We start from the raw sequence: 57,671 nt of genomic DNA, 5'->3' as shown, positions 1-57,671 counted from the left end.
GCCAGCCGGCCGGCGCCGGCGGGGTGAGCTTCGACATCGCTACTACAGATGGCACCGCGACTGTCGGCTCGGACTACGTCGCCTCCAGCCTGACCGGGCAGACCATTCCCGCAGGCAGCAGCAGCGCGACCTTCACTGTGCTGGTCACCGGCGAGACGCTCAACGAACCCAATGAAACCTTCTTCGTCAACGTCAGCAATGTCACTGGCGCGAGCGTGACGGATGCACAGGGCCTGGGCACCATCGTCAACGACGATGCACTGCCGTCACTGTCGATCGACGACGTCAGCGTGAATGAAGGCAACAGCGGCACCGCCACGGCCACCTTCACGGTAAGTCTAAGCGCAGCCAGCGGCCAGACCGTCTCAGTCAACTACGCCACGGCCGACGGCACGGCCACCGCCGGCAGCGACTATGTCGCGCGCTCCGGCACGCTGACCTTTGCGCCCGGCGTCACCGCGCAGAGCGTGGCGGTAACTGTCAACGGCGACACTGCGGTTGAGCCCAACGAAACCTTCAGCGTCAGCCTATCCGGTGTCAGCAATGCCACCGTCGCCCGCGCCACCGGTACCGGCACCATTGTGAACGACGACGCTGTGGTGGTGGTTAGTCCGGCATCGCTGACGTCGGCCACAGCAGGCACGTCCTATAGTCAGACCCTGAATGCCAGCGGTGGCACCGCGCCTTACACCTTCGTTGTTACCTCTGGTTCTCTGCCGTCTGGATTGACCTTAAACAGCGTTGGCGTTCTATCCGGCACGCCGACCGCGAGTGGCAATTTCAATTTCACTGTGGGCGCCACTGACAGCAGCGGCACTCCCACAAGCGGTAACCGTGCTTATACGCTCACCGTCGCCGGCCCCACCGTAACCTTGCCGACCACCACGCTAACCAGTGGCACCGTTGGCGAATCCTATACAGCTGCGATCACGCAAGCGAGTGGTGGTATCGCGCCATATACCTATAGTCTCAGTGCCGGTACCTTGCCGGCCGGCGTCACGATCAATAGTGCAGATGGCTCGCTTTCCGGCACGCCGACTGTGGCCGGTACTTTCGCCTTCACCCTCACAGCAACGGACAGCACAGCCGGAACGGCAGCTCAGGCCAGCCAGACCTATGCCCTGTCAATCGGCCTGCCAACCCTCTCAATTTCTCCTTCGACCCTGGATGCAGGAATTATCGGCAACACTTACAGTAAGCTGCTGGTTGCAAGTGGCGGCACCTCGCCTTACACATTTGCCCTCAGCAGCGGGGCGTTACCAGGCGGCTTGACCTTGGCAAATGATGGCACCTTGACGGGTACGCCCTCTACAACAGGCACATTTGCCTTCGCGGTCACCGCCACCGATGCGAATGGAGCAACTGGATCGAAAAGCTACTCGCTTGAGATCGATGCGTTACCCTCATTGTCTATCGACGATGTTTCGGTGAACGAAGGCAGTAGCGGCACATCCGTGGCAACCTTCAATGTGACGCTCAGTGCGACATCCAGTCAAACCGTGACAGTGAGCTACGCGACAGCAGACGGTACGGCCTCGGCCGGCTCGGACTACGTCGCAGCGAGCGGTACGTTGACATTTGCGCCGGGCACCTCGACCCGCTCGATCACCGTAACCATCAACGGCGACACCAATCCCGAAGCAAACGAGACTTTCTTGGTCCAAATGTCAGCGCCAACCAACGCGACGATAGCCAAGGCCAGTGCAGCAGCAACCATTATAGATGACGATGCTCCTGTGACTGTTGGACCCGTTTCGATGGCGGCCGCCACAGTCAATGCGCGCTATAGTCAAACGTTGACTGCAGCGGGTGGGACTGCTCCCTATACATACGGTGTGACGACAGGGTCTTTACCGTCTGGCTTGACGCTCAGTTCAAGCGGTGTGCTCTCTGGGACGCCAACCGCATCGGGAAGTTTCAGCTTCACGGTCACCGTAAATGACAGCGCTGTAACTCAGAACACGGCCTCTCGCAGCTATACTCTGGCGGTATCCGGCCCAGTCATGACTTTGCCGGCGACGGTGCTGGCAGATGCGGTCACGGGCCAAAGCTATTCCGCTGTCATCAATCCCGCAACTGGTGGAACAGCACCATATTCCTACGCCGTCAGTGCTGGTGCCTTGCCATCTGGCATCACTGTCAACAGTGTAGACGGCTCGCTTTCGGGCACACCAACTGTCGCCGGCACCTTCGGCTTTACGATTACCGCAACCGACAGCACGTCTGGTACGACGTCCCAGGCCAGCCGGAACTATTCGCTGTCAGTGGGGCTGCCTAGCATTTCCATCTCACCGGCGACACTCGATGCTGCCGTTAGCGGAAAATCATATAGCAAGGTGCTGATCGGCAGCGGCGGCACGTCGCCCTACAGTTTTGCGCTCACCACAGGCACGCTGCCGGCAGGCCTCACGCTTGCAAGCGACGGCACCTTGGCAGGCACCCCTTCCGCCACGGGCACATTTGCCTTCGCCATTACTGCGACCGACGCAAATGGAGCCACGGGCTCAAAGAGTTACTCCCTCCAGGTAGAAGCACCAGCGGATTTTGCTTTCTCTCCCGCGGGGGGCTCGCTTCCCGAGGCGATGATAGGCGAAGCCTATAGTGCCGGCATTTCGGCTGCCGGGGGGACCGGAACATTGGTCTACAGTCTGGCATCAGGCACTCTGCCCGATGGCCTTGTTTTGAATGTCTCGACAGGCCAGTTGAACGGCCCTCTGTCGGAAACGGCCAAGTCCGGCGACTATACGTTCTCGATTAGCGTCAGAGATTCGAACGGTATGACCGGATCTGCCAGCTACACGATCGCGGTCAAGGAACGTGCGGTGACTGTGACTGATAAAGTCGTCGAAGTCGACGCTGGAGCTACACCTCCCAATGTCTATCTCAACCGCGGCGCCACTGGTGGTCCGTTTGTTGATGCCAACATTCTGGCAGTCACACCGGCGAATTCCGGAAGCCTGGAAATCATCAGAGGCGAAGTCGCACAGGCGGGTCCTGTTGCTCCTGTCGGTTTCTATCTCAAATTCACGCCGAATCCCGCATTTTCCGGGCAGGTAAACGTCGGCTATAGGTTAATCAGTGCGCTCGGCTCTCCAATCAGGGGGTGGTCACCTATAACGTCGGACTGAACATCACCGCCGTTTCAGAAGACATCAGCAGCCTCGTGCACGGTTTTGTACAAACCCGTCAAAACCTCATTGCCTCGACAATCAAAGTTCCCGGACTTCTCGAGCGCCGGCGCGCAGCAGAGGCCACCGATCCGGTCACGTTTCGTATGAGCCCCGGTGCTGATGGTTTGACGGCGAATTTTTCGACCAGCTTGGCTCAAATGGAAGCGGCTCGTGATCATGCCGACGGTTTAAAAGGCGGCACATATTCTCCGTTCAATATCTGGTTGAACGGCGCCTTGACCTTCCATAATCGAGAGGAGAACGGAAACAAGTGGGGCAGTTTCTCGATGCTGTCGATGGGAGCAGACTATCTGCTTTCAGAAAAGGCGCTCATTGGCCTTTCATTCCATTACGACCACATGACAGACCCGACGAAAGAAGACGCGGAACTCACCGGCAATGGTTGGCTGGCTGGTCCCTATGCATCTTTGGAAATCGCCAGAAACATATTCTTCGATACGAGTTTACTCTACGGCGGATCGTCAAATACGATCGATACCGCCTTCTTTGGTGGATCTTTCGACACCAGCCGATGGTTGTTCGACAGTTCGATCAATGGGCAATGGACCATCGACGACGCCACCGTGCTCACGCCGAAGCTGCGAGCTATCTACCTCAATGAAAAGGTAGATGACTACAACGTCTCCAATGGTGTTGGAGATACCATTGATCTTCAGGGCTTTACCGAGGAACAGCTAAGGGTGAGTTTGGGTGCTGAGGTCGAACGAGAATTCCATCTCAAAAACGGTGCGACCGTCAAGCCAAGCTTAGGCTTCACCGCTGGCTACGCGGGTCTCAACGGGAGCGGTTTGTTTGGAACAGTGACGGCTGGAATATCGATGTCTACCGAAAACGCTTTAACGTTCGAGGCCGGGATATTGCTTAATATTGAGGGCGATGGACAGAAATCCACTGGTGCGAAAGTTGGCGTTCGCGGTCAGTTCTGATTTGCTAAAATGGAGACGTCGGGCGAATTGAGGATGATCCTTAATTCCCCCGGCGTGTGCTTTGTTCTGCAAGGGAGACAGCGCTCGTCATCCTTCGGCATATTCGGCCATAGCCTTCCTTTAAGGCGAGCCTCAGGGCCATCAGGTCGATCTTCGATTGAAGTGCGAGCGCCCAGCAGAAGATCAAACGTGAGCGGTCGCGGGACGCAGCATAACTTGAAGACCTTTTCCGTCTTCCGTCGGATATTCGCGCGCGATAATCGCGCTGTCTGTCGTCGGCGCAGTATGGTGCACCACTACACCGTCCGAAGAAATCAGCATCACGTCGAAAGTCGGCTCTGATTCGATGAACTCCGTAACGTCGCCCTCGAGGTTCAAAGCGATCCGGTGGGCGACGCCCCGATTGCAGCTGTAGGGAATGCCGTTCCATGAGCCGGAAGTTGTCAAATGCAAATGTCCAAACGCCAAATGGAGCGGCTTGTTTTTGGAGATCGTGTTTAGGAAGGGTTCCGGATTTTCCAGTAGCATCTGATCGAACATCCTGACCCCTACGGAAAACGGGGGGTGATGGATGAACACAACCGAGCGGCGGCTGGCTTCCTTTGCTTCTTCCAGTATCCCGTCTAACCATTCAAGGCGTGAGTTGCATAATTGCCCTAAACCGGCATGATCTGCATGAAGGCTGTCGAGAAAAACCAGTCTGATGTTATCGAAGTCCGCGACAGATTGAATGAACCCGGTCGCATCGACAGACGCATCCGGAAAAACACGCCGAAAGTTTTCTCGGTTGTCGTGATTGCCGAGCAGGAGTGTGTAGGGAATCCTCAGTCCGCTTAAGGCATCGGCGAACGCGCGGTAAGACTCTTCGTCGCCGCGATCCGTCAAATCACCGGTGATGACACATAGAGCGGCATCCAGATGATTTTCGTTGATCGCTTGAAAAACTCTTCTGAGCCGCTCGTTTGGATCGAGTCCGACCACGAGTTGACCAACCGGTCCAATATGGGGATCGCTTACATGGACTATTTTCAACATCTGCTATGACCTTCGGTGGCATGCGTAAGAGCGGGGAGGGGGGCGAACCGCTCTTTGCTGATTTATCGCTTAATGATGGCTTCGGTAGACTGAACCATTTCCTTCAGACCGTCTGCCGGTGAAACCTCACCATTTCCAATCCGGAAGAGAGTTTCCGATTGCGCCTTCCAAACTTTGACGCTTTTGACGTTGGGGTAGCCAAACCATGCAACAGCGATCGGCCACTGCGTAAGGCTCGTTCTCCACTCCGGATGCGTTGCGTAAAACTCTCCGAGATGTTCGGTCTCCAGCGCTTGCTTGTTCGTCGGCATGTAACCAGACCCGAGAACGGTGAGCTTTTGACCCGAAGGGCTGGTCAGGAATTTGATGAATTCCCAAGCTGCCTTTTGCTTTTCCGGATCCTGTGTCAGGATCGTTGCGAGATTGCCGCCGGTCGGAACGTGGCCGTTTTCAGCGCCCATCGGGAACGTGCCTGTGACCAATTTGAACTTTCCGCCAATGGCTTCGTCCATAGTGCGAATGTCGCCAGTCGAGCCGATAAAGATCCCAAGCTTGCCTGCGGCAAACTGCGCCTGACCCGCGTCCTCGTCGATCCATGGCATACCAACTTCATCAACCAAACGGCGAACGGTGGTTGCCGCTTTTAGCCCCGCCTCGCCACCATACGTGACTTGGGTCCTGTCAGGGCTCATCATTGTGCCGCCGTAACTATCGACCATGGCCTGCCAAAACCAGTCGCCCAAAGCCAGGTCGATCTGCATTCCGTCGACGTCGCCGCTGGCTTTCTTGACCTTCTTTGCCGCTTCGATGAACTCATCCCAAGTCTTGGGAAGCTTTTCAGGATCAAGGCCAGCTTTTTGCATGAGGTCTACGTTGAAGTAGGCGATGGGGGTCGATGCGTTAAACGGCAAGCCCCACTGGTGTCCGTCAATGCGTCCGAGCTCAAGGACGTTGGTATCATAATTTTTGTCGACCCAAGCCTGCCCCTCCTTGTCGAGTAAGGGGGTCATGTCTGCGATCTGTTTGCGCGGGGCCAGGGTCGATACAAGATCATTCAACAAGTTCATCCCAGCGAAGAAGACATCAGGAGTTTTGCCTGTCATGGCCTCGCGGGTAACAGCCAGATGGCCCTCATAGTAGTCTGCTGCCGGCGCGCGGAACTTGATTTTGATGTCTGGATGCTCCTTCATAAACGCATCGGCGAGGGGCTGATAGAAGCGTTCACGGAAGGATCCATACGCATGCACGACCTCCAAGGTCGTTTCAGCGTGGGCGGGGGCGGTGCCAATTCCGGCGATGGCAGCGAAGCCAACTGCCATTAAAGACGTCAATGTCGATCTCATATTGAAATTCCTTACCACTGAGTTGGTCGAAATACTGGTCTGCGGCCCGACCGGTGGCTCAACCCGCAGAAAATTGGGACGAAAGATCCGTCTAGTCTGAATGTTGATTTTCACTTCAGGCCGGTCATCGTCACCCCCTCGACAAAATACCGCCGGGCGAGGAGAAAAAGAGCGATCAGCGGCAAGGTGATGATGGTTGCAGCAGCCATCAGGGGGCCGTAGCTGGCACCTTCTGCCGACTGGAAGTTCAACAGGCCAAGTGGCGCGGTCATCTTATCGGTCACATTGATGACGATGAGAGGCCAGTAAAGATCGTTCCAGTGGGCGGTAATCGAGAATACCGAGAACGCCACGATTGCTGGAACGGCGCTGGGCACGACGAGGCGCAGCACAATTTCGATTTCCGTGAAACCGTCGATCCTGGCGGCGTTTATGATCTCTTGCGGAAACGTTAGAAAGTGCTGACGGAAGAGGAAAATCGCGAAAGCCGAGAAGAACCAGGGAAACATAAGCGCAAAGTAGCTGTTGAGCAGGCCGAGCTTTGCGAGCGCGATGTAAAGGGGTAGAGCGGGGACATGGATCGGCACACACAGTGCGAACAGCACGAGACTGAACAGCAATCCTCGCCCACGAAACTTCATTTGGGCAAGTGCGTAAGCCGCACCAATCGAGGTTATAAGCTGTACGCTCAGTACGCCGACGACCACAACTAAGCTGTTGAACATAAACAGGCCCATCGGAGCTGCGGTCAGTGCTTTGCCAAAGTTTTCGGTAGCGTGAAGCTTGGCCGGATCGAGCGAGAACGGGTGGGAAAAGATGTCCGCCGGGTTTTTCACTGCCGCGAGAATCATCCAAACGAACGGGAGGAGGATCACAGCGGCGAAAAGCAGCAACAGTCCATGTTTTGCGGCGCCGACAAAGCGTGCGGAGGGCGGGAGCGTCTTCTGGAGAGCGATATTGATCTTGGGAGGGCTCATGAGTAATGCACTCCCCTTGCTGCAACGATCTGGACGACCGAGATTGCCATCATGATGAGCAGAAAGACGACGGTCAGCGCAGATGCATAGCCGGTTTCAAAGTATTGAAAGCTTGCCTGGTAAAGCTGATAGAGAATGACTTCGGTCGATCCTCCCGGCCCGCCATGGGTTATGACCGCGACAGTATCGAAGACCTGAAAAGCCGTGATCGATGAGGTAATTGTGACGAATACGGTCGTAGGACCCAGCATCGGCCATGTGACGCGAAACAAGCGATCCCAAAAGCCATCGGCGCCATCAATTGCGGCAGCCTGATATAGATCGCGCGGGATCCCTGTAAGTCCGGCCAGAAACAAGATCATATTGAAGCCGACCAAGTGCCATACGCCTATCGCGGCAAGCGCGAAAATAGCAATCGAAGGATTGTTAAAGAAGTCGACCCGTGGAAAGCCGAGCGCGGCAATTACTTCGTTGACTGGGCCGATGCGGCTGTGGAGGAGGAATTTCCACACGATCCCCAAGGCCACCATGGTGCTCGCGACCGGCAGGAAGAATATGACCTCGTAAACGCGTCTCAGACGACCACTGTCATGGACCAATATCGCAAGAATTAAGCCAAGCAATACGGACATCGACACGACGACCGTGACATAGAGAGCTGTATTGGAAAGAGCATTTACAAAGGCTTTGTCGTGCAAAAGCTCGCCGTAATTGCGCAGCCCAACCCCAGACCATTCTGTTGATCCAAGGGTGTAATCGGTAAAACTCAGAGCTATCACAATCGCTATGGGAGCTAAAACAACAACGGCAATAAGTGCTGCGGCCGGCAATGTGAAGAGATAGGCGAGGTTTACTCTGACAGGCTTTTGGGAACGGCCGACAGCCTTGAGGCCGGGCTGGGAAAGCAGCGATGACGTCACGACACCACCTCCAGCCGTTGAGAGTCGTGAATTTCTTCCGTTTGCACCCGAGAGCCCGTGGAATCAAACACAAGGAACCGCTGCGACGATAATCCTACCCTCACCCGATCCGAATCGCTTGAGCTCTCCCGGATCGCCGACCATTCTCTCTGCGCCAATCTGGCTGCGACTTCGGTCTGATTGTCACCACTAATATTAAGGTGAAGAATAACTTCGTTGCCGAGGTTCTCGATGAGGCGTATCCGCGCCTCATGGGGGGAACGAACGCTACGCAGTGTCGTTTGGGCGGCCACGATAACGTCCTCGGGCCGTATCCCTATCTGCGCCCTATCACCGGGCATTAAATCCGTTCTCAAGTTTTGGCTCTCGCCAAACAACTGGACCTGACCTTGTGCACCAACGGTTGCCGGCAGGATATTAATTGGTGGTGATCCGATGAAGCGGGCGACGCGGATGTCTGCTGGTGCCGCATAGATTTCCCCAGGGGTGGCCACCTGAACGATGGCGCCGTCCATCATCACGGCAATGCGGTCCGACATGGTCATCGCTTCGACCTGGTCATGCGTGACATAGACGAAGGTCGCCTTCAGGCGCCGTTGCAGCTCGACCAATTCGGCACGTACCTGCGTTCGAAGCGCTGCATCCAGGTTTGAGAGAGGCTCGTCCATCAAGAATACGCCGGGCTGCCTGACCATCGCGCGTCCGAGAGCAACACGCTGCCGCTGCCCTCCCGAAAGTTCGCTTGGCTTGCGCTCGAGAAGTGCTTCGATGCCGAGCGTCTTCGACACGGTTGCGACCGCCGTATTTATCTTTTGGCGTTTTGCGCTCATGCCTGGGATGAGGCTCCCGATCACCGGCATTCTCGCCGCAAACGGCAGGTTTGCCATGATGAGCGGCATCGCCAGGTTATCCCTGACACGCATATGCGGATAAAGCGCGTAGGACTGGAACACCATCGCGATATTGCGCTTGCTCGGGCGGAATTGGTTCGCTATCTCGCCGCCAATCTCGATCAACCCGCCATCCGGTTGATCAAGACCAGCAAGGATTTTCAGGAGCGTCGACTTGCCGCAACCTGATGGACCCACGAGCGTCATGAACTCTCCGGCATTAATTTCCAGGTCGATATCGTGAAGGACCCGACTGGTGCCGTAGCCTTTCGAAATGTTCGATAACTTAACTGCTGTTCCAGTCATGTCGTTCTCCTCGATCGTTTGCCTCCTTAATGGAGTTTCTTATCTCTTATGTGACAGTGAATGGAGTTTTTATCCATTCAGAGAAGCCTGCTCGCTCTACTTCGCGCGAAGTGAGATCTGACAAATGGAATGGAATTTGAGTTCTGATCTATTTCGATCGCTCAGGATGGCGCGCGCCGGATCTGCGGACCCTTGCTTTCACCGGTTGACGATTAGACAGTTCCCCATATGAGCTTTAAATACCCGGCAAGGCAGCGTCGATGACGATGGTTGGATTTGGAGAATGACATGGCAATGCAAGGCGACAGCTTCGGCCCTTTTCCGACAGACGGAAATTCCCGCACGCCAGTTCTTTTGAGGGTCGAATCTGCCCTGGATTATCCCAACGCTCTTGCGCGAGTCGCCCAGTACATTCTCGAAAATCCCAAGAGGGCGGTTCGTCAGACACTTGGTGAACTGAGCGCAGCGTCCCAGAGCGGACAAGCAACGATATTTCGGCTTTGCCGCGAGCTGGGCTTCAAAGGGTTCACGGATTTCAAGCTCGCTCTAGCTGCCGAGATTGGTCAGCGGGAAACAGAGCCGGATCGGGGTGTCAGCCTGACTGTCAACTCTTTCGATGAAATCGTCTCGCTGATTCATCGCTCTGTCTTAAACACAAGGCAACTCGCCAAGCCCGAGGAGATATCCTACACAGCGCGGCAACTGTTGAATGCGCGCCACGTCAATATTTATGGCTCAGGGGACTCAGGGCTTGCTGGCGAGGTGCTCTTTCACCGTTTGCGACGCGTGGGCGTTCCTGTGCGCGTCTTCGCCAATGTCGGTTATGCGCACGAAGTGGCGGAGGCGATGACTGGCGAAGATGCCGCAATTGCTGTTTCGCAATCCGGGGCATCCCCCGACACGGTCGAATTCTTGCGCAGAGCCCGGCACATCGGCGCGTTCTCTTTAGCAATCACCTGCCATCCCAAGTCTTCCCTCGCTAAAGTTTCAGACGTCGTTCTGCAGATGGCACGGATGCCGCAACCTGGCCTCAGTGAGCAAATGATCGGCATGCCTCGAATTGTGTTTATTGCCGAAGCCTTGGCGATAGCCATAGGGGATCATGCCAAATCCTCGGAAAGCATTTCCTCCGCCAAATGAGAATTCGATCCATTTTGATTGTTGCATTTGGATTTTAACTCCATTATCCACCATGGTGTCGCGTTCGGTCAGCCGATTGTCGGCCGTCAATCCGTTATGACTCAATGGCGCGGATCAGCCGCGGAAATAGGATTTGGACGGGTGATAGTGAGCCCGCTCCTTGGAGTAAGTAATTGGACATTAAATTGATTATATTCGACTGTGACGGTGTGTTGGTGGATAGCGAGATTATCGTCAGTACAGCCGAAGCTGAGGAAATCACGCGCGCTGGCCATCGCATCAGTGTTGAGGAAGCCGTCGCGGAGTTCGCCGGAGTTCCTGCAAACGAGATGTACCGCATAATTGAGGCTCGGTTGGGTGCGCCCTTGCCTGCAGATTTACCCAGTCGCATCGATACCCGTATTCGGGAGCTGTACCTTTCGGATCTCGCTGCAATAGCAGGTGTGCGTGAGGCGATCCGCACACTGAAAGTCCCATGTTGTGTCGCGTCTAGTTCCGAACCGAACCGGCTCGGACTTGCTCTTGCCAAGACAGAACTGCTCGAATTATTCTATCCTCACGTCTTTTCAACGGTGTTGGTGCGAAACGGAAAACCTGCGCCAGACATTTTTCTCTATGCGGCTGAGAAAATGGGGGTATCCCCTAGCAGTTGCATCGTCGTCGAAGATAGCGTTGCCGGAGTGACAGCAGCTATTGCTGCCGGCATGATCCCCGTTGGTTTTGTAGGAGGAAGTCATTGTGGCCCTTCGCATGCCGCACGCCTCCAGGAAGCGGGAGCCAAACGCATCTTCAACCGGTTTGAAGAACTAGGTGCCGTACTCGAAGAACTTGCTTCAGATGCCGTTCGCGCTGCAGAAGCGGCAAAGGAGCTAGAACCGCTTGCAATCGCTGCCGTTTAAACTAACGAATGTATTGTTCGGCACGAAATCCTTGATCCGGCAGACCGGTGCCGTCGGATCAGCACTTCTATGGCTTGGGTACTCGGTTATTTTCGTCAAGCTGCGTAGTTAGTTTGCGAGCGGCTGTTTTGCGCTTGAACCCGGTTTAGGCGAAACTGACCGACGAGTTCACGGAGCTTTTCCGCTTCTGCTGTCATGGTGGCTGCAGCTGCATTGGAGTGTTCAACCATTGCTGCGTTTTGCTGCGTGCCTTGATCCATCGAGTTGATCGCTTCGCTGATCTCTGCAATCCCGGTCGCCTGCTCATTGGACGACGCTGCGATGTCTGTCATACGTGCGTTGATCTGAACAACGAATTCGCCGATGGTTTTGAGGGCATCGCCAGTATCACGCACCAGCTTCACTCCGTTATCCACCTCTTGCGATGAATTGCTGATCAAGCCCTTGATTTCCTTCGCCGCAAAAGCGGAACGCTGCGCTAACTCTCGAACTTCCTGTGCGACGACCGCAAAACCCTTGCCCGCTTCACCGGCGCGTGCGGCTTCGACACCAGCATTCAGTGCCAGAAGGTTGGTCTGGAAGGCAATGGAGTCGATGAGGCCGATTATGTTGGAGATCTGCTGCGACGATTCCTGGATCTTGGCCATAGCCATTTCGGCGCTGCTGACAACCTGTTCTGAATCGATTGTTGCCTGATTTGCCTTTTTCGCCATCACTTGTGCGTCACGCGTGCTGCGCGCCGACAAAGTGATGTTAGAGGAAATCTCCTCAACGGATGCAGCAGTTTCTTCGAGGGATGCTGCCTGGCGCTCCGTGCGTTTTGAGAGATCGTCTGTTCCATCAGCAATCTCGCGAACGCCAACATCAAGAGCGATAATGGATCTGGAAATTTCTGTGAGAGTCGAACTGAGCTGATTTACAGAGTGATTGAAGTCGTGTCTTAGCGCTTCGAAGCTACCGGCGAAGGCATCGTCTAGCTGAACAGTGAGATCACCGGAGGCCAGCCGTTTGAGCCCTTCGGCAAAGCCGGACGTTGCAATTCTCAATTTTTCGGATGCATCAGCTTCGGCCCTCTGCTGCATCGTGATCCGATCTTGTTCTGCTTGCTTGCGGTTGACCTCTGACTCCAACTCAAGTTGTTTTTTGGCAATGGCGCCCTGACGGAAGACTTCGACCGCCGCAGCCATCGATCCGATTTCATCATTGCGATCTCTGTAGGAGACATGCATCTCGGTATTGCCTGATGCGAGATCCGCCATGGTGCGCGTTATGACGAGGATGGATTTTACGAGCCGGTTGGCGACCAGAACAAGGCCAGTGGCGATAAAAGCAGCCAAGATGCCGGCGGCCACTAGTACAGTACCGATCGTTCTGGACAATTCTTGTCCAGCGACATCGATGCTCGACGTAGCCTCGGAACTGGCGAGTGCCGTTACGGCTTCGATCTTGCTGGAGAAATTCGCCCGGGTCCTCGCGAGCTTTTCTTCGGTTGGCACCTCGGGATTTTTTTCCAGACCGAGGACGATAGTCGTATTGCGTCTCCAGTCCTCGTGCGCCGAAGTCAAATCGTCAGCACGCTTCTTCATGTCAGATGACACCGCAGACGATTTTAGATCCTTCAAAGACATCTGAAGTGCAGAATCCGCCTTTGTAAAGCTTGCGTTGATTTCCGCAGCGGAGACGAATGTCGTCATGGAAACCACACGATCAACCACTGCAAGGCAATCTCGGAAAGATGTCTCTACCGCACTTGCGTCGGCCTTCGTCGCAAGTGCGCGGTTGACTTCGGTGCTGATTTTCCCCTGTCCGTCGATGGCCTTATAGCCGATCAACGCAGCGGTCCCTAAGCCAAAGATCAGGCTGAAGAGGATGGGACCAATCATCTGATGTCGAATGGAAATGCGCATAATCGGCCTCAATTTGGCAAAGTCGGCAAGGGGATGTTTTGCTTCTCGGCGGTCAGCGTCTTAAGGAAGGCTAGCAGGTCGGCTCGCTCGCTGGTGTCAAGAGAGAAGGGGAACATCGCGTCTGCGAGGGAGGGACGGCCGACACCTCCGCTTTCGTAGTGCTGAATGACATCGCTCAGCGTTGCAAGGCTTCCGTCATGCATATACGGAGCACGGTAGAGTGTGTTGCGCAGGCCTGGAGTCTTGAAGGCATGTTGTGCCTTGATGTTTTCCGGTTCGTACTTGCCCCGTCCTATGTCTTCGTCGGGGAGGCCGACGTCATGGAATTTGTTATCAGTAAAATTCCAGCCAGCGTGGCAAGCGGAACACCCGGCTTTGCCAGTGAATAATCCGAAGCCTCTTTTCGCGTCAGCAGAAATTGCCTCTTCGTCGCCGTCCACCCAGCGGTCAAAAGGGGACCATGTTGTCACGACGGTTCGTTCATAGGTCGCAATCGCGATCAACATATTCTCTTTGGTCATCCCGTCTCGAGGAAATACTTCCTTGAACCAGGCGTTGTAATCGTGAATTTGACTAAGGTTTTTTACAATGTCGTCAAACTTGCCGTTCATTTCGCCAGCAGCGGTAATCGGACCTTCCGCCTGGCTCTCCAACGTTGGTGCCCTCCCATCCCAGAATAATGGACTCACCCAGGCAGCGTTGAGAACTGTTGGCGCTTGACGTGGCAAAGATTGGTTCGCTGCACCCACGGGCGTCTTAACCGGTACCTCGAAGCCGAAGGAGGGATTGTGGCAACTGGCACAGGTCATATTCTGGGCACCTGACAGACGCGGATCGAAGAATAGCATTTTGCCCAGCGTTGCGAGCTGCGGCGAATACGGTGTGACGTCTCGATAGGGAATATCAACCGGGCGCTTGAAGTCGTTACGATCTCCAGCGAACGACCAATTCAGCGGAAGGGCGACAAGGATGACACAAAGTCGGATTGAAACTTTCATCGTAGCCTCAATAAATCAGGGAATTGGAAATAGCGTCACCATACGGTGCTATAGCAAATTCTAATTTAGGCTACTGTGTATTTTAATTCCCTTAAGTTTAGCTTAATCAAATTGTTTGCCCGGACAATTATAGGCGGTACTCAATTGATACCCTATCTTTGAGGGCAAGCTGGTTCGGGCGGTACCACAATGGTCGATCAAAGATCGGCTTCACGCATCATTGCTCAAGGGAGAAACTGAAAATGGGGCTCAGACACTCTATGGCTCGCCCTAGCTGAAATCGGGTTACCAAGGGCTGCCGCTAAAGGCAGATCCGGCCAGGATTGGTGTCATGGCACGCTAAAGCACCAGGTTTATCGGCCACCACAACTATGCTTGAGCTTTGCCTCGCGGGAACAGTGCGGTCTCCGCTTATTCTAGATATGACCTCGACGCGGGCCACCAATCCTGACGATCTGGCACACATGCCAGATCATCAGCCGAATTGTACAATCAACACCATCGGTTGAGGGCCGACTTCCTCGCTACGTCACCTGCGCAATAGGTTCGATAAAGCGAGAGCAACGCTTATTCGACGTAATACTTGTTGTACTGGTTGCGGAATTTCTCAGAGCCGCCGAAGTCACTGTAGCGGCTCAGCGCCTGCATGTCTGTTTTGTTCAGCAGAACACCCAGAACCTTGTTACTGATGTGCGGCTCCGCATCCAGCAGGTCCGAAACCAGCTTCTTTGGCGTCTTGCCCCATTCAACGACGAATACGAAACCGTCTGCGAGAGGAGCGAAGGCCTTGGCGTCGACAACTGGACCGAGCGGCGCCAGATCAACGATGATGTAGTCGAAGGACTGGCGGACGTTTTCAAGCAGCGCGTTCATGCCGGGCGAGGCGATCAGCTCATTGGTATGCGCAAGCGAGCGGGCGGCTGCACCGGGAACGATCGGCAGCACGGCAAGCCGGGTTTCCTGATCGACCTTTATGCAATCCTGCCATGATACTTCGCCGAGAACGGCCTGAACCAAACCGTTTTTCGGAACCGGCTGCAACAGGCGGCTCAGGCTCGGATTGCGCAAGTCGGCATCGATCAGCAGGGTCTTCTTGCCGCTTGCGGCGAGAAGGACGGCGAAATTGGCCGCGACGGTGGATTTACCTTCGCCTGGCAGCGCCGAGAGAATGCCGATGACGCGGCTGGTCTTGCCCTGGAGAATGATATCCGTCGCCAGTTTCGTGTTGCGCAGGGTCTCGGTGAAGGCCGAGCGCGGCGATTCGATCACGGTGCGCATCATCCGGTCGAGAGAGATCGCCTCAGCAACGGGCACGACCGTTGCCCCCTTCGGTGCCTTCTTGCGCCAGCTGTTGAGCTTCGGATTGATTGGGTTCTTGAGCCGCGGTCCAAGGCGGGGCAGATATCCGAGGGATTTCTGGCCGAGCGTAGAGCGGACGTCGCTTTCCAGACGGAAATAGCGCTCCTGCATTTCCTGAAGGAAGGCAAGACCGGCACCTGCCATCAGACCGAGAACCATCGACAGTGCGATCACCATGGTTTTCTTCGGGCTGGACGGGGCGGACGGAATGCCGGCTTCGGAGATGACGCGGGCCTTGGCCGCAGGAAGCGACTGGCTCTGGCTCGCCACTTCATAGCGGTTGAGGAAGGCTTCGTAGAGACCCTTCAGCGCGGTGGCTTTCTGCTCAAGCTCACGCAGATGGACCAAAGACCTGTTTGCTTCCGAATTGGTGCCGGTCAGCTTCTGCAAGCTGTCGCGCAACGACTGTTCACGCGATCTGGCAACCTGGAACTCATTGCCATAGCTGGATGTCAGCTGCTGCAATTCCTGGAAGATCTGGCCGCCGACATTGTCCTTCTCGGCCTTCAGCGCCTTTGCCTGAGGATGGGTCGGGCCGAAATTGGTGATGATGTCCTGCTCGCGCTTCTCGATCGACAAGTAGCGAGTGCGCAGGTCTTGCAGAACCTGGTTGGCGCCGGCCTGGCCGGAGACGATCGCATTCTTCACCGCATTCTGCGGGCCCTGCGTCACAATGTTCTTATACTGGAGATAGCGGGCTTCGGCGCTGGCGGCATCGGCCTGGGCAACGATCAGCTGCTTATTGAGATCGGTCAGCTGCTGCTCAGACATGAGTTCGCCGCCGGTCTGGGTCAGACCATTATCTGCCTTGTATTTTTCCACGTCCAGCGACGCCTGCTGGGCACGCTTCGCCAGGTCGTCGAGCCGGCCTTGCAACCAAAGCGTGGCGCGCTCGCTGGCATCGAAATTGGCGTTCAGCTGGTCGGTCAGGAAGGCGTCGGCGTAGGCCTTTGTCACTTTGGCCGCCAGCAATGGATCGGGCGAACGGTAGGAAACAGCGATGACCGCGCTTCGCATGACGCGCTCGACGGTGATATTCTGCTGCAGCATGGCTGCTGCCTTGCCGCGCTTGCCGGCAGCGATTTCTTCAGGTGTCAGCTTCGGGCCAGAGCTGACCAGCCGCTTGACCGACTTCAGCATGTCCTTGATGAACGAGACCGGGGACGCCGGAGGATCGGTCACCAACTCGATATCGCTAAGTTTCGCTTCGTCCACGACGCGCAGCGCCATGCTGTTGGATTTCAGGATTTCGACAGCACTGGCCAGCTGCGTATCGACTTCGGTTCTGTCGCCCGGAGACGCCTTGTCGTCCTGCGTATAGCGCGAGAGGCTATCGTCCAGCAGGATCTGAGTCATCGAGGTGTAGTAAGGCGTGGTGAACAGAAGATAGGTGACGCCCAGCATAATGAAGAGCGCGATCGACAGACCGACGATCCGCGCCCGACGCACGGCGATGGTCAGCAGGCGATCTAGATCGATAAAGGAATCGGTTTCGGGCTGCTCCCGTTGCAGAACGGCTTTAAATGGAAAACTTCTTTCGTTCATGGGGCGGCTCTTCATAATTCGTTGCGGAACGCTGGTTGGTCCAAAGATGTCTCGGCCGCACCGGGACCAAGCCTAAGAATGGCTTTAGCTCCGGGAGAGGCATGGATGGCTATCGGGAACAGGCCTCCGCTTGTTTGCCGGGCGCTTCTCAAGGAGGATCTCCTTGCCGCATGATCTTGACGTAACCGCTCTGCGGCAGCGCGACCGGCACCCGGGACTATAGCCCGACATAACGGTTCGCCCGCATTTGATACTCCAAAACACATACGGCACTCCAAACTCTTGAACCTGGCAGACACTCATTCCCTCGTCTCGCGAGAGCTGGTTGGCTCCGTGGAAACGAATTTCAGAACACGATAATTATGGCACCTGCGTGCTCGTCTTGTGACAAGGAAGCTGGGGCACTTCACAGGCATGTCTCATGCGCCTCAAACCCAAATTGGATTTAAGGAATTTACAGTATAGGACGTCTTCATCCCGCTGAATATGGCCTTCGTGCGACAGAACCAAATCCTTTAAAAAAGAATAAATGGTGCTGGTGCGACTGTATGATCGCATCGACAGGCAATTGTTGCCGCGGACGGCCTTGTGATTGGCGATCCGTAAGCTCATCGATGCAATTGATGGCATCTGCCGGCCGTTTGGCCACACAAAATCACACATCAGGCTGCTTTGTAGCATGGATTTCGCTCAGCTCCCTGTTGTGCGATCGGAGGGGATCGCCCTCTGAGCGGTCCGGGTTTTCCACAGGCTTTCTGCCAAGCGGCGGAACCGGGCGGCAATCGGCATCTTCAGATGGCGTAGCGCCAGCGGATTGGCCATGGCCACCTTCACCACGCTTGACAACGAACGCGCCTTGAGGCCGTCGATCAGCATGATAAAGGCTTGGGCCTCCTTCAGGCTGCGGGTGCGCGCTGTCTGTGCTGCCAACGCTTTGTCGTGCAGGTTGTAGCGGGCCATGAAGCCTGCATCGGCTGTCATCATCGCGTCGACGTGATGCAGGCGCAGTACCCTGGAGATGGACCCTTCGCGGATATAATAGGCATAACCCGCCGTCGGCTCCACGGCGCAGATGGCGCCCTCAGCCAGAGCGGATGCAAGAAGCAGATAATCCTCGCCGATGCGCAGGCTTTCGTCGAAGCGCAAGTCCTTGTCATTGAGGAAGCTGCGCAGAAAGATCGGCTTCATATAGCCGTAATTATGCTGCGAGCGGAACAGTATGTTCGAGCCGATGAAGGTGGCGAGATCGATGTGGCCGATATGAACGAGAGCCTCCTCCAGAAACATCGTCCTGCTGTCGCCGTTCATGTCGATCACATCGAGATTGTCGACGACGATTTCCGCCTTTTCCTGCTCGGCTCTCTCGATCATCCGGAAAAGGCGCATCGGCTTGAACACGTCGTCGGAATCAAGCACCGCAATCCACCGGCCACGCGCCGCGTCGATTGCCGCATTTCGAGCGCCGCCAGGGCCGAGATTGCTCTCGAGCGCGATCAGTCGGACGCGCGGGTCGGTGATTGCGGCGACACGGCCGCGGGTGTCGTCCGAGGAACAGTCGTCGGCCACGATGACCTCGACCGTAACATTGACCTGCGCAAGGGCGCTATCGATGGCCCGCTGGATAGTTTCGCTACTGTTATAGGCGGCAACTACGACAGTGACATCTGGGGTCCAGGCGATCATGGCTTGGCGGCCTCCAGCGATCCGTATTGGTGAATCTCGCGAAAGCCGAGAATGCCCGAGATGGCACCAAGATGCAGAATGCCGCGCAGCAGATAGCGATGTCGCTGGATCGGCATCGCGATGAAGACGAGGGATGCGATGAGACAAACCGCGGCCTTCGCCGCTGCCAGCACTAGAGCCTTGGCCTTGCCGACCGCGCCCCTACCTTCGGCCACCAGGCGACCATGAGTCTGGCCCATGCGGTAGCGGCGCTTGGCCAACCAGTCAAACCGACTACGAGACGGCGTTACCGGTTCTGTCAGAAGCGCTTGCTCCGCATAGGCGATTTTGCCGCCCTGGCGGTAAATGTGGGTGAAATACTCGGTATCCTCGCCGCCGGTTTTCCCCAGTGCCAGGTTGAAGCGCCGTTCGGTCAGGCGCGGCGAACGCAGGTCGAGCAGCACATTGCAGGTATAGCCGGTGCGGATCTCGCCATCGACGAAGACCGGAAAAGTCGAATGAAAATCGCCTTTACGCATCCAATCCGGAGCGGTGTCAGCATAGGTGGCATGCACCGGGCCAAGCACGGCATCGGCGCCTGTCTGGCGGGCGACAGTGAGAAGTTCCGTCAGCCAACCCTTGGTCGCAGTCTCGTCATCATCGATGAAGGCGAGATAGTCGGCGTCGCTTGCATCCAGGCAGGCATTGCGGGCGATAGAGATGTTGCCGGCTGGGCAGTGGACATAAATCAGCCCGCAGGGCAGGCGCGGACGCAGGCTGTCCACCAGGGCAGACGCGCTTGGCGTTTGATCATTGTCGGCAACGATGATGCGCAGCGACACGCCGGTCGGCACGTCGATCATCGCCAGAGACAGTAGCGCCGTCTCCAGCTCCGGCCGGCGAAAGGTGCAGATGCCGATATCGATGCGGATCGGATGGGCCGCGTTCACGAGGCGACCTCCGGGCTGGCGGGCATTGGATGGGATTTGCGGCTGCGCATATCCAGGATTTCGCACCAGAAGCCGGCCGACCAGGCGAAATGCATGATCATCGCGGATACGGCCGCCAACGGCCCGAGCGGTTGGCGGGCACCGATCGAAAGCCAGGCGCCGTAGCCGAGGCAGGCCAGAGCCCAGAGAAGTGCCGGCACGATGGCCAGCCAGCTGAAGAACATGCCCACAAGGGCGAAGACCACGACGGGTGCCACGGCGAGCGGAATGAGCTGCCGCAGGCTCGGGCGTGAGCGATGCTTCAACGTGTTTTGCGCACGGCCGCGGCCATAGCCGTAATACTGTCGATAGAGCGGCATTGGACGTGAGCGCGGATAATAGGTCATGTTGGTATTGGCGGTCATCCAGACGCGGAAGCCTGCCTTGTTCAGCCGGTAGTCAAATTCGGCATCTTCGTTGTGGCGGAACGCTTCGTCATAGCCGCCGATCGCTTTGTAGGCCGCGATGCGCACCAGTGCATGGTGGCCATGATCCGTCCAATGGCTCTTGGCGCCGGTGCGATGCTTGGAGCCGCCATTCCCGAGCTTGGAGTTCTGCGCGAGCGCTGTTGCCCGCTGGAAGGTGCCAAAACCAACCGTCAGCATGCCGACTACGACGGAATCCGCTCCGGTTTCCAGAGCTTCGGTTACCAGCGTCTGGCAGTAATCCTGCGGGTAGGTGCCATGGGCATCGATCCGGATCAGGTAATCGTAGTCACTGCCGAACTGGGCAACAGCCAGATTGACGGCGGCGCTTTGAATACGCTTCGGGTTGTCGAGCAGCCGGACCTTCGGATTGTCAGCGGCAATGCGCGTGACGATCGCCTGGGTCTGGTCGCGGCTGCCGCCATCGGCCACCACGATTTCCGCGTTCAAGTCATTGAGTGCCCTGGCCAGATTGGCGATCACGCCTTCGATATGCTTCTCTTCATTGAGGCAAGGGATCACGATCAGGCAACGTACGGATTTTAGCTTGTCAGCCGTCATGAGAGTCTACCTTGTTGGCAATGGTTGGCTGGGTCGACAGGAGGGGGGCGGCAAGGCCAGCTGGCGCGTGCATGCCGTTCTGGCCGGCCTCGGTTGGGAGAGCCGCGAGACGATGCACGAATGCCTCACAATCGGCCTTGTTCAGCGTGAAGTTCCGAGGATCTTGCTCCGCAACCGCCTCGAAAGCAGCCTGGTAGCGCGACACGGTCATGGTTTCAAACAGTGATTTCAGTGCATCGGCGCTGGCGTCGGCCAATTCAAGGCCGATGCCCTTGCGGGACAGATACCGTGCCGTCTCGGTTCCCTTCAAGGCGATCGGGACCGTCGCATAACGGCAACCTTCGTAAAGGCGGTTCGGCAGTAGCCAGCTGGAATTCTGGCCTTCCTCGTAGAAATCGATCGCCCAGACGAACTGGACCTGCTGGTAGATGGCCGCCAGATCCTCGGGGTTCTTATAGGAGCCGTGGAAATCGACGAAGGGCTCTCGCGCCACTTGGGCGTCGAAATCCTCGAACTGGCGATGGGCCGGTCTGCCCCGCATCTCGACCACGACCTTGCCCTGCATAGTGCGTGTAAAGTCCGACAGCAGCTTGAGCGATTTGGCGCAGCGTAGCGCCCCGAACCAGCCGATCCGCCAGGGCTCGCCGGCGGCGGGTGGGCGTGGTGCGAGCATGGGCGCCGTTTGCTCCTCGGACAGATCGAGAACCTGATTTTCCAGAAGCATGGTCTGGAGATGCAGGTCCGAGAGCGGCTGGAAATATTGCTCGACAAAGGCCGGTGAGCTGGTGATCAGCAGGCTTGCATGGCGACCGAGACGCCCTTCGAGCCGACGTAGACTGGAGCCGATCAGGTCGTCGCGCAGCATCAGGCGGTGAATATCCAGGCATTCGTAGACGACAGGAACCGCAGCGCCAAACAGGGTTCGCGCGCGGTTGGCCACTGCTAGCATTTCAAGATTGCGGGCAATGATGACGTCTGGACGACGCAGATGTCCTACCTTTGCCGCTGCCGCAAAGCATGCCTTGACCACGCTCGCAGCGCGCTGCGCAAAACGACCGTCGGCTGTGATCCCCAATTCGATCGGATCAATGCCTTCTACGGCTGCAAGCTTGTTTTCGTCCCGCCGAAAACCGGCGAGCATGACCTCCGCGCCACCGGCGCGCAGCATCATTACCCTGCGGCGAATGGCAGGATCGGAAAGGTCATGCGCAAGATAGAGCACACGTATGGTCATTGGCCCCCTTAAAGTCTGTCAGGTTCAGATCGATCCTAACAGACTCTCTCTCTGTTTTTGCGCATTTGCGGAGGGGAAACCGGTTCCCGCCGTTCCGAAATGCTCTGAAGATAACTGCATTGCGATCGGCACCCCTGTACCGACGCTTTCATGCAGTTGCCGTGTAACGCAGTAAAAACGGGCCTTGGCTTGCCGTCGCCGTTTTCATGCCGTTATCAAACCGATCACTCGATGCCTCTTCCTTTTGACGTCAGTTCAAGGTGCAGGCTACCGATTCCGGAAATTGGCACTTGTCGCCGAGCGCCGTGAAAGCAAGCCGTTCAACGCTCATGGTCTGCGGGCCGGTATAGGTAAAGTTGCCCATCCAATCCTTCAGAGTATCCGTGCCCCAGAGGCTGAAGAAAATCTTCTGGCTGTGGCTCGGCAATTTGGCGGGGTCGGTGACATCCTGAACCAGCTTACCATTCACGTAGTAACGCAGCCGATCCTTTTCCCAAACGAAGGCGTAATCGTTGAAACCTTCATGGGCGCCGCCGTCAACCGGTGCCATCTTCTCATTACCGCCCTTGGCGGAAATATACTGATTCACCTGCACCTGCTTGAGGTTCTTACCCAGAATTTCGAAGTCGATCTCGTCATGGGGCGATTTGTCCATCGGGCCGATGAAGGTAAAAAATGCCGAATTCAGGCCCGGGGCCTCTGCTGTCTTCAAGCGTGCTTCATACGTGCCATAGCCAAAGCGCTGCCTCGTCTGAATCTCGGCGCAGGAAAACTTACGTTCGCCCAAGGGCTTGTCATCAAACGTCAGCTCCAGATGGCCGTCCTTGATCTTCACGTTGTTCTTTGTCCAGGTGCAGTTCTGGTGCGGTCCGTTATTCCAGCCGTCAGAAATATACCAGCGCTTTAAATCCAGTTTGTCAAATGTGTCGACGAAGGAATGGCCGTTAGCGGCTTCCTGCGCCTGGGCAGATGAGAAGCTCGCAAGCGCCGTGGCGCCGAGAATAAAGGCGCTCAGCAGTCTGGGAAAAGTCGTGCTCGAAAGCGGTGAAGGGATCATTTCAGTCTCCTTTGCTGAAGGCGAAGGTGCGCCCGGTAGCCGTCAGCTTGTGTGTTCTGCCCGTGCTGCGTTGACCGGTCATCAGCCCGTAAAACCTGGGCGTCCAACGGATCGCCAGACCATGAGAGAAAAGAAGAAGGAAGAAGGTGATGGGCAGGGCGACGATGTAAAAGATCGGATAGGGTCCGATATCGAATTTTTGCCAGATCATCCAGCCCGTCATCAGGATCGGATAATGCGCGCAGAAGATCCAGAAGCTGAGGCCGCCTGGAGCGGTAATCAGCGCTCGGCCCAACCGGGTATCCCTGAGCAACCGCGTTAATTCCCAGGCACCTAGGCCGCCGATAACCGTAATCATTCCATAAGCGATATCGAGCCAGAGCGGATGATCGTCAGGTCCGGTCATGAACAGGCAGACGAATACCGCAAGTGCTGCCATCAGCACCGCGGCAACGATCGGCATTGCGAAACGGTCGAGCTTGCGGATATCCGCATTGTGAATGGCCAGCGCCGCCCCCGTGGAAAAGCCCAGAACCACCGACTTCTTCAGGAAAATCAGATTGGGCATTGGCAGCACGACATAGGCGAGCAAGGTTGCGATCGTAATTACCGGATAGCGCTTCACCAGAAGGCCGATCAGTGGTGACAGCAGGATGCAGAGCAGAACATCTCTCAGGAAATAGAGCGGCAGGTTTATCGGCCAATCCTCCGTCGCCAGAGCGAGCGTCACGACCTCCCGCCAGGTCGATTCCAGCACGCTCGGGAAATAGCCGTCTCCCAGGCCTGCCGACTGTGTGACCAGCACAAAAAGAAAGACGACGCCGTTCCAGAGCAGAAACGGGACAAGGATGCTCTTTGCCTTGGAGCGCAGGACCTTTGTGTAATCAAGTCCATCCAGGCCCTTGCGAAACAGCAGCATGCCGGAAATTGCGCTGAGGCAGGGCACGCCGATGCGAAACAGCATGTCGCCTAGAAAAGCGCGCACCCAGTCGAAAGCACCAAATTGGCCGATATAGGCGTCGGACTGCGGATCAAATGGGACATGTACGAAAACAATGCCGACGATCAGCATCAGCCGCGCCATGTTGATGCGCGCGGAGAGGTCCTGGTCGATCTTCACGATTCTGGGTACTCCTAATCTCACTCGTCTGTCTCTGCCCCTTTTGCCCCATGACCATGACGGCCATCCACCTTCACATTATGGGAATGTGCCTCGAAAAATGTGGCAGTGCAGCAAAAAATTTACGTGCGTTGGCAGCAATTGACCCGGAGCACCTGTCCTTAGGAACGCAAAAGATGCCGAAATTCGGGTTTCTTGTTGCGAGGACCCTTTTAAATCAATGGGTTGTAAACATATTCTTCGGCCTATGTTTCTGGGTCGGCTACCAGAAGTTTTTTTTGGGCTTATTTGGCTGCTTGTGCCAATCCAATGCTCACCGCCGGTTGAGAACGGGCGGTGAGGGGAATTCTGCCAAAAATGAGGCCGCAGCGGGCGGGCTGTTTTAATTACTCGGCAGGAGCGACGGTGGCTGCCGCTTTGCGGTTGCGCACCATGTTTTTCAGTCTCCGCAGCAATTCGCCCTCCGTGAACAGCACGAAGACGCCGTAAATAGCTCCGCCGATCGCAGCGCCGATCAACACCTGCAGCACGGGGCTCGGAACCAGATGCCCATAAAAATGCAGCAGGCCACGCACAATGACGGCCATCATCAGCGCCGTCACCATCGGCCGCGTCGAGATATACATGCCTTTGATGAAGGGCATGCTATCGGCGCGAAACACGACCCAGGAATAGCCGAAGAGCACCACGACATTGACGATGCAGAGCGCCATCATTGCGTCGACAAGATTGCCAAAGGCTGCCGCGACAGCGACCGCTGCCGTAGTGACGACGGCGCGGATGACGGCCCACCAGAACAAGGTGTCGCCATGGCCGACGCCCTTTAGATAGGGAATGAAGGTACTGCAGGGCGTCAGGATACCCTTGGATAGAGCCAGAAGCCCCAGCACAGGCCAGGCCCAGGCCCATTGAGGCCCGAACAGAACCAGCATGGCAGGCTCAGCCAGCGCCCACATGCCGAACATCATCGGAGCGAGAAGCACTGTTGTCACCTGGGTGCTGAGCATCAGCGCCTGTGAGCGGCGCTCGCGATCATGCATCATCGTACTGAAGGCGGGGAAAAGCACGCCCATCACGGCGGAAAGCACGACCTGGTTCGGAATGCTGGAGAACCGGTTGGCAGCCGAATAGGCGCCTGCATCCGACAGGCCGAGATAGCGGGAAATCACCACCATCGGTGATTGGAAGGTAATGAAATTAGCGATCTCCGAGCCCATCATGCCGAGGCTGAAACGACCAAGTGCAACGATGCGGCGCGGCTTGAAGGCAAAGCCTGGCACATAGCCGGAAACGTAGTAGAGGCCGCAAAGGCGGATGAGAGACGAGGAAAACAATTGCGCTACAAGCGCCATGACCCCGTAACCCATGAGGGCCATACCGACAGCGATCAGCGCGCCGGCCGATTCGGAAATCATGCTCCACAGCGCGTCCTGGCTGAACTGCATGCGCCGCGCGAGCAGCGCATAGGCGACGTCGCCGGTCAGTTGTAGCGGAATGAGGGCGGCCATGATCCGAACCAGTGGTGCTGCTTCGACCGCGCCCAGCATGGCCGAAATCGGCGCTGCAAACACGTAGAGGAGGCAGGCCATCAGGCAGGAAATGATCAGATTGGCCCAGAAAACCGAGTGGATCGTTTCCGGTTCTTCCCGCTCCTGGATGACCAGAGCTGCCCCGAAACCGGCGCCACCGATCATTGCCAGAAACTGTACCACCGTCAGGGCAACGGCGACCGCGCCAAACTGGTCCGGCGTCAGAATGCGGGCCAAAATCGGGACTGTGACAAATTTAAGCCCGAAAGTGCCTGTCTTGGATATGACGCTCCAGCCGACATTCCGAGTGACCGATTTTGCATTGACGGTTGGCGGCATGGGCAGACATCCTTGGATTTGGGCTCGGATCGGGGCTCGAATTTTGGAGCGTCACGGCGACGAGTCGGTCTAAAGCTTGTGGGAAAGTGCCTGAGTGATGAACCTGAGCGAACGATTTTTGCTTTCAGGGCACATAGTCTGATAGCGCAGGAGCACCGAACAGACAACTGAACCTCTTCTTGAGAAACCACGGGGCAAAAAGATGGCGAAGCTGACAGTGATCATTCCCTTCTATCAGAAGGAAGCTGGAATTTTAAGACGGGCACTCGATTCTGTCTTCCGGCAGACATTCCAGGGTTTCGACATCGTCGTTGTGGATGACGAATCACCGTATTCGATCGATCTGGAACTCGAGCCGCTCGAACCGGAACGGCGCGCCCGCGTTCGGGTGATCAAGCAGAAGAATGGCGGGCCGGGCGGCGCCCGCAATACCGGGCTCGATGCCATTCCAGCCGACAGCGCCTTCGCCGCCTTTCTGGATTCCGACGATGAATGGACGCCGGATCACCTGCAGAACGCCTATGACGCCATGACCCGCTTTGGTGCCGATTGCTATTGGGCCTCGATCCATGGCGGTGATGATTTCTATTATCATTTCGGCATGGCCGAGCTGAAGAAGACAGAGACGGCGATAGAATTGCAGGACAAACCAATGGTGATCGAGCTGCCGGAGATGCCGGTGGTGATGCTGAAAAATTGGAGCTTCCTGCATCTCTCCTGCATGGTGATCGGTCGTCCGCTGTTTGAAAAAATCCGGTTTGAAGCCGAGCTTCGTCTTGCGGCGGAAGACGTGTTGTTCTTCTGCGACTGCGTCCTTGCGGCAAAACGGGTGATTCTTTGCGATGCCGCCGGTGCCGAGCGTGGCGAAGGTATCAATATTTTCCACAGCATCGATTCGAGCTCGCCGACATTTCTCCAGCAGCAGTTGAATACCTGGGTGGCGCTCAACACATTGGAGCGTCGATTCGTCAATAGACCCGAGGCCTTGGCCTATATTCAGCAGTACAAGCAGACGGCCCGTAACAATGCTCTCTGGTGCCAGATGGGCAGGGTCAAGCGGCGGCAAGTTCCGCAGTTTAACGTGCTGTTTCGGTGGTTCCGGCGCGACCCGGGCATCGTTCAGAGCGCTTTGGCCCTTGCAGTTGGCAAATTTTCCCGCTGATATAAGAGGATCATGCAGTGCAGCAACCGCACTGCCAGGTGCTGGATGCCGGGTCGATGCCCGGCATTGCTGTGCTTGCCTCGCCTTAAAGGAACACTCATGCAGCCTTACTATTGGGAATCCGCCCATGGAAATTTCGGTGACGACCTGAACCTCTGGCTTTGGGATTTCCTTCTGCCTGGCTTCCGGGACGTGCATCCGCAGACCCTGCTCGTGGGTGTCGGCACAGTCCTCAACCGTGTGCTTCTGCCGGAAGGGCAGCATAAACTGGTGATCGGCAGTGGCTTTGGCTATGGCAGCTTGCCGGATTTCAGCAGGTCGGAAGAATGGGACATCCGTTGCGTGCGTGGCCCCTTGACCGCCAAGGCAATCGGCGTTGCGCCGGAAAAGGGCATTGTCGACCCTGCCGTTATGCTGGCTGAAATGCCTGAATTCCAGAACCTGCCGAAGCGCTACAAGAAGAGCTTCGTTCCCCATTGGGAATCGGCCGTATCAGGTCTTTGGTCGTCGATCGTCCCGAAAATCGGCCTCACCTATATCGACCCCTGCGGCGAGGCGAAGTCGGTTATTCGCCAGATCCTGCAGTCGGAGATGATCATCGCCGAATCTATGCATGGCGCGATTATCGCCGATGCGCTCAGGGTTCCGTGGGTTGCCGTCAGCACCTCGGTCGCCATCAATAACTTCAAATGGAACGACTGGGCTTCGACCCTCGGCGTGACCTACAAGCCGCTGCATGTGCCACTTTCGACCCGGGCGGAAGCCAAGATGAAGGGCGATCGCTTCTGGGGCATGAGCTTCAAGGGTGACGAACCAGCACCCGAAAACCCCAATGAGCGCCCCGTCGACGAAGCTGTGCTGGCTGAAGCCCGGGCGCCGCAGCAGTCCGGCCTGCGCATGGCGGCAAAACAGGTTCTGGCAGGTCCTGCAATGCTCGGCTTGCTTAAGGCGAGCCGCGCGGAGCCGCAATTGAGCCGCGATGGGATCCTGAGCGAGCGCAAAGCTCAGTTCATGGATGTGATCGAGGGTGTGCGGCGCGATTACGGGATAGTTGGCTGACCATGAGACAGGTTGCGCAGTGTTTACTGCGCGACCTTTCTGGCGGTGCTGCCTAGATGGATGTCATCTCTGATCGGCGTCGGCGATGACAGGCAGCAGGTATCGCAGATGGCCGGCTGTCTGTGGCGAAGGCGGGCGAGGGGCACTGCCAACAAAAGCCTCCTTCTTGTCGGCGGCAATCCCCCCGACAATCGCCGGAATCGCGGCCGGATGGGTCGCGGCATAAGCCAAGGCTGCCATCGGACCGCGGCTATTTTTCAAATCGAGAAAATGACGCAGCTCGTAGCGATCGCGAATGTGTTTTTCGTGCTGGCGCAGCAGCGTCTTTTGCTCCTGGGTCAATAGCCCGGAGGCAAGAAGGGCGCGATCGGCTTCGTAAAGACGCTTTAGATCTTCCGTCCGATGCTTGCCGCTCAGTGAGTCGTGGCGAACGACCGCACCGTAGCCGCAGCTGTGAATGATCTTATAGCGCGCCCTAGCCGCCAGAGCTCGGGCATAAAGATCGTAATCTTCACCCAGCCTTAGCTTTTCATTATATCGCAGCCTATGGCGGTCGAGAAACTCGCGGCGCATGACGGGTTTCAGAAAACCGATCTCACCCCGTTGAGCGCCTCTGCGCGAAATATTGCCGGCGATGAAGTCTTCGAGAGCCAGTAATCTGGCATGACGATGGAAATGCTTGACGTCAGTGCTGACGCGGGCAACGCATTCTTCTTTGACGAAGACGATATTGTCGGCGATGAAATCCCATTGATCTTCCGCCATCATCTGGGTGAACCGGCCTGGCAGGAAGAAATCGTCGGCGTCGAGAATTGCGAGCAGTGGTGCAGTCGACGCGTCGATTGCGCGATTGCGGGCCGCAGCAGGACCCCGGTTTTCATCGAAGCGGATAATGTTGAGGCGGCCGCTGCCGTCGTCAGCCGAAAATGCCTCGGCACCGGTGCCGTCGGTCGACCCATCGTCGACCACCACCACTTCGAAGGTTTCTGCCTCAGCAAGTGCGGAACGGACGGCGCGAGCGATCGTCGCGCCCGCGTTTTTTGCAGCAATGATGACGCATACGGAGGAATTGGTCGTCATTACGGTCTCCCGCACTGTGATCTTACGCGTCTAGAAAGCGTCTGTGATCCAAACAGATGAGGGAGCAAGATTGCCCGGACATTACGTCCTGAACCGAAAAGGCATGGAATGTCTCTCGGGGTTCTAATCGCTCTTGCTCCAAATCAACTGCTAGGGCGAGCCAAATTAGCCCGCACACACCAATGATTGTCGAAACGGGCCGTGTCAACGGCTTTCGCACAATCTTTGCCAGTTGATCTTGGCGGAAAAGCGACCTCGATGGAAGAGGGGATGTTAATGGTTACGAAGCGCGGTGTGACCAGCCTTGCCGAGATTGCGCAAAGTCGCTGCTGATGCAACGCCTTCTACAGCGCCATCCAAAGCCTTACGACGCTTGGTTTCCTTGAAGACGAGATATGCAACAGCGCAAAAATAACCTACTTGTAGTAGAATTGCGGAAAGCACAGTCTTAATGATTGTTCCCGTCAAAGATCCAGACAAGAAATAGGTTGCAACGGCGAATACCACCAGCGCGCCTATCATGCTGAAGAAGACCTTAGGTGCATGCATGTTGTCGAGCCTCCCCCCGATATGTTGACCTTAAGACCGAAATCATCGCCTTCTCCTCAGAGGCAAGATCAATATAGACATCTTACCCGGTTCTTTCAATCTACAGGCTTTCTTGGCCCGCCAATCCTGTTTGCAGGACACGTATACCGGAAGAGGTTTGAAGGACTGTTACGCAAATCAGTCAATTTTTGGCGCAGAGTTAAGGAAATTCTAACCATTTCCTTGGCTTGGCCCGGCTTCTGCGCTCCATAACCTGGCCAGAGTTGCGGCCTCGCTGCTTCGCGGAACTGAGCCGTTTGGAGCCGAAGACCCTACTTGAGCCTTTCCGGGTTCATTAAATTTTTACCTAGTTCGATCACAAATTGTTACAAAATTAGAACATATTCATAAATCTATATGCGGCGCACCATAATGATGCAATGCAATAAGTCTCTCGCGGCACATCAAAGCCGTTCAATTGCATTCATTCTAGATGACGAATTTATGAAATACCGTTTATAATTGAAATACATCAAAAGTATAAAACGTTCCGTGAACGGGAAGGTTAAAGGATTTCGATTGCCAAACACCGAGATCGTGATGTCAAAGTACCACAACGGGACATTCAATACATCGACTGTATTACGTATTCGATACATTACGCAATTGCTATCATTCCAGTGGCCGGAAGGTTTTCTGCAAAGGGGATTGCGAAGGACAAATTATAACCACACACTAAGGCTCAATGACCACGGACGCGTCCCGCCGGGACCCGACCCAATCGCCCACGTAAATGGAGTTACCTCTATGAAGTCAGCGACAAGATCGGCCAGTTCGCCGTTTTTTACGACCGTCACGGCCGGCACTCAGCCGGTTGGTGGCCTCTCAAAGAGGGGTCTGGACATTATCATCGCCAGCCTGGCGTTGATCATCTTCAGCCCTTTCTTCCTCATGATTGCAGCCATGGTAAAGTTCACCGATGGCGGCAGTGTTTTTTACGGCCATCGGCGTATCGGCCATAACGGCCAGCAGTTCTTTTGCCTGAAGTTCCGCACCATGGTGCAGAATGGCGACAAGGTTCTGCAAGATTATCTGCGTGCCAATCCTGAAGCATATGAAGAGTGGCGCACGACCCGCAAGCTGCAGAACGATCCGCGCGTAACCGCGATCGGTTCGGTGCTGCGCAAGCTGAGCCTCGACGAACTGCCGCAGTTGTTCAACATCATCAAGGGTGAGATGAGCATTGTCGGTCCACGTCCTGTCGTCGAAGACGAGCTGGAAATGTACGACAGCAATGCTGCTTTCTATCTGCAGACCCGTCCCGGCCTTACCGGTTTGTGGCAGGTCAGCGGCCGAAACGACGTTTCCTACGAAACACGGGTGGCCATGGACACGCAGTATGTTAAGACATGGTCGCTTGCAAAGGATGTGCTCATTATCATGCGCACCGTTCCTGCAGTGTGCCTGTCTCGCGGCAGCTATTAAGATTGTGATCGGGTGGCTGCTCCCAACGCCGCCCATTTCGCTTCTTATCGGGTCGCACCCTCGTTGAATACGCATAGGATTTGCCATGAAGGCTAACGGATTTGCTGGAAGACTTCGGTCCTTCAAGCGCATGAATACCCTCAGCATCGCAGCGCTCGCGCTGTGTCTGTCGTTTCAGGCTCCTGGTCTGGCTGCAGCCGATGATTACCGTTTGGGTGTGATGGACAAGATCCGGGTGCGGGTAGCGGAATGGCAGACGGCTGAAGGCTCCGTTCGTGACTGGGAAGCCGTGAGCGGCGACTATTCCGTCGGGGCCGCTGGCCAGATTTCGCTTCCTTTCATTGGTGAACTGCCGGCTTCCGGCAAAACGACGTCTGAAGTTGCCGATGAAATCGGCAAAAAGATGCAGCAGCTGTTCGGTCTCAGCGACCGGCCGTCAGCGTCCGTTGAAATTTCCCAGTATCGACCCGTTTACATGGCGGGTGCCATTCAGTCTCCGGGTGAATATCCCTACGCGCCAGGGATGACTGTTTTGAAGGCCTTGAGCATTGCCGGTGGTTTGAAGCGTGCCGACGGTCAGCGCTTTGCTCGCGACTTCCTACAGGCGCAAGGCGATGGTGCCGTGCTGATTTCTCAGCGCAATCGCCTGCTCGTGCGTCGTCAGCGCATCCTGGCGCAGATGAATGAAAAAGAATCGATCGAAATTCCGGAGGAATTGAAGTCGATCCCTGACATCAAGCAGTTGGTGGATTCGGAAGCCGCTCTGATGCATTCACAGACGGCAAAGTTGAGAGTTCAGTTGTCGTCGCTAGCAGACCTCAAGACGCTGCTGTCTGCGGAAATCGAGGCACTTGGTAAAAAGTCGGAAACGCAGACCCGGCAGCTGTCGATGGTTGAAGAAGATCGCGACAAGGTCAACAGCCTCAGCGAGCAAGGTTTGGCGTTGAGTTCGCGCCGCTTGGCTGTCGAGCAGCAGGTTTCCGACCTTCAATCTGCCCTTCTGGACATCGACACCAATACGCTTAAGGCCAAGCAGGACCTGAACAAGGCCCAGCAGGATCAAACCACAACCCGTAATGACTGGGACGCGCAATTGGCCCAGGATCTGCAGGACACTGAAGCGGAGCTGGATCAGATCGCGCTGAAACTGTCGACGAGCCGTGGCCTGATGGCCGAATCGTTGCTGCAGTCTGCCGAAAGCGCCAGCATGAAGAATGGCGATGGCGAGAATAATGTCGCCTATTCAATCGTGCGCGAGAAAGATGGCAAGCCGGCTGAATTGGCTGCCAGCGAAAATACGCCCGTCGTGCCTGGCGACGTTATCAAGGTAACAGTCAAGCTGTCCCAGCCAGCCATGCGGTAAGGCGATGCGGATCGCTAAATCCTCTTTGATCGACCCTGACCACAACGGACTGTATGCGGTCATGGCGGTCGCCTTGTCCTATTTTGTTTTTGCCTATTCTGCCCTGTTCGGGCAGATTTCCATTTTGGCATATTATGGTGTCTGGCTATCGCTGATCGCGGTCAACTATAGGCGCGTGCTTGGTAACTATGGCGTGTATCTCCCTATATTCGCTTTCAGCATTTTGACGATCCTGTCGATCTTCTGGTCGGCGGCGCCGCCAGTGACAATGCGCGCCTCCCTGCAGTATTTCTCGCATATCGTCTGCGCTTTGGTGGCGATGCGGGTCGTTGGCCTGAGATCGTTTCTGCGCGGCTCGATGATCGGGATCTGTGTGGTGCTGATCTATTCGCTGCTGTTTGGGAACTATTTCCTCGATCCACTCGACGGCTCCTTCAGTTTCGTCGGTGCCTTCTCCTCTAAAAACCAGCTCGGCTTCTACGCGTCCCTCGGGCTCTATTTTGCCTTTGCCTCCGTTGTCATCGTCAAGGAACGTGGGCTTGCCATGCCAGCTTCGGCGGGTCTTGCGGTTCTGTCTGCCTACTGTCTGTTTGCCTCGCAATCGGCAACATCGGTCATAACCGTGATGGCGGTAATCGGGGCCTCGATGGTATTGAGAGCCGTCATTTTGCTGTCGCCGCGCCACCGTATCGCGCTTGTGGTCGCCGGCGTCGTGCTTGGCGGGCTTGGCACAGCGGCCTTCGTCTACGCCGGCGGGGTTGATCTCGTTCTCGGCGCTTTTGGCAAGGATTCAACGCTGACCGGGCGCACTTATCTCTGGCAGCAGGGGATTGCCGCAGCCCAGATCAATCCAATTTTCGGCGTTGGGTATCAGGCCTACTGGGTTCAGGGTTTTTCGGAGGCCGAACGGCTCTGGGACGAATTCTATATTCCCACCCGGGCCGGTTTCCATTTCCACAATACCTTCATTGAAACCACCGTGGAAACCGGCATTGTCGGACTGCTGCTGCTGGTCGGCATGCTGGTGACGGCTCTGATCGGCAATCTCAGCCGGCTGCTCGTCAATGTTCGCGATCCGGAGGCGGGTGTGCTGTTCGGCGTGGCGATGCTTTTGGTGGAACGCGCTTTCGTAGAAATCGATATAATCTTCGCCTACCAGATTGGCTCGTTCCTGCTGTATTTCATGCTGGGCAAGCTCGCGCTGCGGCGTCTCGTTGCGGCCCCGCGCCAAAGTGTCGTGCGCTATTACGGCGATGGTGCACCGGGGGCAAGAAGCCTTTAAAGGCCTTTCACACGTCTACTACTGCGCTATTGGGGAGGCGATGCCCCTGCGGCAGGGAGGGGCATCGGCCGTTCTATGTCATGCGGGCTCGTTGGCGATAAACTGACTTTCCAGAAAACGCTTGGCGAGCGACATATCGGCTTGAGTGAGGTTATGACCAGCCGGGAGTGTCTCGTGATCGACCGCATGGCCTGCTTCTCTAAGGGAACCGACCAACCGTGCGGCATTATCGGCCGGAACGATCGGGTCCATTGCCCCTGAGAGAACGAGGACCGGGACGCCATTATGCTCTGTACTTGCATTGTTTGGCGTGACCGGAGCACGAAATGGCGCCATGGCACGTAGAAGAATGGCCCCTGCCAAAGCCTTGCGATGCAGAAGCAGCAGGGCGGCGGCAATATTGGCGCCATTGGAAAAGCCGATGGCGATTGGTGCTGGCAGACCATAGGCGGTGCGAGCGGCATCGATAAAGCCTGCCAGGTCTGCGGCACGAGTTTTCAAGTCGTCTTCATCGAAGACGCCTTCCGCCAGCCTCCGGAAAAACCGAGGCATACCGTGTTCGAGCACTTGTCCGCGCGGTGATAGCAGGGCAGCGCCGGGGGAAAGCGCACTGCCGAGACCGAGCAGGTCGTTCTCATCGCCGCCTGTGCCATGCAACAGCAGCAAGGGTGTGCGCCCCGGTGCCGTTGCGGGTACAAACTGGTGGACGAAGGATAGATTGTGATTCTTGGTCATGATGGTTGCTCCTGTGAGAGCCTCACATCGGGGCGAGGCCAGCCCATCAGGGCAGCGCGGTAAGACGATGCCCATAATGTTTTTCGGACTATTGCTCCGCGACCATCTCGTCGCCGAGATCAGGCAGCATGTCTTCGATCCGGGCGCGGAAGCCTTCGAGGCCCTTGGGCAGTTTCAAGGCCTGGCCCAGACTGTCCTTCGGTTCGTCGACGGCAAAGCCAGGATCAAGCGTTGCGATTTCGAACAGGACGCCGCCGGGAGAGCGGAAATAGATCGAGCGGAAGTAATCCCGATCTTTCTGCTCCGTGGGATGCAGGCCGTGGTTCTTGCGCAGCTTTTCCGCCATTTCGGCCTGCTCCGTATCGTCCTTCGCCTGGAAGGCGACATGATGGACGGAGCCGGCACCTGGCCGTGCGGGCAGGAACTCACCGGCCGCACGCAGGTCGACCACGCCACCGATTTCAATGCCCGGCACTTGGTAACGGGTGATATACCCTTCCGTGGCCGTTTCTTCGAAGCCGAAGACATCGGTCAGAACGGCAGCAGTAGCTTCGATCTTGTCGAGCAACAGCGTGACGCCGTAGAAACCGCGCAGGGCATGTTCTGCGGGAATGCCCGGAACCGTCCATGCTGCTTCCTGCTCTATGCCCTCGATGCCAACGAGCGCCAACCGCATGCCATCGGGATCCTTGAATGGCAGGACAGTCTGGCCGAAGCGCTGCTCAAGCTTGTCGTGCACGACGCCCTGCTCGATGAACCGATGGGTCCAGAAGCCAAGCGATGCCTTGGGTACCCGGTAACTGGTTTCCTGGGTTTCGCCGATGCCAAGACGGCCGGGCGCGACATGTTCCCAAGGGAAGAAGGTCATGATCGTGCCGGGGTTGCCGGCTTCGTCACCAAAATAGAAGTGATAAGTGCCGGGATCGTCGAAATTGACGGTCTTCTTGACGAAGCGCTGGCCGAGAACCCGTGTGTAGAAGTCAAGGTTGCGGCGGGCGGGACCAGCAATTGCCGTAACGTGATGAATACCATTTGCCATCTTCGTTCTCCTGGTTGTTCGGCGGGCGGCGAACCGGCGGCTTCAGTGCCACTTGCGGGTCGTCCGTCGTGAAAGGGGCCGCAGAATTGAACTTTTGTTTCTGATGTCGGAAGGCTGCGGCGCTTTCGATGACCAACAGATAGGCGCTTCCGCATGGTCTTGCAGCTAGTTTTGCTTGCGTAAATGCAAACTTGACTTTGCACATGCAATCCACACAGTGCGATCAGACAAGGTTTGAGGTGGATTATGAGCGGAGCGAAACCATTGGCGTGGGACGATCTGCGGCTTGTGAAGGCTGTGGCGCAAGCGCAGGGCATGGCGGGCGCAGCGGCGGAGCTGGGTATTGACCACTCCACAGTCTTTCGGCGCCTGGGCGCATTGGAAACGGCGCTTGGGGTGACGTTGTTCGAGCGGCGGCGGGCTGGCTATGCGCTGACGTCGACCGGTGAGGAGATGGTTCAAAGCGCCGAGCGTATTGAGGCTGAGGTGGCGCAGTTGGAGCGGCGCCTGCAGGGCCGCGAGATCGCACCCGCTGGCGAAATCAGGGTGACGACCGCCGACAGTCTGCTTGTGCATCTGCTGACGCCGCTGTTTGCCCGCTTTCAAGCCACCTATCCGGACATCCGTCTCGACGTGGTCATAGGCAACACTGCTTTGAACCTGTCACGCCGCGACGCCGATATTGCCATCCGTGCGACGGACAGTCCGCCAGACACGCTGGTCGGGCGCCGCATTGGACTGATCGCCTGGGCGCTCTATGGACGGGGATCCGACTTTGCCGGCCCGTCTGCCATCTCGCTCGAAGATGAAGCGGTCAACTGGGTTGCCCTTGCCGAAGACATGGCGGGGCTGAAAGTGGTGCGGGATGCCCGTGACAGGCTTTCGTCCAGGCAGTTGCGCTACCGCGCGAATTCAGTGCTGGCGCTTGCCGAGGCCATTGAGGCTGGAATCGGTATTGGCCATATGCCGTGCTTCATCGGAGACGTCCGTCCGGCCCTTGTCAGGCTTTCGGCGGCAATCCCGGACTATCAGGCTGGCCTCTGGTTGCTCACCCATCAGGAACTGCGGCATTCCCCACGCATTCGTGTGTTCATGGATTTCATCGCTGCACAATTGGTGCCTCTGCGTCCATTGATCGAAGGCGCATCGGTCTCGCCATCCAGGATTGCCGCAGAGGAATAGGCGGCGTTTAATTTGTCCACAGCCTCTCGCGGATCAATTTCAGTGTGCCTTGCGGCTTTACACTAGGTCAGGCCCGGGAAAGTTTATGGCCTTTAAGCTTGTTGTGCCGTTCCGAAACGAGATCATGCTCTATTCGCTTGCTAAAAAGCCCTGCAGTCAGAATTCGTTAAGATTGTTTGAATAGTGTCCGCGGTGAGAGGGTATCTTGAAACGGTCGTAGAAGGCCGCTAGTAGTTTGTTGCGCCCCCCATCTGCGATGGCAGTCGCACTGAGGACGCGCCAAGGAGTTTGCGAGTGGAGAGTTACCCGTTGAGAAAGATTGTCGCGGTTGTGGTCACTGCGGGTCTTGCCGCATGCGATACTCTACCGGCTGCAGGGCCACTTTCCTCGCAGATCGAAGGGCAGGCAGGAAAATCAAGGCAGGAGTTGAACCGGCCGAATGCGTCCGTGTTCGATACTGTCGACGTCGACCAGCAGACGGCTCGGACCGTCGCTAATTTTTCCAATTCCCTGTTCAGCCGCCGGTTCGGTATCGGTGGGCGTGCTGGCCGTGTCGTCATCGGTATTGGCGACCAGCTGAAGATCAGCATTTTCGAGGCAGGATCGGACGGCTTGTTTTCGACCTCACAGTCGAAGCAGACGACGATCGATGTCGTGGTGCAGCCGGACGGAACCGGTACCATTCCCTATGTCGGGCCGATTACGCTGGCCGGCAAGACTCAGGAAGAAGCACGCAAGGCGATTCTCGCCAAACTCGTCAACAAGGCAGTCGAGCCTGACGTGTTGGTTACGGCGGCTGGAACCGCATCGCGTTCGGTCACGGTGTCGGGGGCGGTCGGAAAACCGTCGAACGTCGAGTTGACCTTGGCAGGCGACAGGATCACTGAGGTTATCGCGCGGGCCGGTGGCCCTGCCAGCGAACCCTACGAATCCTACGTGACGCTGGTGCGTGGCACCAAGACTGCCAGCATCCTATTGAAGTCGCTGATCGAAAATCCGCGCGAAAACATCTATGTCGAGCCGCGTGACCAGATTTACGTGACGCATGATCCCCGCACCTTCACGATCCTCGGACAGGTCGAGAAGAACAATCGTGTGCCCTTTGGTGCCAGTGATCTCAACCTGCTCGAAGCCATTGCGCTTGCAGGCGGCGGATCTGACAACCAGGGCGATGCGGAAGGCTATTTCGTGTTCCGCTATGAAGAGCCTGAAATCGTCATGGACGTCCTCGGCGCCAAGCGGTTCCACGAACTGCAATCGAAGGGCCTGGTTGCCAACAAGGATGGGCGCTATCCGATCGTCTATCGCTTCAATATGCACTCACCGGACAGCCTGCTTGTCGGCCAAAGCTTCCCGATCAAGAATCGCGATGTGATCTACGCGGCACGCCACCCGACAGTTGATTTCCTGAAGTTTATGCAGTTGATCGCAACGCCTGTCGGCACTGCCTCCGGCGTCCGCGCCGTCGCCAACTGATAGGTTGGAAATTCTGACCGGGTAAGACGCCATGTCTGCCCGGTCGGTTTTCCCGATCAAATGAGCATTCCCGTTATCATAGGTGTATGAAATCAGCGTCCGTAGAGCTTGAGGAAGGCTCGGGCCGCGGTCTCGGCCGCTGCAAGGATGTCTGAATCGGCTGGCTGATCAAGCAAACCCCAGAGGCAGCGTTCGTAAAGCCCTGCTTCGGCCAGCACCTTGAATTGAAGGGCTGCCAGGGAGATATCCTCTATCTCAAGCAGTTTTCGTTCAACCAGATGCGAAATTTTCTGTTCGATCTGTTCCAGCGTCACGCGCGGCCCGTTCTCGTAAAATATGCCGCCCAGTTCACGGAAACGCGGCGCTTCTGATATCACCAGACGGTTGATCGCCAGCACTTCCGGCGATAGCAGAAGCCGCAGATAGGCGCGCGCATAGCTGGCCAGCGCGGCTTGTGCTGTGTCGCCGTGCTCGTTGGCGTCGGCAAGGGCGGCGAAGGGCTCTCGTCCCGCTTCAATCACATAGGCCTCAAACAGCGCTTCCTTTGTCGGGAAGTGATTGTAAAGCGTTGATTTTGAGCCGCCTACAGAGGCCGCGATCTGTGCCATGTTGACTGCGCCAAAACCATGCTCTCGAAACAGATCTCCGGCAATCTTCAGGATCTGGCGTCTTTTGGTCTCGCTCTTCGTGCGCATCGGCTCTCTGCTGCAAAAATGCTGGCGCAACCCGTCAGCAACGAGCGGGATACACGCGCTTTTTAACCTGCTTTTTGCTGGAGAACCACGTTAAAATGTCGGGGATTTAGCCGGTTTTTCGGTGAGTCATCCGGCGCTGCATAGTTCGGAGAACCGGAGGTCCAGGCGGGCGGCTACCTCATTCCTCGCGCTCGAGCGTCACGACCAGCAGATCGCATCCTGTAGTATCCGATGGCACTGAAGCTGTGAACGGCCAAGGCTCGCCTGGCTCCAGGATGACGGTATCAAAGCGGTGGAGCGACAAAGGCTGGTCTTTGTCGACAACAGTGACGTCCTGATTGAAAACTACCAAGGTAATCGCCGCTTCACTTCGCGTCGCGAGCGCGAAGTGCTGCTGACGGCACATCTCGTGGCGGAACCGGCCACGCCTAGTCATGATGTTGAGATCGATGGTCTTAGCAGCGAGATTACGACTGGAAATCACCCAATCGCCAGGAAAGGCAAAGGGTTGGCCGGTTTTCGTCAGCATCTCGCTTTTCCCGTCGGGGAGGGAGAGCGCCATGCCTTCTCCGTCGAGAAGCGCAATGCTGCGATCAAGGCCGGGAAACAGCGAGAAGGGACCGTCCGCGCCGACATGGGCGATGGACAGCCGCCAATCGAAATCCTCCATGCCGCTTTCAAGCGGAAAGATCGCGATTTCCTCGGTCATGCCCTGGCCGTTCTTCCAGGGCATGCGGCGATAGGTTTCCCGGCGCAGGATCTGCATGTCAGTTGCCGAGAATGCCGGGCAGACGCAGGCCTTTTTCGCGGGCGCAGTCGAGCGCGATGTCATAGCCGGCATCGGCATGACGCATCACACCAGTGGCCGGATCATTCCACAGTACCCGCTCCAGCCGCCGGGCTGCATCATCCGTACCATCAGCGCAGATGACCATGCCCGAGTGCTGGCTAAAGCCCATGCCGACCCCGCCGCCGTGATGCAGCGACACCCAGGTGGCACCGGAGGCGCAATTGAGCAGCGCGTTCAAGAGCGGCCAGTCGGAGACGGCGTCAGACCCGTCCTTCATGGCTTCTGTTTCGCGATTGGGCGATGCGACAGAGCCGCTATCGAGATGGTCCCGACCGATGACGACAGGGGCCTTCAACTCGCCACTGCGCACCATTTCATTGAAGGCGAGGCCAAGCTTGTGGCGGTCGCCGAGCCCGACCCAGCAGATGCGTGCCGGCAGGCCCTGGAAGGCAATCCGTTCGCGGGCCATGTCCAGCCAATTGTGCAGGTGCGTGTTGTCGGGCAGCAGTTCCTTCACCTTGGCATCGGTCTTGTAGATGTCTTCGGGATCGCCAGACAGGGCCGCCCAGCGAAACGGACCAATGCCACGGCAAAACAGTGGCCGGATATAGGCCGGAACGAAGCCCGGGAAGGAAAAGGCGTTTTCCAGCCCTTCCTCCTGGGCAACCTGGCGGATGTTGTTGCCGTAATCCAGCGTGGGCACGCCCTGGTTCCAGAAATCCACCATGGCTGCGACATGCACTTTCATCGAGGCGCGGGCGGCCTTTTCCACTGCCTTCGGGTCGCTTTCCTGTTTCGCGCGCCATTCGGCAACCGTCCAGCCGGACGGCAGATAGCCATGGATCGGATCATGGGCGGAGGTCTGGTCGGTGACGATGTCAGGTTTTACGCCGCGGCGAACGAGTTCCGGGAAGATGTCGGCGGCATTGCCGACGAGGCCAACGGATTTCGCTTCGCCCGCCTTGGTCCATTGGTCGATCATGCCGAGCGCCTCGTCGAGCGTGTGCGCCTTGGCATCCACATAGCGGGTGCGCAGCCGGAAATCGATGCGGGTCTCGTCGCATTCCACGGCGAGGCAGCAGGCGCCGGCCATGACGGCGGCAAGCGGCTGGGCGCCGCCCATGCCGCCAAGCCCGCCGGTCAGGATCCACTTGCCCTTGAGATTGCCGCCGTAATGCTGGCGGCCAGCCTCTACGAAGGTTTCATAGGTGCCCTGCACGATGCCCTGCGTGCCGATATAGATCCAGGAGCCCGCGGTCATCTGGCCATACATGGCCAGGCCCTTTTTATCCAACTCGTTGAAATGGTCCCAAGTGGCCCAATGCGGCACAAGGTTGGAATTGGCGATCAAGACGCGCGGCGCATCCTTGTGGGTGCGGAACACGCCAACGGGCTTGCCGGATTGGACGATGAGGGTTTCTTCCTCGGTCAGCGTCTTCAGCGTCGCGACGATCCGGTCAAAGTCCTCCCAGGTGCGGGCAGCGCGGCCAATACCGCCATAGACCACCAGTTCATGCGGACGCTCGGCTACATCGGGGTCGAGATTGTTCATCAGCATTCTAAGCGGCGCTTCGGTCATCCAGCTCTTGGCGGAAAGCTCGGTGCCGGTGGCGGCGCGCACGTCGCGAATATTGTGGCGTGGATTGGTCATGCCGGTTTGCTCCCGTCCTTGAGTTGAAAAGCGATCGTTTCGATTTTTTGCAGAATGGTTTTCAGATTTGCCCGCAGGCGGTCTGCCTTGGCGGGGTCATAGGCAAAGGGCGGCGCTTCCTCGGCCAGATGCGTGGCCTGTGCCAGTTCCATCTGGATGGCGTGGACGCCGGTTTCCGGTCTGCCGTAATGGCGGGTGGTCCAGCCGCCTTTGAAGCGGCCGTTGAGCACGGATGTATAGCCGGCAGCCGAAGCCGCCACATCCACGGCCGCTGCTTCGATGGCAGGGACGCAGGTGCGTCCGCCATCCGTACCGATGTTGAAATCCGGCAAGCGCCCTTCGAACAGGAAGGGGATATGGCAGCGGATCGAATGGCAATCATACAGGACCGCCACGCCATGCAGTGCCTTCACGCGGGCGACTTCGGCTGCCAGAGCGGCATGATAGGGGGCGTGGAAGGTTGCGAGCCGTTCGGCGATATCGCTTTCCGATGGCGCCTGACCTTCGTTCCAGATCGGCTTGCCGTCGAAATCGGTATCTGGAATGAGACCCGTGGTGTTCTGGCCCGGATAGAGGCTGACGCCCGCCGGATCCCGGTTGGCATCGATCACGTAGCGATGGAAGGTGGCGCGCACCACAGTGACGTTATCGAGCAGGCCGCCATAAAGATTATGGATGTGCCAATCGGTATCGGCCAGCAGGCGGCCATTGTCGTTGAGGCGCGACCAGATTTCGGGCGGAACGTCCGTCCCAGTATGCGGAAAGGCGAGGATGACGGGCGAGGTGCCCTGAGTGATTTCAAATGGCTGCATCGCCTTATGCCTCCAGTTCCGGCAGGAGCCCGGTCGAAACGCTGTTCACCAATCTACCATCCGCCACCAGCCGGCCGGCCGCTTCCAGATCGGGTGCCATGAACCTGTCTTCTTCAAGGGTGTCGACAACGGAGCGCAGTGCGGTAATGGCCTTCTGAAGTTCCGGGCTGGTGGTGAGCGGCGACCGGAATTCGACGCCTTGGGCGGCGGTGAGCGCCTCGATGCCGATAATGGAGAAGAGATTATCCGTCATCTGCAGCAGGCGCCGGGCGCCATGGCAGGCCATGGACACGTGGTCTTCCTGATTGGCAGAGGTCGGCGTGGAATCCACTGAGGCAGGATGGGCCATCTGCTTGTTTTCGCTCATCAGCGCCGCGGAGGTCACTTCAGCGATCATCAGGCCGGAATTGAGGCCCGGCTTCTTGGCGAGAAAGGCAGGCAGGCCGTAGGACAGGGCGGGATCAACCAAAAGCGCGATACGCCGCTGGGCAATCGCCCCAATCTCGCAGACAGCAAGCGCGATCTGGTCGGCGGCGAAGGCCACCGGCTCGGCGTGAAAATTGCCGCCTGACACCACGCTATCGTCGGACAGGACCAGCGGATTGTCTGTCACCGCATTGGCTTCGATGGTCAGCGTACGCGCCGCCATGCGCAGGATATCTAGGCAGGCGCCATCGACCTGCGGCTGGCAGCGGATGCAATAGGGGTCCTGCACCCGCTCGTCACCATCGAGATGGCTCTGCCTGATCACGGAGCCCTCGAGCAGGGCGCGCAGTGCCGCTGCGGTGTCGATCTGGCCCTGATGGCCGCGCAATGTGTGGATGTCTGCGGTGAAGGGGGCAGACGACCCCATGGCGGCATCCGTCGACAGGGCACCGGTGATCAGCGCAGCCTGAGCGGCGCGATGGGCACGAAACAGGCCGGCCAGCGCCAGCGCGGTCGAGGCCTGGGTGCCGTTGATCAGCGCCAGTCCTTCCTTGGCAGCAAGCGTCACCGGCTGCAGGCCTGCGCGCTTCAGCGCTTCGGAGCCCGACAACCGTTCGCCCTGATAGAAAGCTTCAGCCTCACCCATCATAACGGCAGCCATGTGGGCGAGCGGCGCGAGATCGCCGGATGCACCGACCGAGCCCTTTTCCGGGATCACCGGGATTACGCCTTTTTCCAGCATGGCTTCGATCAGCCGCACGAGCTCAAGCCGCACGCCTGACGCGCCACGGCCGAGCGAAACAAGCTTCAGGGACATGATCAGCCGGACGATGTTTTCGCTCAAGGGCGCGCCGACACCGCAGCAATGCGACAGAATCAGGTTGCGCTGCAGCTTTGCCGTATCGGCGGCATCGATCTTGATCGAGGCGAGTTTGCCGAAACCGGTATTGACGCCGTAGACCGGCTCGTTGCCAGCGGCGATCGCCGCGATGCGAGCCGCAGCTCTTTCAATGCCGGCATCGAAAGTCCGGTGAAGGGCAACAGGCTCGCCGGTCCAGTAGATCCTGGCGAGATCGGACAGCGGCACTGCGCCGGGATGAAGGATGATGGTCATGAAGGCCCCTGCTGTTGCTTGGCGTGTTCAGGCTCAAATCTTGTGTTCGGATGGGAAGCCGGTTCCCACGTTCCGGTCCGATGCTTTAGTTGCCGCGATAGACTCGCCGATAGAGCGGATTGAAGCCCAAGCGGTAGACGAGTTCGGCCGGTCTCTCGATGTCCCAGATCGCGAAATCGGCGTATTTTCCGGGTTCCAGCGTGCCGATGTCAGAGAGGCGGCCAAGCGCGCGTGCGGCCTCCCGGGTCACGCCCGCCAGGCACTCTTCTACCGTCAAGCCAAACAGGGTGGCGCCCATGTTCAAGGTCAAGAGCAGCGAGGTGAGCGGCGAGGTGCCGGGGTTGTTGTCGGTCGCCAGCGCGATCTTGGTGCCGGCTTCGCGAAAGAGATCGACAGGCGGCTTCTTCGTCTCGCGAATGAAATAGAACGCACCGGGCAAAAGCACGGCAACGGTGCCGGCCTTGGCCATCGCCTCGGCGCCAGCAGCGTCGGTATATTCCAGATGATCGGCCGACAGTGCCCCGAATTCGGCGGCAAGGGCTGCGCCCGAGAGATTGGACAACTGGTCCGCATGCAGTTTGACCGGCAGGCCAAGTGCTCTTGCGGCCTCGAAAACCTGGCGGATTTCGGTAGGCGAAAAGGCGATGCCTTCACAGAAGCCGTCAACAGCATCGACGAGGCCTTCCTCACGCGCCTTATGTAAGCCAGGAAGCACGATGTCGCGCAGGAAATCGCCATTGCGACCTTTGTAATCCGCCGGTGTGGCATGGGCGCCGAGATAGGTGGTGGTGACGGAAACGGCGCGCGCTTCGGCAAGCTGGCGGGCGGCGCGCAACATTTTCAGCTCGTCTTCGACCGTCAGGCCGTAGCCGGACTTGACCTCAATCGTGGTGACTCCCTCGGCAATCAACGCATCTAGACGCGGCAGGGTTTGGCGCAGCAGATCGTCCTCCGTTGCTGCGCGAACTTGGGTGACCGAGGAGACGATGCCGCCTCCGGCGCGGGCGATCTCTTCATAGCTGGCGCCCGCCAATCGCAATTCGAATTCATGGGCGCGGTTGCCGGCATGGACGAGATGGGTGTGGCAATCGATCAGGCCCGGGGTGATCCAGCGACCTTCGCAATCGAAGGCTTCGGCAGCGTGACGGTCGACTGCGGGAATATCGGCCAGAGGGCCGACATAGGCGATACGCTCGCCGCGCACCAGAATGGCGCCGTCTTCGATGAGGCCAAATCCCTGTAGGCGCGGATCAAGCGTCGCCAGCCGCGCATGGGTGAAAATGCGGTCCCTGTTCGCCATGCTGCATCCCTTATTATCCGGTCGGGGCGGCATTGCTCCCGACCGATTTTCCTATTATGTATATACTTAATGAGATGCAGGCAAGATGAAAAAAGGGGAAGGCGATGACGGTTCTCTACGCGAAGCAGGCGCTGCTGTCTGAGGGCTTTGTCCGCGACGTGCGGTTGACCCTCTCGGGACGGACGATCGAGGCAGTCGAGACCGGTGCTGCGCCTGAAGCGGGCGACGAACTTCATGACATGCTGCTGCCAGCCATGGCCAACCTGCACAGCCACGCCTTCCAGCGCGGCATGGCGGGTCTCGCTGAATTACGTGGACCTGATAGCGATAGTTTTTGGAGCTGGCGCACGGTGATGTATCGTTTCGCGCTGACCATGAGCCCGGATCAGATGCAGGCGATTGCCGCCCAGCTCTATGTGGAAATGTTGGAAGCTGGCTTTGGCCGGGTCGGAGAGTTTCATTATCTGCATCACGACCGCGACGGCCGGCCCTATGCCAACCGGGCGGAAATGGCCGAGCGCATTACCGGTGCCGCGGATGAGATCGGCATCGGCCTGACGCTGCTGCCGGTATTCTATGCTCATTCAGGCTTCGGCGGCCTAGCGCCCAATGAGGGGCAGCGACGGTTCATCAACGATCTCGATGGCTTTTCGGCCCTGCTCGAAGGCGCCCAAAAGGTGGCGTCAAGCCTGCCGGGTGCCGTTGTTGGCATCGCCCCTCATAGCCTGCGCGCCGTGACGCCAGAGGAGTTGGCTGCTCTGCAGCAGCTCACGTTCGATGGACCCGTCCATATCCATGTCGCCGAACAGGTGAAGGAAGTGGAGGATTGCATTGTCTGGTCGGGCAAACGTCCCGTGCAATGGCTGCTCGACAATGCGGCCCTCTCTTCCCGCTGGTGTCTGATCCACGCCACCCACATGACCGATGACGAGACGGTGCGGATGGCCAAAAGCGGTGCGATTGCCGGCCTTTGCCCTGTTACCGAAGCCAATCTCGGCGATGGTACCTTCAATGCCAGCACATTCCTGGAGGCAGGTGGCCGTTTCGGGATCGGGTCCGATTCCAATGTGCTGATTGGCCTTGGCGATGAATTGCGCCAGCTGGAATATTCGCAGCGTCTGGCCCACGGCGCCCGCAATGTCATTGCAGCACCTGGCGGCTCGACGGGGCGGCGTCTGTTTGACGAAGCGGCGGCCGGCGGGGCGGTGGCCTTGATGCATGACAGCGGGCTTGGAGCCGGCAAGCCGGCAGATCTGGTGAGCCTCAAGCCGCGTCACGACCTTGGCTATGCCGGCGAACAAGTGCTTGATGGCTTCATCTTTGGCAACGGTGCCGCGGTGGATTGCGTTTGGGTGGCTGGCGTTAAGCAGGTCGAAGTTGGCAGGCACAAGGCGCGCGAGCGGATCGGCGCGCGCTTTGCAGCCGCCATGCGGGACGTGATGGCGGCGTTTTAGCCTTTCTGCGCGGCCACATACCGATTGGCCGGCATCGACAGCCCCAAATTCTCCCGCAAGGTTTTGCCCTCGTATTCGTCGCGGAACAATCCGCGGCGGCGCAGTTCCGGCAGCACCAGTCGGACGAAGTCGTTGAGGCTGGCCGGCAGGGTCGGCAGCATCAGAATGAAGCCGTCGGCGGCACCTGCTTCGAACCACTCCTCCATGAAATCGGCGATTTCGCCTGGCGTGCCGGTGATACCGTTGCCGGTGCTCTTTTCGGCGTAGAAGCGGATCAGCTCGCCGACCGTATGGCCTTCCAAGATGAAATCGCGCAGCCATTCGAACATGGCCTTCGAGCCCTTCGGCTCGCTCGGCAGCCGGTCGAGCGGGAAGGGTTTGTCGAGCGCGACGCCGGATAGATCAGCTTCGAGAAACTCGCCAAGCATCCAGCGGCCGACATCCGGATGCAGATTGTCGATCAGGAAGTCTACCTTGGCCTGGGCCTCTGCCTTTGTCTCCCCGACATTGACGACAAGGCCGGGCATGAGTTTCAGGTCACTTGTGGAGCGGCCATATTTGACCATGCGGCCTTTGATGTTCTCGGCAAAGGCCTTGTTGCGCTCCAGATTGGAGGCGAGGCTGAACACGATCTCGGCAGTGCGGGCGGCGAGTTCCATGCCGGCTTCCGAGCCGCCGGCCTGGGCAATGACCGGACGGCCCTGCGGTGAGGCGGCGATGTTGAGCGGTCCGCGCACCTTGAAATGCTTGCCCTTGTGATCGAGCGTGTGCAGCTTGGTTTTGTCGTGGTAAAGGCCGTTTTCCTTGTCGAGCACCAGCGCATCCGGCTCGAAACTGTCCCAGAGGCCGAAGACGACATCGACGAATTCCGAACCTCGCTCGTAGCGCTCCGCGTGCGGCGGCAGGCCCTCGAAACCATAGTTATAGCCGGTCTCATCATGGTCTGATGTCACAACATTCCAGCAGGCCCGGCCGCCGCTCAAATGATCGATCGAGGCGAAGATCCGGGCGATGTTGTAGGGCTCGTAATAGCTGGTGGAGGCGGTGGCGACAAAGCCGAGCTTTTCAGTGAGCACCGACAGCGCCGAAATCAGCGACAGCGGCTCGAAACGGTTCATCTTGGTCGGTGAGCGCGCCAGCGCATCGGCATCGCCGACGGCAGCGGCGGGCGAATCCGCCAGGAACATGAAATCGAATTTCGCAGCTTCCGAGATCTTCGCCACGTTCAGCAGATGGTCGATCTTGTTGGCACCATGCACATCCGCCTCCGGATGGCGCCAGGCGGCGGGGTTGAAGCCGAAGGTGTAGACGAAGGTTCCGAGTTTCAATTTGTCCTGGCGGGCCATGGTCTTTTTCTCTTCGATCAGGCGGCGTTGGGCCGTTGCGATGGGGTGAAGCGAGCCGTCAGCGCGTGCTGGCCGCCGGGATAGGTGAGCCGCACCTGGGTCACGGTTTCGTCCAGACGCCATGTCTGGCGCTCGACAACAAGAACCGGCACCTCAGGGGCGATATGCAGCAGATTGGCTGCCGTGGGGCTGGCGGCCTCGGCAGCGATCCTGTGTTCGGCGGCATTCCATGGCACATGGTCGAGCAGCCAAGGCCCGGGGGCGAGATCGGCGAAATCGGCCTCAGCCGCCTCGGGCACGATGGAGAGGTTGATCAACCGCTCCTCAAGGCAAAAAGGCCTGTCGCCGGCATAATGCAGGCAGGTGACGGCCAGCAGCTTGCGGCGCGGCGGCAGTCCGAGCGCTGACAGTTCCGTCTTGCTGGCCGCTCTTGCCGTGCGCGCCAGGATATCATGGCGATAGGCCAGATCCAGCGCCTCGACCTCGTCTCTGATGTCGTAGATTTCAAGAATGGCGCTTTGCGAATTCTGCGGCATGACGATGCTGCCGGTCTTGCGCCGGCGCAGCACCAGGCCCGCGCGGGCAAGCTGGGTCACCACCTTGTTCACGGTCATGCGCGAGCAGCCATAGTCCTCTGCCAGCACCTGCTCGGATGGGATCTTGTGGCCGGGCGGCCAGCGGCCCGACAGGATATTGTCCTCGATATCCTCGAGAATGCGCTGGTGCAGCGATTTCGATGCTTGTGTCGCTGATGTCATCGGGGCTGATCCGTCACATCATGCCAGCATCGAGGCGCCGCGATCCAGATAGGTATCGAGGAATTGCTCGAGGCGCGGATGGCGGGGCTTGGCGAAGATCTCCGTCGGGGTACCGGTAAACAACAGCTTGCCCTGATCGAGAAAGCTGATTTCGTTGCCAACGGTCGCGGCAAAGCCGATCTCATGGGAGACGACGACCATGGTCATGCCTTCGGCTGCGAGATCGCGCATGACGTTCAGCACTTCGCCGGTCAGTTCCGGATCGAGCGCCGAGGTCGGTTCGTCGAACAGCATGATTTTCGGCTGCAGCGCCAGCGCCCGGGCAATCGCGACACGCTGCTGCTGGCCGCCTGACAGTTGCGAAGGATAGTGCCCGGCGCGGTTTTCCAACCCGACTTTCTTCAATTGTGCCATGGCCTGGTCCTCGGCCTCGCGCTTTGGCAGCTTGTGCACCGTCTTCAGTGCTTCCGAGACATTGCCGAGTGCGGTCATGTGCGGCCAGAGATTGAACTGCTGGAACACCATGCCGATCTTGGAGCGCACGGAGCGGATCTGGGCTGCGGGCAGGCGCTCGCGCTGGCCATCCGGCTTTTCGAAAAAGCCGAGTGCCTCGCCATTGACTGTTATCATGCCTTCGCTGGCTTCTTCCAGAAAGGCCATGCAGCGCAGCAGCGTGCTTTTGCCGGAGCCTGACGGGCCGATCAGGCAGGAGACCTTGCCTTCCGGTACTTGCAGATTGATGTCCTGCAGGACGGTGGCGGTGCCGAAGCGCTTGACGAGCCGGCTAACAGAAATGGCGGGTAGCGTCATGGCGCGGCGAACCTCAGTTTGTTCAGGCGGGTCTCGGCCATCCGGCCTGTCCAGGCGGCGGCCTCGACGATGACCCAGTAGATGACGGCGAGCACGAAGATTGCCTCCAGGAAGGCATATTGCTGCGAGCCAATAGCACTGACGGTCGCCGTCAATTCCGGCACCGTGATAATAGACAGGACGGCGGATTCCTTTAGCAGGATCACCGCCAGATTGACGAAAGGCGGCAGTACGATCAGCGCCATCTCCGGCAGCAGGATACGGCGAACAATCTGAAAGCGTGAAAGCCCAAGGCATTCGGCCGCCTCCACATGCCCATGCGGCACGGCGGCAAAGCCGGCGCGGAAAATTTCCGAGCAATAGGCAGCGGCATAGATGGTCAGGCCGATCAGCCCGCAGGGGATCGGGTCGAGCGACAGGCCGACATAGGGCCCGCCATAATAGACCAGAAAGATCTGGATCAGAAACGGCGTGCCGCGCAGCACTTCGACGGCAAGACCGAGTGGCAGGTCGAGGAGCCTGCCGCCATAGCGGCGGCCGGTGGCGACAAGAAAGCCGAGGGCTGCGCCAAGCAGCATGCCGACGATCCAGATCCACAGCGTGGTCAGCGCGCCGGACGCGATTTCGGGCAGATGGTCGAGGATGACTTTGGGATCGAAGATCATCGGCTGGCTCCCGACCCTGCGGGCAAGGCTCCTGGCAGGCGGCGCTCGCTGAAACGGCCGATCAGCGCCATGGTCCAGCAGATCACCAGGTAGATCAAACCGGCACTGGCAAATAGCGGAATCGGCAAATAGGTGGAGGAAGCGAGATCCTGCGACATGCGTGTCAGCTCGACAATACCGACGACCGACACCAGCGACGAGGATTTGAGGATCATGATCGCCTCGTTGACGAGCGCGGGAAAGGTCAGGCGGAGCGCAATCGGCAGCTTGATGCGCAAGAAGGTCTGGCGGGCGGAGAAGCCGGCCATATCCGCTGCCTCGACAAGACCGGGCGCAACGCTCTCAAAGCCACCGCGCAGGTTTTCCGCCTGGTAGGCGGCGGTGCAGAGCGAGAGGCCGATAATGGCGGCGACCACGCTTGGCACGTTGATACCGATGAAAGGCAGGAGATTATAGATCAGCAGCAATTGGACGAGGAGCGGCACGCCGCGAAAGAAGCTGACGAACAGCCGCGTGGGTACCGTGAACAGCGCTTTGCCCGACAGCATGGCCGCGCAGAGCAACACGGCAAGCGCAAGGCCCGCGGCAATCGACACGAGGCTGATGCCGAGCGTCCATCCGGCGGCCTTGACCAGCAGAAAGAAGAGTTTGAATGACATCGGCCGCTATGTCCGCCCTGTAATCGGAAAAGGAAGGCGCTGAGCCGCGCCTTCCTCCGACATTCCTATCAAAATGCGGGATCCTTGACGCTGTCAGGCGTATCGAACTTGGTGCCGAACCATTTTTCCTGGAGCTTTGCCATGCGGCCATCGCCTTTCATCTTGATCAGGGCAGCGTCGACGGCATCGATCAGGCTGGCGTGATCGGCGTCCTTGGTGCCGATAAAGCCGAAATAGCTCTTCTTGCCGAAGGGCGGCAGCACCACTTCGAAGGCGCCGTTGCGCTGCTTGGCAACGAAGGCGATGTTCGGCAGCGAATTGGCGACGGCCACAACGCGGCCGGCCGCCATATCGGCATAGGCGTCGTTGAAGGAGACGTATTCACGCACATCGATCTTCTTCGGCAGCGTTGCCGAAAATTCCTGCAGCTGGGCGAGCTGTGCTGTCGCCTTGCCGACGCCGACGGCCTTGCCGGCCAGATCTTCCGGCTTGGTAATGGTCTTGTCGCCGGCCTTTTTCAGGATGGCAACGGTCGCTTCGGCAATCGGCGCCGTGAAGCGGTAGCGCTCCATGCGAGCCTTGGTGATGGTGGCGGGACCGGCGACGATATCGAACTTACCAGCTTCAAGACCGGGCAAAACGCCATCCCAGGGCAGGGTGACCCATTCGATCTTCACGCCCAGTTCTTTGCCGATTTCATCGAACAAGTCGACGTTGAGACCAACATGATCACCGGCATCGATGAAATCGAAAGGCGCAAACGCGGTCTCGGTGCCGACCTTCAAGGTGCCGCCGGCCTTGATTTTGGCCAGGGCGTCTTCGGCATGGGCCGAAAGGCTCGCGCCAAACAGCATGGCGGCCCCAAGCGCTGCCTTCAGGAACAGTCTTTTCTGCATCGCGATTTCTCCAGTTGCCCGTTCCGCCGAGTTTTCTCAGGCGGATTTCCCCTTCGCCGTTGATCGGCTTTTGACTATACAAATAGAGCGGGGAAGGGGGCGACTGTCAATGCTATTGTGCATCAAAAGTGCATGCTTATTTTATAAGCACGCACCTCCGATATGTCGAGGAAAAAGCGGCGGCTTGCGCGCGATTACGCCAGATCAATGATGTCGACGGTGATGTCTGCTGGTCGCGAAGCTTCGATCACCAACCTGCCGTTGGGCAGGTCGTTGCCGTTCAATTTCCAGGCGATGCCGGCTTCATCCAGACCGTAATGGACCCAGCGCTCCCGAAGGCGCTGTTCAAGGACATCGAGTGGCGGACCCACAAACAGCGTGAGGTCAAAACTGCTCGCGAGTCTTGTCCAGGGCGTGCGGTCCAGAAGCAGATAATTACCTTCGACCAGGATGAAGCGCGTTTCGGGCGAAATCGGTCGGGCCGAGGCGATCGCAAGCTCGCGCGAGCGGTCGAAGACCGGAACCAGCACTTCCTCATCAGCGCGCCTTACGGCGGTAACGATATCGAGAAAGCCGCGCACGTCGAAGGTCTCAGGAGCGCCCTTGCGTTTCAGCAGGCCGCGCTCTTCAAGAATGCCGTTGTCCATATGAAATCCATCCATCGGAAGGATTTCGGCGCTTTCGCCTTTGGCGATCAGCGCGGCGCGAAGTGCTTCGGACAAGGTGGACTTGCCGGCGCCGGGTGGGCCGGCGACAGCCAGCATGAAACGGCTGGCCCCTTGGGCCAGCCGGATAACGTCATCGGTGAGCGAAGCGACGGAGACCGTCATGCGGCCATCACTTCCGCCGGGGCCTCCTTGGCGCCGGTCATGAAGGCAACTGCATCCGACATGGTGTAATCCTTCGGATTAATCACGCAGAGGCGACGACCGAGCCGGTGGATATGGATGCGGTCGGCCACTTCGAACACATGCGGCATATTGTGCGAGATCAGCACGATCGGCATGCCGCGTGAGCGCACGTCCTGGATCAGTTCCAGCACGCGACGGCTTTCCTTGACGCCGAGCGCTGCCGTCGGCTCGTCGAGGATCACCACTTTCGAGCCGAAGGCGGCGGCACGGGCCACGGCAACGCCCTGACGCTGACCGCCAGACAGGGTTTCAACCGCCTGGTTGATGTTCTGGATGGTCATCAGGCCGAGTTCCGACAGCTTGTCGCGGGCAAATTTTTCCATCGCCGGCTTGTCGAGAGCGCGGAAGACGCTGCCCATGATGCCTGGCTTCCGGATTTCGCGACCCAGGAACATGTTATCGGCAATCGACAGGGCCGGCGACAAAGCCAGGTTCTGATAGACGGTTTCGATGCCGGCCTTGCGCGCGTCGATTGGCGAGCGGAAGTTGATCTGCTGGCCTTCCAGCTTGATCTCGCCTTCGTCAGGCGTAACAGCACCGGAAATCGCCTTGATCAGCGAGGACTTGCCCGCGCCATTGTCGCCGATCACGGCGAGGATTTCGCCGGGATAGAGGTCGAAATCGGCACGGTCGAGAGCGGTGACGCGGCCATAGCGCTTCACGAGGCCACGGGCGGTGAGAATAGGGTCCTGAGCCATTAGCCTGCTACCTTTCTGATCCATTGGTCGATTGCCACAGCAGCGATGATCAGCACGCCGATCAACATATAAGTCCACTGCGGGTCGGTGCCGGCCATGCGCAGGCCGAGCTGGAAGACGCCGACGATAAGAGCGCCGAACATCATGCCGAGGATGGAGCCACGGCCGCCGAAAAGCGACATGCCGCCAATCACCACGGCGGTGATCGATTCGATATTGGCAAACTGGCCGGCGGTCGGAGAAACCGAACCGATACGGCCTATCATCGCCCAGCCACCAAGCGCGCAGATCAGGCCAGACAGCGTATAGACCGAGATCAGCATGCGCTTGACGTTGACGCCCGACAATTCGGCAGCAGCCGGATCGTCGCCGACCGCGTATAGATGACGGCCCCAAGCAGTGTTGTTCAAGACATACCAGAGGACGGCAACCAGCACGGCGAGCGCGATAACGCCATAGGTAAGCACTGCGCCGCCGACGCGAATATTTTCGCCAAAGAGTTGCAGGATCGGTGCGCTGGTAACCAGGTCTTGCGAACGAATGGTTTCATTGGCCGAGTAAAGGAAGTTCGACGCCAGTACGATCTGCCACATGCCAAGTGTCACGATGAAGGGCGGCAGCTTGATGCGGGCGACGAGGATGCCGTTGATGAAGCCGCAAATGCCGCCTACCGCAAAGCCGCAGAGCACGGCAAGCGGACCTGGGACGCCGTAGTGAACAGCAAACTGGCCCATGACGACGGACGAAAGAACCATGATGGCACCGACCGAAAGATCAATGCCGGCGGTCAGGATGACCAAGGTCTGCGCCGCGCCGATAATGCCCGTGATTGCTACCTGCTGCAGGATCAGCGTCAGGGCGAATGGCGAGAAGAATTTTCCGCCCAGAATCACCCCGAATGCGATCAGCGACAGGACCAGCACGATCAGCGGAACAGCTGCCGGGCTGGAATGCAGAAAATGCTGGAATTTCTGCAGCGGCGTCTTGTCATTGGTGTCGAACTGCGCAACGGCGGTCGCGCTACCAGACAGCACGTTTTCATATTCAAGATGAGGTTTGGTGGCGGCTTTCGTGGGCTCGCTCATCGGTTTTCCTCCCGTAGACCTCTTTAGAGGTGAGGGCCGGGCTCTTCCGTAGCACCAATTGCCGACGGAGGCCTGCGGCATTGTAGATTTTCATTATTCAACCTGCGCTTACTCTTCCGTACCCTCGGTTGCGGAAAGCGCTTACCAGAAGGGCGGCCTGAGCCGCCCTTCCGTTATGCAATGTCAGGTGCTTATCAGCCCCAGCACTTCTTCATGCCTTCGGCGACGTCGATCGACGGAACGCCCTTGGCCGGCTTGTCGGTGACCAGCGAAACGCCGGTGTCGAAGAAGTCCTTGCCAGCGGTCGGCTGCGGCTTGGCGCCTGTGTCGGCGAACTTCTTGATCGCTTCGATGCCGAGAGCGGCCATCATCAGCGGATACTGCTGCGAGGTGGCGCCGATAACGCCTTCCTTGACGTTCTTCACACCAGGGCAACCGCCGTCAACCGACACGATCAGCACGTCCTTCTGCTTGCCGACAGCCTTGAGGGCTTCGTAAGCACCAGCAGCAGCCGGTTCGTTGATCGTGTGAACGACGTTGATGTTCGGGTTCTTCTGGAGAAGGTTTTCCATGGCCGTACGGCCGCCTTCTTCATTGCCGTTGGTGATGTCATGGCCAACGATGCGCGGATCGCTTTCGTCGCCGATCTTGGTCGGGTCCTTCGGGTCGATGCCGAAGCCGATCATGAAGCCCTGGTCGCGCATGACGTCGACGGAAGGCTGAGCAGGCGTCAGGTCGAGGAAGGCAACCTTGGCGTCCTTGGCCTTGTCACCGAGCGTTGCTGCAGCCCACTGGCCGATCAGCTTGCCTGCAAGCAGGTTGTCTGTAGCGAAGGTCGCGTCGGCGGCGTTGACCGGATCGAGCGGGGTGTCGAGGGCGATAACCAGAAGGCCGGCATCACGTGCTTCCTTGACGGCAGGAACGATGCCCTTGGTGTCGGAAGCGGTCAGCAGGATACCCTTTGCGCCGTCGGCGATGCAGGTTTCAATCGCTGCAACCTGGCTTTCGCTGTCGCCGTCGATCTTGCCGGCATAGGACTTCAGCGTAACGCCCAGTTCCTTGGCCTTGGCGGTCGCGCCTTCCTTCATCTTGACGAAGAAGGGATTGGTATCGGTTTTGGTGATCAGGCAAGCTGACACGTCAGCGGCATGTGCGCCGGACGAAAAGACAACGCCAAGAGCCAGGGCGCCAAGCGTGGCGCCGATCAAATTGGACTTCATATGGATCCTCCCAAGGACAAAGATGAACGAGCCCGCTTAAGGGGCTGTCCGGTTCGCATGGTCCATCACCTCTCCCGTGTTGGCCCCCCATGCTTCCGGGGACAAAGAAAACACTAATCTACTACCCTGTCAATAAATAAATCGAGTTGAATTATTAATTCGCTGTGGCATGCTTGGCGCCATCGTGAACGGGCAGGAGGGCCTGTATCGCGGTGCTGTGGTGCTGATATTCAACGGCGAAAATGGCGGGCTTGTTGGGTCTGCCACGGATCGAAGTCTGGTTTGCGCCCGTGACGCTTCGCCGGATAAATGGATGATCCATCATCCTGGCGGGTGAAGAAAAACAATGAGATGGCGGCTAACCCCTCACGTGTGATGGGGGAGAGTGGCTTCCGAAATTCCCGTTCAGGTCCAGCGGAATGGCGCGAGGGCGGACGGGCTGGGAGGATGGTCGATGACTGAGGGAACGAATGCGGGGTCGGCCATGCCGTCCGCTGCCCTCGAGACGAGCGGCGGTGCCAACCAGGTTGGCGTGCGCGCCTATAATGAGCGGCTGGTAATGTCGCTCGTGCGCCGGCATGGCAGCTTGTCCAAAGCGGAAATAGCACGGCGCAGCGGCCTTTCCGCACAGACGGTCACGGTCATCATGCGGGTTCTGGAGCGTGAAAAGCTTCTGGTGCGCGGTGAGCCCGTGCGCGGTCGGGTTGGTCAACCCTCGGTGCCGATGCGGCTCAATCCTGATGCGGTCTATTCCTTTGGCGTCAAGATTGGCCGGCGTAGCGCCAATCTGGTGCTGATGGATTTCGTCGGCACGATCCGTCACGAGGTGCGCCGCACCTATCCTTATCCGATGCCCGGCCTGCTGCTGGATTTCATCGTCGACGGTATTTCCGATATAGAAGGCCGGTTGTCAGTGGCAGAGCGTTCGCGCATTGCTGGCGTCGGCATAGCCGCACCGTTCGAGCTCTGGAGTTGGGCCGAGGAAACCGGCGCGCCGGCCGAGGAAATGGATGTCTGGCGCGAGACCGACCTGAAAGGCGATGTTGCTGCCCGGATCGCCTATCCGGTTTTCATCCAGAACGATGCCACCAGCGCCTGCGCTGCCGAACTGGTGTTCGGGGTGGGGCCGCATTATCCCGATTTCGTCTATTTCTTTCTCGGCTCCTTCGTTGGCGGCGGCATCGTGCTCAATTCCTCGCTGTTTTCCGGGCGCACCGGGACGGCGGGTGCCGTCGGCCCGCTGCCGGTGCAAAGGCGCGACGGCAAGACGGTGCAATTGCTGAAGGTCGCCTCGATCTTCGTATTGGAAAACCTGCTGCGCGACTATGGACAGGATAGCCAGTCCCTGTGGTATTCGCCCAGTGACTGGGTGGACTATGGCGAGCCGCTGGAGATCTGGATCCGCGACACTGCCGCAGCGCTGGCTCAGGCCATCGTGGCCGCCGCCTCGATCATCGATTTTTCCGCCGCCGTCATCGATGGCGGCTTTCCCGAATGGGTGCGCCACAGGCTGGTCGAGGCGATCCGCGACGCTTGCGGCGACCTCGACCTGCAGGGCGTGCTGATGCCCGAAATCGTCGAAGGGGTAGTGGGGCATCAGGCGCGTTCGGTTGGCGGTGCCAGCCTACCGCTGTTTTC

48 protein-coding genes (2 of these 48 only partly in view) are annotated in these 57,671 nt (G+C 58.0%); 13 read left to right on the top strand and 35 right to left on the bottom strand.

The window, feature by feature from the left end:
• Both BJF91_RS01070 and BJF91_RS01065 read left to right on the top strand, forming a co-directional pair.
• On the top strand, window positions 1–3,128 hold the 3' portion of the coding sequence (locus BJF91_RS01070; RefSeq protein ID WP_324615697.1) for a beta strand repeat-containing protein. Its footprint begins 1,315 nt before the window's first position; the window shows 3,128 of its 4,443 coding nt (coding positions 1,316–4,443); the start codon falls outside the window, past its left edge; it ends in the stop codon at window positions 3,126–3,128.
• On the top strand, window positions 3,104–4,117 hold the full coding sequence (locus tag BJF91_RS01065; RefSeq protein WP_075612635.1) for an autotransporter outer membrane beta-barrel domain-containing protein: 1,014 nt from the start codon (window positions 3,104–3,106) through the stop codon (window positions 4,115–4,117). Before BJF91_RS01070 ends, BJF91_RS01065 begins: the two co-directional genes overlap by 25 nt.
• 183 nt (window positions 4,118–4,300) lie before the next feature.
• Here the strand turns inward: BJF91_RS01065 and BJF91_RS01060 are convergent, their stop codons facing one another.
• The 5 genes from BJF91_RS01060 to BJF91_RS01040 all read right to left on the bottom strand — a co-directional run bounded on the left by BJF91_RS01060 (window position 4,301) and on the right by BJF91_RS01040 (window position 9,588).
• Window positions 4,301–5,152 carry a phosphodiesterase gene (locus BJF91_RS01060; RefSeq protein ID WP_075612634.1) on the bottom strand — a complete coding sequence of 284 codons (852 nt, stop codon included), beginning with the start codon at window positions 5,150–5,152 and terminating at the stop codon, window positions 4,301–4,303.
• Window positions 5,153–5,214: 62 nt separating this feature from the next.
• Window positions 5,215–6,495, bottom strand: coding sequence for an ABC transporter substrate-binding protein (locus BJF91_RS01055; protein WP_075612633.1), 1,281 nt, complete (start codon window positions 6,493–6,495; stop codon window positions 5,215–5,217).
• A gap of 110 nt (window positions 6,496–6,605) precedes the next feature.
• The gene (locus tag BJF91_RS01050) at window positions 6,606–7,472 is read right to left on the bottom strand and encodes a carbohydrate ABC transporter permease (RefSeq protein WP_083943031.1); all 867 of its coding nucleotides are present in this window, start codon (window positions 7,470–7,472) and stop codon (window positions 6,606–6,608) included.
• Window positions 7,469–8,392 carry a carbohydrate ABC transporter permease gene (locus BJF91_RS01045; RefSeq protein WP_083943029.1) on the bottom strand — a complete coding sequence of 308 codons (924 nt, stop codon included), beginning with the start codon at window positions 8,390–8,392 and terminating at the stop codon, window positions 7,469–7,471. The genes BJF91_RS01050 and BJF91_RS01045 overlap by 4 nt, the downstream gene beginning before the upstream one ends.
• On the bottom strand, window positions 8,389–9,588 hold the full coding sequence (locus BJF91_RS01040) for an ABC transporter ATP-binding protein (RefSeq protein ID WP_075612632.1): 1,200 nt from the start codon (window positions 9,586–9,588) through the stop codon (window positions 8,389–8,391). The genes BJF91_RS01045 and BJF91_RS01040 overlap by 4 nt, the downstream gene beginning before the upstream one ends.
• A 288-nt stretch (window positions 9,589–9,876) precedes the next feature.
• Here BJF91_RS01040 and BJF91_RS01035 point away from each other — a divergent pair, with 288 nt between their 5' ends.
• Together BJF91_RS01035 and BJF91_RS01030 are read left to right on the top strand one after the other, a co-directional pair.
• Window positions 9,877–10,728, top strand: a complete 852-nt coding sequence (locus tag BJF91_RS01035) for a MurR/RpiR family transcriptional regulator (protein WP_075612631.1) — start codon at window positions 9,877–9,879, stop codon at window positions 10,726–10,728.
• A gap of 173 nt (window positions 10,729–10,901) precedes the next feature.
• Window positions 10,902–11,627 (top strand): HAD family hydrolase, encoded by a 726-nt coding sequence (locus tag BJF91_RS01030; protein WP_075612630.1) that lies wholly within the window; start codon window positions 10,902–10,904, stop codon window positions 11,625–11,627.
• Window positions 11,628–11,722: 95 nt separating this feature from the next.
• On the opposite strand, the gene BJF91_RS01025 is transcribed toward BJF91_RS01030, so the two are convergent.
• The 10 genes from BJF91_RS01025 to BJF91_RS00975 all read right to left on the bottom strand — a co-directional run bounded on the left by BJF91_RS01025 (window position 11,723) and on the right by BJF91_RS00975 (window position 26,352).
• Window positions 11,723–13,534 (bottom strand): methyl-accepting chemotaxis protein, encoded by a 1,812-nt coding sequence (locus BJF91_RS01025; RefSeq protein ID WP_075612629.1) that lies wholly within the window; start codon window positions 13,532–13,534, stop codon window positions 11,723–11,725.
• Window positions 13,535–13,542: 8 nt separating this feature from the next.
• Window positions 13,543–14,532 (bottom strand): cytochrome-c peroxidase, encoded by a 990-nt coding sequence (locus BJF91_RS01020; RefSeq protein WP_075612628.1) that lies wholly within the window; start codon window positions 14,530–14,532, stop codon window positions 13,543–13,545.
• A gap of 567 nt (window positions 14,533–15,099) precedes the next feature.
• A complete protein-coding gene (locus BJF91_RS01015; RefSeq protein ID WP_075612627.1) occupies window positions 15,100–17,436 on the bottom strand; it encodes a polysaccharide biosynthesis tyrosine autokinase in 2,337 nt (778 codons plus the stop codon).
• A 690-nt stretch (window positions 17,437–18,126) separates the two neighbouring features.
• Window positions 18,127–19,119: a glycosyltransferase family 2 protein gene (locus BJF91_RS01010; protein WP_075612626.1), complete on the bottom strand. Its 993-nt coding sequence runs from the start codon at window positions 19,117–19,119 to the stop codon at window positions 18,127–18,129.
• Window positions 19,116–20,048, bottom strand: coding sequence for a glycosyltransferase family 2 protein (locus tag BJF91_RS01005; RefSeq protein ID WP_075612625.1), 933 nt, complete (start codon window positions 20,046–20,048; stop codon window positions 19,116–19,118). The genes BJF91_RS01010 and BJF91_RS01005 overlap by 4 nt, the downstream gene beginning before the upstream one ends.
• On the bottom strand, window positions 20,045–21,073 hold the full coding sequence (locus BJF91_RS01000; RefSeq protein WP_075612624.1) for a glycosyltransferase family 2 protein: 1,029 nt from the start codon (window positions 21,071–21,073) through the stop codon (window positions 20,045–20,047). Before BJF91_RS01000 ends, BJF91_RS01005 begins: the two co-directional genes overlap by 4 nt.
• A complete protein-coding gene (locus tag BJF91_RS00995; protein WP_075612623.1) occupies window positions 21,063–22,307 on the bottom strand; it encodes a glycosyltransferase in 1,245 nt (414 codons plus the stop codon). Before BJF91_RS00995 ends, BJF91_RS01000 begins: the two co-directional genes overlap by 11 nt.
• A gap of 250 nt (window positions 22,308–22,557) precedes the next feature.
• On the bottom strand, window positions 22,558–23,364 hold the full coding sequence (exoK, locus tag BJF91_RS00990) for an endo-1,3-1,4-beta-glycanase ExoK (RefSeq protein ID WP_075612622.1): 807 nt from the start codon (window positions 23,362–23,364) through the stop codon (window positions 22,558–22,560).
• A 1-nt stretch (window position 23,365) separates the two neighbouring features.
• Window positions 23,366–24,484, bottom strand: a complete 1,119-nt coding sequence (locus BJF91_RS00985; protein ID WP_208610928.1) for an acyltransferase family protein — start codon at window positions 24,482–24,484, stop codon at window positions 23,366–23,368.
• A gap of 386 nt (window positions 24,485–24,870) precedes the next feature.
• Window positions 24,871–26,352, bottom strand: coding sequence for a lipopolysaccharide biosynthesis protein (locus tag BJF91_RS00975; protein ID WP_075612620.1), 1,482 nt, complete (start codon window positions 26,350–26,352; stop codon window positions 24,871–24,873).
• Window positions 26,353–26,554: 202 nt separating this feature from the next.
• Between BJF91_RS00975 and BJF91_RS00970 the strand changes: the two genes are divergently transcribed.
• Window positions 26,555–27,514 (top strand): glycosyltransferase family 2 protein, encoded by a 960-nt coding sequence (locus tag BJF91_RS00970; RefSeq protein WP_075612619.1) that lies wholly within the window; start codon window positions 26,555–26,557, stop codon window positions 27,512–27,514.
• 99 nt (window positions 27,515–27,613) lie between these two features.
• Window positions 27,614–28,573, top strand: coding sequence for a polysaccharide pyruvyl transferase family protein (locus BJF91_RS00965; protein ID WP_075612618.1), 960 nt, complete (start codon window positions 27,614–27,616; stop codon window positions 28,571–28,573).
• A 63-nt stretch (window positions 28,574–28,636) separates the two neighbouring features.
• On the opposite strand, the gene BJF91_RS00960 is transcribed toward BJF91_RS00965, so the two are convergent.
• Both BJF91_RS00960 and BJF91_RS00955 read right to left on the bottom strand, forming a co-directional pair.
• Window positions 28,637–29,653 (bottom strand): glycosyltransferase family 2 protein, encoded by a 1,017-nt coding sequence (locus tag BJF91_RS00960; RefSeq protein WP_075612617.1) that lies wholly within the window; start codon window positions 29,651–29,653, stop codon window positions 28,637–28,639.
• Between the two features lie 273 nt (window positions 29,654–29,926).
• A complete protein-coding gene (locus BJF91_RS00955; RefSeq protein ID WP_083943027.1) occupies window positions 29,927–30,202 on the bottom strand; it encodes an exopolysaccharide production repressor protein in 276 nt (91 codons plus the stop codon).
• Window positions 30,203–30,988: 786 nt separating this feature from the next.
• Between BJF91_RS00955 and BJF91_RS00950 the strand changes: the two genes are divergently transcribed.
• The 3 genes from BJF91_RS00950 (at window position 30,989) to BJF91_RS00940 (ending at window position 34,311) form a co-directional block, all read left to right on the top strand.
• Complete coding sequence (locus tag BJF91_RS00950; RefSeq protein ID WP_075612616.1) at window positions 30,989–31,666, top strand: sugar transferase; 678 nt, start codon at window positions 30,989–30,991, stop codon at window positions 31,664–31,666.
• Window positions 31,667–31,751: 85 nt separating this feature from the next.
• A complete protein-coding gene (locus BJF91_RS00945; RefSeq protein ID WP_075612615.1) occupies window positions 31,752–33,029 on the top strand; it encodes a polysaccharide biosynthesis/export family protein in 1,278 nt (425 codons plus the stop codon).
• A 4-nt stretch (window positions 33,030–33,033) separates the two neighbouring features.
• Window positions 33,034–34,311 (top strand): O-antigen ligase family protein, encoded by a 1,278-nt coding sequence (locus BJF91_RS00940; RefSeq protein WP_075612614.1) that lies wholly within the window; start codon window positions 33,034–33,036, stop codon window positions 34,309–34,311.
• 78 nt (window positions 34,312–34,389) lie between these two features.
• On the opposite strand, the gene BJF91_RS00935 is transcribed toward BJF91_RS00940, so the two are convergent.
• Both BJF91_RS00935 and BJF91_RS00930 read right to left on the bottom strand, forming a co-directional pair.
• The gene (locus tag BJF91_RS00935) at window positions 34,390–35,046 is read right to left on the bottom strand and encodes an alpha/beta hydrolase (RefSeq protein ID WP_075612613.1); all 657 of its coding nucleotides are present in this window, start codon (window positions 35,044–35,046) and stop codon (window positions 34,390–34,392) included.
• A gap of 88 nt (window positions 35,047–35,134) precedes the next feature.
• Window positions 35,135–36,085 carry a ring-cleaving dioxygenase gene (locus BJF91_RS00930; protein ID WP_075612612.1) on the bottom strand — a complete coding sequence of 317 codons (951 nt, stop codon included), beginning with the start codon at window positions 36,083–36,085 and terminating at the stop codon, window positions 35,135–35,137.
• Window positions 36,086–36,331: 246 nt separating this feature from the next.
• Here BJF91_RS00930 and BJF91_RS00925 point away from each other — a divergent pair, with 246 nt between their 5' ends.
• Complete coding sequence (locus BJF91_RS00925; RefSeq protein WP_075612611.1) at window positions 36,332–37,267, top strand: LysR family transcriptional regulator; 936 nt, start codon at window positions 36,332–36,334, stop codon at window positions 37,265–37,267.
• Window positions 37,268–37,576: 309 nt separating this feature from the next.
• The gene (locus BJF91_RS00920) at window positions 37,577–38,743 is read left to right on the top strand and encodes a polysaccharide biosynthesis/export family protein (protein WP_075612610.1); all 1,167 of its coding nucleotides are present in this window, start codon (window positions 37,577–37,579) and stop codon (window positions 38,741–38,743) included.
• Window positions 38,744–38,835: 92 nt separating this feature from the next.
• On the opposite strand, the gene BJF91_RS00915 is transcribed toward BJF91_RS00920, so the two are convergent.
• The 6 genes from BJF91_RS00915 to hutI all read right to left on the bottom strand — a co-directional run bounded on the left by BJF91_RS00915 (window position 38,836) and on the right by hutI (window position 45,531).
• Window positions 38,836–39,438 (bottom strand): TetR/AcrR family transcriptional regulator, encoded by a 603-nt coding sequence (locus BJF91_RS00915; RefSeq protein WP_075612609.1) that lies wholly within the window; start codon window positions 39,436–39,438, stop codon window positions 38,836–38,838.
• 178 nt (window positions 39,439–39,616) lie between these two features.
• Window positions 39,617–40,204, bottom strand: coding sequence for a HutD/Ves family protein (locus BJF91_RS00910; protein WP_075612608.1), 588 nt, complete (start codon window positions 40,202–40,204; stop codon window positions 39,617–39,619).
• 1 nt (window position 40,205) lies between these two features.
• Window positions 40,206–41,879, bottom strand: a complete 1,674-nt coding sequence (hutU, locus tag BJF91_RS00905; protein ID WP_075612607.1) for a urocanate hydratase — start codon at window positions 41,877–41,879, stop codon at window positions 40,206–40,208.
• Window positions 41,876–42,691: an N-formylglutamate deformylase gene (hutG, locus tag BJF91_RS00900; protein ID WP_075612606.1), complete on the bottom strand. Its 816-nt coding sequence runs from the start codon at window positions 42,689–42,691 to the stop codon at window positions 41,876–41,878. Before hutG ends, hutU begins: the two co-directional genes overlap by 4 nt.
• A gap of 4 nt (window positions 42,692–42,695) precedes the next feature.
• Window positions 42,696–44,231, bottom strand: coding sequence for a histidine ammonia-lyase (gene hutH / locus BJF91_RS00895; protein ID WP_075612605.1), 1,536 nt, complete (start codon window positions 44,229–44,231; stop codon window positions 42,696–42,698).
• Between the two features lie 85 nt (window positions 44,232–44,316).
• Entirely contained in the window at window positions 44,317–45,531 is a 1,215-nt protein-coding gene (hutI, locus tag BJF91_RS00890; RefSeq protein ID WP_075612604.1) for an imidazolonepropionase, read from the bottom strand.
• A gap of 104 nt (window positions 45,532–45,635) precedes the next feature.
• On the opposite strand from hutI, the gene BJF91_RS00885 reads away from it, so the two are divergent.
• Window positions 45,636–46,985: a formimidoylglutamate deiminase gene (locus BJF91_RS00885; protein WP_075612603.1), complete on the top strand. Its 1,350-nt coding sequence runs from the start codon at window positions 45,636–45,638 to the stop codon at window positions 46,983–46,985.
• On the opposite strand, the gene BJF91_RS00880 is transcribed toward BJF91_RS00885, so the two are convergent.
• From BJF91_RS00880 to BJF91_RS00835, 10 genes are all read right to left on the bottom strand, one after another.
• Window positions 46,982–48,331 (bottom strand): LLM class flavin-dependent oxidoreductase, encoded by a 1,350-nt coding sequence (locus BJF91_RS00880; protein ID WP_075612602.1) that lies wholly within the window; start codon window positions 48,329–48,331, stop codon window positions 46,982–46,984. The genes BJF91_RS00885 and BJF91_RS00880 overlap by 4 nt on opposite strands.
• A gap of 17 nt (window positions 48,332–48,348) precedes the next feature.
• On the bottom strand, window positions 48,349–49,089 hold the full coding sequence (gene hutC / locus BJF91_RS00875; RefSeq protein ID WP_075612601.1) for a histidine utilization repressor: 741 nt from the start codon (window positions 49,087–49,089) through the stop codon (window positions 48,349–48,351).
• An 18-nt stretch (window positions 49,090–49,107) separates the two neighbouring features.
• The gene (locus BJF91_RS00870; protein ID WP_075612600.1) at window positions 49,108–49,899 is read right to left on the bottom strand and encodes an amino acid ABC transporter ATP-binding protein; all 792 of its coding nucleotides are present in this window, start codon (window positions 49,897–49,899) and stop codon (window positions 49,108–49,110) included.
• Window positions 49,896–50,564, bottom strand: a complete 669-nt coding sequence (locus tag BJF91_RS00865) for an amino acid ABC transporter permease (RefSeq protein WP_075612599.1) — start codon at window positions 50,562–50,564, stop codon at window positions 49,896–49,898. The genes BJF91_RS00870 and BJF91_RS00865 overlap by 4 nt, the downstream gene beginning before the upstream one ends.
• Window positions 50,561–51,223: an amino acid ABC transporter permease gene (locus BJF91_RS00860; RefSeq protein ID WP_075612598.1), complete on the bottom strand. Its 663-nt coding sequence runs from the start codon at window positions 51,221–51,223 to the stop codon at window positions 50,561–50,563. The genes BJF91_RS00865 and BJF91_RS00860 overlap by 4 nt, the downstream gene beginning before the upstream one ends.
• 68 nt (window positions 51,224–51,291) lie before the next feature.
• Window positions 51,292–52,119 (bottom strand): transporter substrate-binding domain-containing protein, encoded by an 828-nt coding sequence (locus BJF91_RS00855; RefSeq protein ID WP_075612597.1) that lies wholly within the window; start codon window positions 52,117–52,119, stop codon window positions 51,292–51,294.
• A 194-nt stretch (window positions 52,120–52,313) separates the two neighbouring features.
• The gene (locus tag BJF91_RS00850; RefSeq protein WP_075612596.1) at window positions 52,314–52,949 is read right to left on the bottom strand and encodes a nucleoside triphosphate hydrolase; all 636 of its coding nucleotides are present in this window, start codon (window positions 52,947–52,949) and stop codon (window positions 52,314–52,316) included.
• Window positions 52,946–53,728 (bottom strand): ATP-binding cassette domain-containing protein, encoded by a 783-nt coding sequence (locus BJF91_RS00845; protein ID WP_075612595.1) that lies wholly within the window; start codon window positions 53,726–53,728, stop codon window positions 52,946–52,948. The genes BJF91_RS00850 and BJF91_RS00845 overlap by 4 nt, the downstream gene beginning before the upstream one ends.
• Window positions 53,728–54,813, bottom strand: coding sequence for an ABC transporter permease (locus BJF91_RS00840; protein ID WP_075612594.1), 1,086 nt, complete (start codon window positions 54,811–54,813; stop codon window positions 53,728–53,730). The genes BJF91_RS00845 and BJF91_RS00840 overlap by 1 nt, the downstream gene beginning before the upstream one ends.
• A 194-nt stretch (window positions 54,814–55,007) precedes the next feature.
• Entirely contained in the window at window positions 55,008–56,033 is a 1,026-nt protein-coding gene (locus BJF91_RS00835; protein ID WP_075612593.1) for a sugar ABC transporter substrate-binding protein, read from the bottom strand.
• 454 nt (window positions 56,034–56,487) lie between these two features.
• Here BJF91_RS00835 and BJF91_RS00830 point away from each other — a divergent pair, with 454 nt between their 5' ends.
• Window positions 56,488–57,671 carry the 5' portion of an ROK family transcriptional regulator gene (locus BJF91_RS00830; protein ID WP_075612592.1) on the top strand. 46 nt of this gene lie beyond the right edge of the window, so the window shows 1,184 of its 1,230 coding nt (coding positions 1–1,184); it begins with the start codon at window positions 56,488–56,490; the stop codon falls past the right edge of the window.

Origin of the sequence: Gillisella taibaishanensis (assembly GCF_001938985.1) — a bacterium.
GTDB classification, from domain to species: domain Bacteria; phylum Pseudomonadota; class Alphaproteobacteria; order Rhizobiales; family Rhizobiaceae; genus Allorhizobium; species Allorhizobium taibaishanense.
The sequence above is the reverse complement of the archived record's forward strand: the minus strand, read 5'-3'. Positions and strand labels throughout refer to the sequence as shown.

Coding starts and splice junctions, on each gene's coding strand:
- BJF91_RS01060 (WP_075612634.1), bottom strand. CDS start 5,152: ATGTTGAAAATAGTCCATGTAAGCGATCCCCATATTGGACCGGTTGGT.
- BJF91_RS01055 (WP_075612633.1), bottom strand. CDS start 6,495: ATGAGATCGACATTGACGTCTTTAATGGCAGTTGGCTTCGCTGCCATC.
- BJF91_RS01050 (WP_083943031.1), bottom strand. CDS start 7,472: ATGAGCCCTCCCAAGATCAATATCGCTCTCCAGAAGACGCTCCCGCCC.
- BJF91_RS01040 (WP_075612632.1), bottom strand. CDS start 9,588: ATGACTGGAACAGCAGTTAAGTTATCGAACATTTCGAAAGGCTACGGC.
- BJF91_RS01035 (WP_075612631.1), top strand. CDS start 9,877: ATGGCAATGCAAGGCGACAGCTTCGGCCCTTTTCCGACAGACGGAAAT.
- BJF91_RS01025 (WP_075612629.1), bottom strand. CDS start 13,534: ATGCGCATTTCCATTCGACATCAGATGATTGGTCCCATCCTCTTCAGC.
- BJF91_RS01020 (WP_075612628.1), bottom strand. CDS start 14,532: ATGAAAGTTTCAATCCGACTTTGTGTCATCCTTGTCGCCCTTCCGCTG.
- BJF91_RS01015 (WP_075612627.1), bottom strand. CDS start 17,436: ATGAACGAAAGAAGTTTTCCATTTAAAGCCGTTCTGCAACGGGAGCAG.
- BJF91_RS01010 (WP_075612626.1), bottom strand. CDS start 19,119: ATGATCGCCTGGACCCCAGATGTCACTGTCGTAGTTGCCGCCTATAAC.
- BJF91_RS01000 (WP_075612624.1), bottom strand. CDS start 21,073: ATGACGGCTGACAAGCTAAAATCCGTACGTTGCCTGATCGTGATCCCT.
- BJF91_RS00995 (WP_075612623.1), bottom strand. CDS start 22,307: ATGACCATACGTGTGCTCTATCTTGCGCATGACCTTTCCGATCCTGCC.
- exoK (WP_075612622.1), bottom strand. CDS start 23,364: ATGATCCCTTCACCGCTTTCGAGCACGACTTTTCCCAGACTGCTGAGC.
- BJF91_RS00975 (WP_075612620.1), bottom strand. CDS start 26,352: ATGCCGCCAACCGTCAATGCAAAATCGGTCACTCGGAATGTCGGCTGG.
- BJF91_RS00970 (WP_075612619.1), top strand. CDS start 26,555: ATGGCGAAGCTGACAGTGATCATTCCCTTCTATCAGAAGGAAGCTGGA.
- BJF91_RS00965 (WP_075612618.1), top strand. CDS start 27,614: ATGCAGCCTTACTATTGGGAATCCGCCCATGGAAATTTCGGTGACGAC.
- BJF91_RS00960 (WP_075612617.1), bottom strand. CDS start 29,653: ATGACGACCAATTCCTCCGTATGCGTCATCATTGCTGCAAAAAACGCG.
- BJF91_RS00955 (WP_083943027.1), bottom strand. CDS start 30,202: ATGCATGCACCTAAGGTCTTCTTCAGCATGATAGGCGCGCTGGTGGTA.
- BJF91_RS00950 (WP_075612616.1), top strand. CDS start 30,989: ATGAAGTCAGCGACAAGATCGGCCAGTTCGCCGTTTTTTACGACCGTC.
- BJF91_RS00945 (WP_075612615.1), top strand. CDS start 31,752: ATGAAGGCTAACGGATTTGCTGGAAGACTTCGGTCCTTCAAGCGCATG.
- BJF91_RS00940 (WP_075612614.1), top strand. CDS start 33,034: ATGCGGATCGCTAAATCCTCTTTGATCGACCCTGACCACAACGGACTG.
- BJF91_RS00935 (WP_075612613.1), bottom strand. CDS start 35,046: ATGACCAAGAATCACAATCTATCCTTCGTCCACCAGTTTGTACCCGCA.
- BJF91_RS00930 (WP_075612612.1), bottom strand. CDS start 36,085: ATGGCAAATGGTATTCATCACGTTACGGCAATTGCTGGTCCCGCCCGC.
- BJF91_RS00925 (WP_075612611.1), top strand. CDS start 36,332: ATGAGCGGAGCGAAACCATTGGCGTGGGACGATCTGCGGCTTGTGAAG.
- BJF91_RS00915 (WP_075612609.1), bottom strand. CDS start 39,438: ATGCGCACGAAGAGCGAGACCAAAAGACGCCAGATCCTGAAGATTGCC.
- BJF91_RS00910 (WP_075612608.1), bottom strand. CDS start 40,204: ATGCAGATCCTGCGCCGGGAAACCTATCGCCGCATGCCCTGGAAGAAC.
- hutU (WP_075612607.1), bottom strand. CDS start 41,879: ATGACCAATCCACGCCACAATATTCGCGACGTGCGCGCCGCCACCGGC.
- hutG (WP_075612606.1), bottom strand. CDS start 42,691: ATGCAGCCATTTGAAATCACTCAGGGCACCTCGCCCGTCATCCTCGCC.
- hutH (WP_075612605.1), bottom strand. CDS start 44,231: ATGACCATCATCCTTCATCCCGGCGCAGTGCCGCTGTCCGATCTCGCC.
- hutI (WP_075612604.1), bottom strand. CDS start 45,531: ATGGCGAACAGGGACCGCATTTTCACCCATGCGCGGCTGGCGACGCTT.
- BJF91_RS00885 (WP_075612603.1), top strand. CDS start 45,636: ATGACGGTTCTCTACGCGAAGCAGGCGCTGCTGTCTGAGGGCTTTGTC.
- BJF91_RS00880 (WP_075612602.1), bottom strand. CDS start 48,331: ATGGCCCGCCAGGACAAATTGAAACTCGGAACCTTCGTCTACACCTTC.
- hutC (WP_075612601.1), bottom strand. CDS start 49,089: ATGACATCAGCGACACAAGCATCGAAATCGCTGCACCAGCGCATTCTC.
- BJF91_RS00870 (WP_075612600.1), bottom strand. CDS start 49,899: ATGACGCTACCCGCCATTTCTGTTAGCCGGCTCGTCAAGCGCTTCGGC.
- BJF91_RS00865 (WP_075612599.1), bottom strand. CDS start 50,564: ATGATCTTCGATCCCAAAGTCATCCTCGACCATCTGCCCGAAATCGCG.
- BJF91_RS00860 (WP_075612598.1), bottom strand. CDS start 51,223: ATGTCATTCAAACTCTTCTTTCTGCTGGTCAAGGCCGCCGGATGGACG.
- BJF91_RS00855 (WP_075612597.1), bottom strand. CDS start 52,119: ATGCAGAAAAGACTGTTCCTGAAGGCAGCGCTTGGGGCCGCCATGCTG.
- BJF91_RS00850 (WP_075612596.1), bottom strand. CDS start 52,949: ATGACGGTCTCCGTCGCTTCGCTCACCGATGACGTTATCCGGCTGGCC.
- BJF91_RS00845 (WP_075612595.1), bottom strand. CDS start 53,728: ATGGCTCAGGACCCTATTCTCACCGCCCGTGGCCTCGTGAAGCGCTAT.
- BJF91_RS00840 (WP_075612594.1), bottom strand. CDS start 54,813: ATGAGCGAGCCCACGAAAGCCGCCACCAAACCTCATCTTGAATATGAA.
- BJF91_RS00835 (WP_075612593.1), bottom strand. CDS start 56,033: ATGAAGTCCAATTTGATCGGCGCCACGCTTGGCGCCCTGGCTCTTGGC.